The sequence below is a fragment of the Streptomyces sp. NPDC045431 genome (assembly GCF_040646655.1).
GTDB lineage: Bacteria > Actinomycetota > Actinomycetes > Streptomycetales > Streptomycetaceae > Streptomyces.
This window is the reverse complement of record NZ_JBEZAQ010000001.1, coordinates 227,974-285,644: the sequence shown is the minus strand read 5'-3', so window position 1 is coordinate 285,644 and position 57,671 is coordinate 227,974. Positions and strand designations below refer to the sequence as shown.

The following is a 57,671-nucleotide window of genomic DNA, read 5'->3' as shown; positions in this document are numbered from 1 at the left end:
CGCGGCGGCTTGCTCCGGGGTGTGGTCTCTCGTCACCGTCGTACCTCCTCGTTGACGCGTTGGCGTACCGCCATGGACGTGTGCAGCCCATGGTGGGCCACACACTTGTAGATCGGTAGGTTTCGTTATGGCTCCGTGATATTGCGTGGGCCGGTACGGTCGGTCCCGCGGCGACATGCGACACGACGAAGGGAAGGGCCACGGGCGATGGCAGCGGCGAGGGCCAGGAGCGAGGAGCGGCGGGCGGAGATCGTGCGCGCGGCCCTCGAAGTGATCGCCGAGCGCGGCTACCGGGGCGCGACCCTCGGCGCGGTCGCCGAGCGCGTCGGCCTCACCCAGCAGGGACTCCTGCACTACTTCCCCACCAAGGAGGCTCTGCTCGTCGCGGTCCTGGAGGAGCGCGACCAGTGGGACACCGGCGGCGCCGCCCGGGAGGGCTGGCGGCTCGACCTGCTCGGCTCCCTCGTCGAGTACAACGCGATGCGGCCCGGCATCGTGCAGACCTTCTCGGCGCTGCTCGGCGAGAGCGTGACGGAGGATCACCCGGCGCGGGAGTTCTTCACCCGGCGCTACGCCCAGGTGCGCGGGGAGATGGCGAAGGTGCTGCGTGCCGAGTACGGGGACCGCCTGCCGGGCGGGCTGACGCCGGAACAGGCGGCGCCGCTGCTCACGGCGGTGATGGACGGGCTGCAGTACCAGTGGCTGCTGGACCCGGAGTCGGTGGACATGCCGGCCGCCTTCCGGGACTTCCTGAGGCTGTTGGGGGCGCGGTAGCGTTCCGGGACCCGACGGAAGGATGGCGTCCCGTGTCCCCTGTGCCCCGTTTACGTACGGTCCTGTTGGCGTCGCTGCTGGCCCTCGGCCTCGCCGTGTCCTCCGCGCCCGTGCAGGCGGCGGAACCGGCCGCCGCTGTTCCCACCGCCGAGGAGGCGCGCCTCGACAGGGCCGTACCGCGGGAGATCCTGCGGCGGAGTGGATTCGACACCGCGGCCGGGGACTTCGCCGCCGCGCTCGAGGAGGCCGGTTCGTACGAGGCGGCCGAGCGTGCCGTCGTACGCCACGGGTCGCGGCTGTGGCGGCGCGCGGTGGACCGGGCGCAGGGGCGCGGTCCCGCAGGCGGCGATCTGAGCCGGGACGACGACCGGCCGCTGTACTGGGCGCGGTTGGGCATGGTCCGCGAGCTGCGCTCCTGGGAACCGGGCTTCGCGCTCTCCGACGCGCGGCGGTCCCGGCTGCTGGACCGGCTGGAGGTCACCTCGCGCGGGCAGGACACGATCCGCTTCCCGGCCGCGAGGGGCGTGAAGCGCGTCCTGATGACGGGCTTCGACCCGTTCACGCTGGACCGCGACATCCGCATCGGCAACCCGTCGGGCGCGGCGGCCCTCGCCCTGGACGGCACGCTGATCCGCACGGCGGACGGCTCCTGGGCCCGCGTCGAGACGGCGGTCTTCCCCGTACGCTGGCGCGACTTCGCCGACGGCACGGTCGAGCGCGCCCTGCGCCCGCACCTGCCGCGCGTGGACCTCTTCACGACGGTGAGCCAGGGGCGGGTCGGCCGCTTCGACATCGAACGCTTCAACGGAGCATGGCGGGGCGGTTTCCCCGACAACGAGAACGCCTCGTCCACGGGGACCGTGCCCGTCGCCGACCCGGCCTCCCAGCCGCAGTGGACCACGACGACCCTGCCGTACGCGACCATCACGGCGGCGGACACCGGTCGCTTCCCGGTGTACGACAACACCTCGGTGACCGAGGTCCCCGCCGGCGCGACGGACCCGGTGGTCCGCCCCGGCGGTCCGACACCCGGCTCCACGGCCCGCGCGGGCGGGGGCGGCGACTACCTCTCGAACGAGATCGCCTACCGCGCGACCCTGCTGCGCGACCGGCTGGGGCTGCCCGCCCTGCCGGGCGGCCACCTCCACACGCCGGTGCTGCGGTTCGGCGCGGGCAACACGGACGCGGTGACGGACCCGGAGTTCCTGCGCGACCGCGCGGACATCACCGCCCAGGTGCGGTCGATCATCGCGGTGGCGGCAGGGACGGGGGCGGGGGCGAAGGGCTGACCGGACGCGCGCTCAAGGCGAGCTGGTGACGCCCAGGGCGACGCCCAGGCCCACCAGCGTGCCGCCGATGGTGCGGTTCAGGACCTTCTGCGCCCGCAGCATGGCGGTGCGCAGGCGGGTGTGGGAGAAGAACAGCGCGACCAAGGCGAACCAGGTCAGGTGGGCCAGCGACATGAACAGGCCGTAGCCCGCCTGCCGCCACAGCGGCGTGTCCGGGCCGACGACCTGGGTGAAGGTCGACACCACGAAGAGCGTGGTCTTCGGGTTCAGGACGTTCGTCAGGAAGCCGGTGCGCAGGGCGCCCCAGCGGGACAGGGACGCCTTGTTCCCGAGGTCGACCTCCAGGTCGGCGCGGGCGAAGAAGGTGCGCAGGCCGATGTAGACGAGATACGCGGCACCCACGAGCTTGATGACCGTGAACAGCGCGGCGTTGGCGGCGATCAGCAGGCCGACGCCCAGCATCGTGTACGTGACGTGGACGAGGACGCCCGCCGCGACGCCCGCCGCGGCTAAGAGGCCCGTCGTGCGGCCGTACAGGTAGCTGTTGCGGACGACCATGGCGAAGTCGGCGCCCGGGCTGATGACGGCGAGGACCGTGATGACGGCGACGGCGATCAGCTCGGCCATGGCGTCAGCCCTTGCGGAGCGGGTCCGGGTTCGGCGGCGTCGCGGTACGCGGGTCGGGGCCCGCGGGCGGGTGGGCCGCGTACGGGTTCGCCTGATCCGGGTGCGTGGCATGCGGGTTCGCCTGGCCCGGGTACGCCGCGTACGGGTTCGCCTGGCCCGGGTACGCGCCGTGCGGGTGCGCCTGGCCGGGGTACGCCGTGTTCGCCTGGTCCGCGTTCGGCTGGTCGGGGTTCGCCTGGTCCGGGTTCGTCTCGCCCCTCAGGTCGCGGGCCAACAGCGTCGCGCCCGCCACCGCGCCGGGCATCAGGAACACCGCGACGAAGGGGACCAGGAACGCGAGCGCCAGCGGCACGCCGAAGCCGAGGGTGAGCATGCGGCGTCCGCGCAGGAGGGCGAGGCGCTCCTTGAGCTCGACGCCGCGGCGCTGGAGCGCCACCGCCGTGAGCTCCTCGGCGAGGAAGTAGCCGGAGACGCAGAAGCCCAGCACCGGGACGACGGTCTGGCCGACGACCGGGACGAAGCCGAGGGCGAAGAGGAGGATGCCGTACAGCGCGACGCGTACCAGGACGCGCAGGCTGTCGCGGGCGGAGATCCACAGCTCACGCCAGAGCGGCAGACCGGATTCCGGTACGTCGCCGCCCTCGGTGCGGTCGACCTGCTCGGAGAGCGACTCGTAGAAGGGCTGGCCCACGAGGAGCGTCACGGCGGTGAAGGTGATGACGGCGAGGAACAGGCCGAAGGCGAAGACCAGCGCGGTCAGAAAGCCGCGCAGCAGGCCCTGCCAGGGCGAGGACCAGTCGTCCGCGAAGGGCGTCACCCACGCGGTCAGGTCGTCGGCGCCGTACACCAGACCGATCATCGCCCCCGCGTACAGCACGAGGGTGACCAGGCCGGGCAGCAGCCCGAACCCGAACCACCGGCCGTGCCGGCCGACCCATCGCTGGCCCTTCATCACGTAGCCGAAGCCCGCCCCGAGATCACGCATGGGGTCACCCTATGGCGTCACCCGATCGGGGCGCGAGGCGGCCGTGTCACGGGGCCGGGTGGCAACGTGAAGGGCCGCACCCCTCGTGTGGGGTGCGGCCCTTGGCACGGGGTGCGATCAGACCGCGAGCTCGACCGTGATGTTGCCGCGGGTCGCCTTGGAGTACGGGCAGACCTGGTGGGCCTTCTCGATGAGGTCCTTGGCGGTGGCCTCGCTCACGTTCGGGATGTTCGCCGAGATCTTGACGATGATCCCGAAGCCCTCGGCGTTCTTGCCGATGCCGACCTCGGCGGTGACCGTCGAGCCGGAGATGTCGGCGCCCTCCTGGCGTGCGACCACGCCGAGCGCGCCCTGGAAGCAGGCGCTGTAACCGGCGGCGAACAGCTGCTCCGGGTTGGTGCCCTCGCCGGAGCCGCCCATCTCCTTCGGCGGGTTGACGACCACGTCGAGCTTGCCGTCGTTGGTGGCGACGCGACCGTCACGGCCGTTCTCGGCGGTGGCGACAGCGGTGTACAGAACGTCGGACTGCGTGATGGACATGTAAGAGGTTTCCTCCTGTGTTGCGCCGCGACTCGCGCCCACGATCGCGGCGGCCTGGGGTGAGCCTAACGGGTGAGCGAAACGATCATCTTCCCGGTGTTCTCGCCCCGAAGCATGCCGAGGAAGGCCTCGACGCCGTTCTCCATGCCCTCGACGACGGTCTCCTTGTACTTGAGCTCGCCGGACGCCAGCCAGCCGGCGACGTCCTTCACGAACTGCGGCTGAAGCTTGGCGTGGTCGCTGACCAGCATGCCCTGGAGGCGCAGCCGCTTGCCGATGACCATGGCCATGTTGCGCGGGCCGGGGGTCGGCTCGGTGTCGTTGTAGCCGGCGATCATGCCGCAGATGGTGACGCGCCCGTGGACGTTGAGCCGGGCTATGGCGGCTTCCAGGTGCTCACCGCCGACGTTGTCGAAGTAGACGTCGATGCCGTCGGGGGCCGCCGCCTTGAGCTGCTCGGCGACGGGGCCGTTCTTGTAGTTGAAGGCGGCGTCGAAGCCGTACTCCTCGACGAGCAGCTTGACCTTCTCGTCGGAGCCCGCCGAGCCGATGACGCGCGAGGCGCCCCGGAGCTTGGCCAGCTGGCCGACCTGGCTGCCGACGGCGCCGGCCGCGCCGGAGACGAAGACGGCGTCGCCCTCCTTGAAGGAGGCGGTCTCGAAGAGGCCGGCGTACGCGGTGAGGCCCGTCATGCCGAGGACGCCGAGATACGCGGAGAGCGGGGCGATCGAGCCGTCGACCTTGGTGGCGTGCTTGGGGTCGAGCTCGGCGTACTCGCGCCAGCCGAGGCCGTGGAGGACGTGGTCACCGACGGCGAAGCCCTCGGCACGGGAGGCGATGACCTCACCGACCGCGCCGCCGTCCATGGGCCGGTCCAGCTGGAAGGGCGGGACGTACGACTTCACGTCGTTCATGCGGCCGCGCATGTACGGGTCGACCGAGAAGTGCAGGTTGCGGACGAGGATGCGGCCCTCACCGGGCTCGGTGACCGGCGCCTCGCGCAGCGCGAAGTCCTCCGGCTTCGGCCAGCCGTGCGGGCGGGCGACGAGGTGCCATTCACGGCCGGACGCGGGAAGAGCGGACATCTGCGTTGCCTCCTGAGACGTGCTTCAGCAATCCTTCAAATTGCTTCACTACCTGAAACAACCATGCGACCGGATATTTCAGGTTGTCAAGTAAATGGGTATTCTGATGTCCATGGCCAGCAGCAGCACCGGTAGTCCGGACAGATCGCGCACGGACAGACCCACGCACAGTCCGCGTACGGATCCGCTCACCCTCGAGGTGGTGGAGCTCATCGGCACGATCGTGGCCCGCTACCACGAGGAGTACGAGCAGGCCGCGGCGCAGCACTCGCTGACCGGCGCGCAGGCGCGGGTCCTGAGGCTGCTGACGCTCCAGCCGCTCCCCATGCGCCGTATCGCGACGTCCCTGCGGTGCGAGCCGTCGAACGTCACCGGCATCGTGGACCGCCTGGAGTCACGCGGGCTGGTGGAGCGCCGGCCCGATCCGGCGGACCGCCGGGTGAAGGTGGCCGCCGCGACGGAGGAGGGCCGCGCGACGGCGCGGCGCCTGCGGGACGCGCTGGACTTCGCGAACGAGCCGCTGGCGGCGCTCTCGGAGGAGGAGCGCACGGTGCTGCGGGACCTACTGCGGCGGATGCTGGGCGAGCCGTGACCGGGGGCGGGGCCGGGCACGGAGCCAGGGCCGGGGGCGGGGCCAGGGCCGGGAGCGGGGCTCGATCCCGCGTAGAGCCCGGGGCTCGGTGAGCGACCCCGGCTCGGGGAGCCCGGCTCAGGGGGCGATCCCGACGCAGGGTCCGACTCAGGGGGCGCGGCCCGGCTCAGGGGGCTCCGCTCAGGGGTCCCTACACGCACCACCAGAGGAACCAGTCGCAGCTCTCCGTCGGCGTCGGGTCCGGGGAGGGCTGGGACGGAGGCTGCTCCGGGGCCGGGTCGGAGGGCGGGTCATCGTTGCCCGGGTCGGGACCGGGGTCCGGGTCGGTACCGGGGTCGGGCTCGCCCGGAGCCGGGCCCTCCGGCGCGGGAGCGCCGGGCTCCCCCGGAGCCTCGGACGCCGCCGGGGCGTCGGGGGCGCCGGAATCGGACGCTCCGGGGCTCGGGGCCCCGGGAGACGCGGAGGCGCCGGGGGCGCCGGACGCCTGGGCTCCCTCGCCCTCCCCGTCACCCTCGCCGGGTTCGGCGTCGCCGGACGGCCGGTCGGAGACCGTGGAGGCCGATGCGGTGATCGGGCTGGGCCCGTCGGGGCGCTCGCTGTCACCGGACGGCTCGTTCGGCGCCGGCTGCGCCGTTTCGGCCATGTCGTCCTGCCGTACGGCGGTGGCGGCGCCGTCCTCGCCGGGATGCTCGATCGCCAGCTCGGCCAGGCTCAGCGCACCGGCCGCCAGCAGCAGGGCGCCGAGGCCGATCAGGACCTTGCGGCCGCGCCGCTTGCGGGCGCGGCGGCCGACCGTGCGGCCCCGGCGGCGATCGGCCTGGGTACGCGCACGGCGAGGACCTGCGGGCGGTTCCTCGTCACGGCTCAGCTCGATGACGAGGTCGTCCGCCGCGGGCGTGTGCGGGTCGTCGTGCCGGAGCTCCTCGGCGGGCGTCCCGCAGCCGGCACAGGCCAGGGCGCCGTTGAGGTGCCGCTGACACTGGTGGCAGAAATCCATGGCGCCCGCAGAGTATGCGGGGACACAACACCGGAGATAGCCGGTGTTGTGAGGATCCTGTGAGGAACCAGCCAACTCTCGGCGTGTCCGTTCGGTACACCCTTTAGGGGCCGGAACGGGGCAGGATGTCCGCATGGTGGACAAGGGACCCTCCGATTCCGTACCCTCCGCCGGCTCGTTCGGGCCGGTCCATTTCCAGCTGGTGCTCCTGCGCCGGATGGCCGACTTCCAGCCGGGGCTCGTGGAGGAGGCCAGGCGGGAGCTCGGGGCCTCGATCGCCGACATGCGCGAGGCGAACCGCCGCTGGCAGGCCATGGTGCGGGCGCCCGGCGGGCGGGGGGCCGTTTCCCGCTACCGCTCCGTACTGGGCGAGCCGGAGTCGCGGGCCCGGCGCGGCATCGGCGATCTGGAGTGCGACGCGCTGCTGTGGCGCCTGCCGCTCTGGCCTGACCTGCGCTTCGAGGTGCTGACCGCGCCGGGAGGCCGGGGCGTGTGGAACGAGTGGCTCGTACGCGCCCCCGGCGCACGCGGCCCGGAGCTGCGCACGGCCGCCGACCTGCGCCCGTGGAGCTGCACGGTCGACGAGGTGGCCCGCGCCTTCCCGCCAGCGCGCCCACAGGAGGGCAGCGCGCCGACCAGGTGGCGACTGGCGTTCACGCTTCCGGAGGGAGAGGCGTGCGTGGCGGAGTTCACGTGGGGGTTGCTGCAACGGCTCGTGTGACGGGGGGTCCCGGAGCGGTCCGACCTCCCCGGGCGCCTGAGACCCGCCCCGTACGGTCCCGGGTCCTGTCACCCCGTCAGCTCCCCCAGCGCGCGCCGCGCGCCCGGTGACCGGACGATGCGAAGACGTACCGCTCTCGGGAGGATCGTCACCGTGACCGTCAGTCTTGAGCAGTTGCGCCGCTGCCATGTCGCCGTCGATCTGGGAGCCGCCAGGACCCGGGTCTTCGTCAAGGGCGTCGGGCTCGTCGTCGACGAGCCGAGCGTCGCCGCCGTCAACACCCGCACCGGAGCGCTGATCGCCGTCGGCGAGTTCGCGGAGAAGATGACCGGCCGTACCCCCGACTACATCCGGGTCGTCCGCCCCGTCTCCGGCGGCACCGTCGTCGACATCGAGATGGCCCAGCGGATGCTGCGTCACCTGCTGGGCGAGAAGCTCCGCCGCCAGCTGCGCCGCAAGCCGCTGTTGCGCGCCGCCGCCTGTACGCCGCACGACAGCGATCCGCTCGCGCAGCGCGCCACCGTCGAGACGCTCGTCGGCCTCGGCGCCCGGCGCGTCGAACTCGTCGACACCCTCATCGCGGCGGCCGTCGGCTGCGGCCTGCCGGTGGAGGAGCCCACCGCCACGATGATCCTGGTGTGCGGGGCGGCCACCACCCAGGTGGCGGTGCTCTCGCTCGGCGCGATCGTCACCGCAGAGCGCATCCCGGTCGGCGGGAACGCCATCGACCACGCGGTCATCCAGTACCTGCGCCACCAGCACGAGCTGATGCTGCCGAGCCAGTCCGTACGCCCCCTCCAGCTCGCCCTGCACGGCAACGGCCTGACCCCTGCAGGGCCCGCGTCCACCGAGATCCACGGGCGTGACGTGGCCACGGGCCTCGCCCGTTCGGTGCTCGTCGACACCGCCGCCGTACGCCAGGCTCTGCACACTCCGCTGACGGCCGTACTCGACGGCATCGGCAAGGTGCTGCGCGACTGCCCGCCCGACCTGGTGGCCGACCTCGTCGACCGCGGCATCATGATGGTCGGCGGCAGCGCGCTGCTGCCGGGCCTGGACCAGATGCTGCGCGACGCGACCGGCATGCCGGTGCACATCGCGGAACGGCCCGACATCTGCGCCGTTCTGGGACTCGGCGCGATGCTGGAGGGGCGCATCCAGCCGCTGACGATGAACCCGCTCACCGAAGCGGAGTGACCGGAAGCGGGACTGGGGGCGGAACCGGGAGCGGGACCGGGACTGGGGACGGGCGCGAAACCGGGACTGGGACCGGGAGCGGGACCGGGACCGGGACCGGGACCGGGAGCGGGAGCGGAAGCAGGCTTCCGTCATTGCTCCAGGCGGTACTGAGCCTCGGCACCGACCTCGACCTGCGCACCACGCTCCAGCGGATCGTGGACTCCGCCGCCGAGCTGACCGGCGCGCGGTTTGGCGCGCTCGGCGTCGTCGACCCGGAGCGGGGACGGATCACCGAGCTCTACACGTACGGGATGACGGAGGACGAGCGGCAGCGCGTCGGCCCGCTGCCCGACGGGCGTCGCGGGGTGCTGGGCGCGCTGATCCGGGACGGCGAGCCGCTGAGGCTGGACGACCTGACGGCCGATCCGCGCTCGTGCGGCGTACCGCCCGGCCATCCGCGGATGCGGACCTTCCTCGGCGTACCGATCCGCGTCGACACCGAGGTGTTCGGCAACCTCTACCTCACCGAGAAGCGTGCCGGCACCTTCACCGAAGAGGACCTCGCCATGCTGCGTGTGCTGGCCTCGCAGGCCGGCATCGCGATCGGCAACGCCCGGCTGTACGAGACGGCACGGCAGCGCGAACGCTGGATCGAGGGCGCCGCCGCCGTGACGACCGCGCTGCTGACGGGCGAGCCGGCGGGCCACTCCATGGGCGGCGCCGCAGACGACACCGCAGGTGATTCCACGGGCAATCCCGTGGGCGACTCCACGGGAGACGCGCTGACGACGGTCGCCGAGCGGGCCCGTGTGCTGGCCGACGCGTCGGCGGGTGTCGTCCTCCAGCCGACCGAGGAGGGCGGCATGGAGATCGTCGCCGCGTCCACCCCGCACGACCCGGGCGACCTGATCGGTACGACGATCGCGCCGGGCTCGCCCGTACTGGCGCACCTGCTGAGCGGCGAACCCCTCTTCGTCGAGGACTCCGCGACCGACCCCCGCATGACGACCCACGTACGCACGCGCTTCGGGCCCTCGATGATGCTGCCGTTGCAGAGCGGCGGGAAGCTGATCGGCACCCTCGCGCTACCGCGCCGCCGCGGCGGCCGTCCCTACACGGCGCTGGAGCGGCTGCTCGCCTCGCAGTTCGCCTCCCAGGCCGCCCTCGCGCTCGTACTCGCGGACGCGCGGCGGAACCGGGAGCGCTTGGCGGTGTACGAGGACCGCGACCGCATCGCCCGCGACCTGCACGATCTGGTGGTCCAGCGGCTGTTCGCCACCGAGATGATGCTGGAGTCCACCCGGCGGCGGGCGGAGCCGGGGTCACCGGATGCCGACCTGCTGGACCGGGCCGTGGACGAGCTGGACTCGACGATCCAGGAGGTCAGGACCGCCATCTTCGCGCTCCAGCAGCCCCCGGCGGAGGTGCCCCGCTCCTTCCGCGGCCGCGTGCTGCGCGAGACGGGCGGCGCGGCCGCGCTCCTCGGCTTCCAGCCCTCGGTCCACTTCACCGGCGCGGTGGACACGCTGGTGAGCGGTCCGGTGGCCGATGAGCTCCTCTCCACCCTGCGCACCGCGCTCGCCGCGGCCCACCGCCGCACGGACGTGTCGTGCGTGGACGTCGAGGTGGACGCGACGGCCGTCCTGCCGGACGGCCGCCCGGGTGTCCGCCTGGTGGTCAGGGACGACGGCACGGCGGACGACGGCAGTCGGAGTGCCGCCTTGACGTGGCAGTCGCCCCGCTGACGGCCGTTACGGGGCGGGAACCTCCCTCAGCAGGCGCGAACCCCAGGGGCACCAGTACAGGCCGGGCAGGAAGGCGCCGCCCGCCTCGTCGAGGTGGTCCTCGACATACATCACGGACGCGTCACACACCTCGATGGCGACCTCGAAGAAGTGGATGGTGCCGGGGTCGAGGTGGAAGCTCCAGCCGGGGTTGTACGGCGCCGCCCGCTTGATGATCCGGCCCATGACATGAATCTTGTCCTTCTCCTTGCCGCTCAGGATGTCCCTGGCCTCCTGAATCCTCGTGGGGTCGGTGAGCTGGAAGACGAACTTCTCCCGCATGGGCGGGTAGTCGAATTCGAAGTACGCCGCCTCCGCCGCGGCGGCGCGCGACGGAGTGCTGCCGGCCTCGGTCCCGTGGGCCGGCTGAGCCAGGGTGAGGGCCAGCATCAGAACTGAGACGAGCGTGGCCAGCTTGGTGGCGAAGTACCGCATGTACACCTCCGGTCGAGCGTCGGCGCAGGAGCACGCCGCAACATCATTATTACTCTGCGTAATCACCACCTGTGCGGGAGAGCTGTCACCTTGGCGACAACTCGCCACGGCAGGGACCGCCGAAAATCGCTCGCGCCCTCACCGCCCACGCCGCCACAGTGACGCGATGACCGAGATGTGGACCCCTGCCCTCGCGGGCGCGGCCGCCGGGCTGGGAGTCGCCATGCCTCTGGGGGCCGTCGGCGTACTGCTCGTCCAGCAGGCCATGCGCGACCGGCGCGGAGCCAGGGCCGCCGCGTCGGCGGTCGCCTTCGTCGACATGGTCTACGCGGCGGTGGCCACCGCGCTGGGGCCGCTCGTCGCAGCGGCGCTGTCCGGCGTCGAGGCGTGGGTGCGGCTCGTCTCCGCCGCCGTGCTGCTGGGCATCGCCGCACACGGCCTGCGGGCCTCGCGGCACACGGCGGAGTCGGCCGGATCAGCGGAGCCCGCCGCCCTTCCGCAGCAGCCCCAGACCGCGGGACGGACGTTCCTGCGGTTCACGGCGCTGACCTTCATCAACCCCACCACCGCCCTCTACTTCGCGGCGCTCACCACGGCCCAGGGCGCCGCGCTGCGCGGCGCGGCGGCCGGGACGGTGTTCGTGGCCGGGGTGTTCGTCGCGTCGCTGGCGTGGCAGCAGGTGCTCGTGGCGGCGAGCGGCGCCACCGGAGCCCGTGCCTCCGCCCGCGTACGGACATGGACCTTCCGCATCGGGTACGGCCTGGTGGCGGCGTACGCGGTGAAACTGGCCCTGCCGCTGCCCTGACCCCGCTTCCCCCGCGGCGCCGCGCGGAGAGAATGGTGGGGCCACCGACAGCGAGGAGACGACGAGTGACCACCCTGTTTCCGGCACTGGCCACCCGGCCGGACCGGCCCGCGCTGCGTTTCGGCGAGCGGAACACGCTCACGTACGGCGAACTGAGCGCGGCGGCAGGCGCGTTGGCCGCGCGACTCCGCCCGTCGACCCACCAGCCGGGCACCCACCAGCCGGGCACCCACGAGGCGGGCGCTCACCGGCCGGAAAGCCGGCAGCCGGCGCGGATCGCCGTGTGGGCCACGCCCACCGCGGAGACCGCCGTCGCGGTGGTCGCCGCTCTGCTCGCCGGCGTACCGGCGGTACCGCTCAACCCGAAGACAGGCGAGCGGGAGCTGACGCACATCGTCACCGACAGCGCGCCCGACCTGGTGCTCGCCGCGCCTGGCGACGACCTGCCGGCACCGCTCGCGGACGTGGCGCGCGTGGACGTCACCCTCGCCAAGGACGGGGCCGAGCTCCCGGAGGGCCTGCTTCCGTCCGAGCCGCAGGACCCCGAAGCCCCCGCCCTCGTCGTCTACACCTCCGGCACGACGGGCCCGCCCAAGGGCGCGGTCCTCCCCCGCCGCGCGATCGCGGCGTCGCTGGATGCGTTGGAGGAGGCATGGGCGTGGACGTCCGACGACGTCCTCGTGCACGCCCTGCCCCTCTTCCACGTCCACGGGCTGATCCTCGGCATCCTCGGCCCCCTCCGGCGCGGCGGGTCCGTACGCCACCTCGGTTCGTTCACCACGGACGGGGTCACGCGGGAGCTGGCGTCGGGCGGAACCATGCTGTTCGGCGTACCGACGATGTACCACCGCATCGCCGAGGCCCTTCCCTCCGACCCGGAGCTGACCAAGGCACTGGCCGGCGCACGGCTGCTGGTCTCCGGCTCGGCGGCACTGCCCGTCCACGACCACGAACGGATCGCCGCCGCGACGGGACGGCGCGTCATCGAGCGGTACGGCATGACCGAGACCCTGATGAACACCGGCATCCGCGTCGACGGCGAGCCCCGCCCCGGCTCGGTCGGCGTGCCCCTGCGCGGCGTCGAGCTGCGCCTGGTCGAGGAGGACGGCTCGGAGATCACCGCGTACGACGGGGAGACGGTCGGCGAGATCCAGGTGCGCGGCCCGAACCTGTTCACGGAGTACCTCAACCGCCCGGACGCCACCGCCGCGGCTTTCGACGGCCCATGGTTCCGTACCGGCGACATGGCGGTACGGGACGCGGACGGTTCGGTACGGCTGGTGGGGCGCAAGACCACCGACCTGATCAAGAGCGGTGGCTACAAGATCGGCGCTGGTGAGATCGAGAACACGCTCCTGGACCACCCGGGCGTACGCGAAGCCGCCGTCACCGGCGAACCGGATCCCGACCTGGGGGAACGGATCGTGGCCTGGATCGTCCCCGCGGACCCCGGAAACCCACCCGTCGCGCGCGAGCTGTCCGACCATGTGGCGGCCCAGCTCGCCCCCCACAAGCGGCCCCGCACCGTCCACTACCTCGACGCGCTGCCCCGCAACGACATGGGCAAGGTCGTGAAGCGGGCCCTCCATGTCTGAGAACCCTGGGCCTGTGAACTCCCGGCCTGAGAACTCCCGGCCTGAGGACTCGCGCCTGCCGGCCCGCCGCGCGATCGCCCTCCTCACCGACGACTTCGTCGAGCACAAGCCCCCCGCCCGGCACACCGCCCCCGACGGGCCACTGTCCTGGCAGGGTTACGACGCCTCACACGCGCGTGCCGCCGACCGTACGGGCGAGGACGAGTCCATCCTGTACGGCACGGCGACCGTCGGCGGCCGCCGCTGCGCGCTGCTCGCCTTCGAGTTCGGCTTCCTCGGAGGTTCCCTGGGCCAACGGGCCGGCGACCGCCTGGAGGACGCCTACCGCCTGGCACGCGAGCAGCGCGTTCCGCTGGTCTCGCTCGTCGCGACGGGCGGCAGCCGTATGCAGGAGGGCATGGTCGCGCTGACCCAGCTCCAGCGGGTGGCGCGCGCGACGGTGCTGCTGCGGGAGGCGGGCGTGCCTCACATCACCGTGTTGCGGGATCCGTCGACCGGCGGCGGCTGGGCGACGGTCGGTGCCAGCGCCGATGTGATCCTGGCTCTGCCCGGTGCGCAGATCGGTTTCGCCGGCTCGCGCGTACGGCCGCCGGACGCGGACCCGTCGGCGTACACGGCCGAGGGCCAGCTGGCAGCCGGGCACATCGACGCCGTCGTGCGCCCGGAGGAACTCCGCGAGACGGTCACGCGCTGGCTGACGGCGCTGACGACTCCCGCGCCGGGGCCCGTGGAGCCGCCCTCCGCCCTGTCGGATGCGGCCGCCCTCCCCGCCAGCGGCTGGGACGCGGTGCGCCAAGCGCGCGACCCGGCCAGGCCGCGCGCCGCGGCGTACCTGGACGGGTACTTCGCGTACCGGCTGCCGTTGGTGGGCGACCGCTGCGGCGGTACGGACCCGGGGCTGCTGTCCGGCGTGGGGATACGCCCCGACGGGCGGGCGGTCGCGTACGTCGCCCAGTGCGGCACCGCGACCCGGCCGGCCGGGTACCGCACGGCCGCCCGCGTGATCCGCCTCGCGGACCGGCTCGGCCTGCCCGTGCTGGCCCTCGTCGACACGCCGGGCGCCGCGAACGACGCCGAAGCGGAGCGTACGGGCGCGGGCGCGGCGATCGCGGACGCGTTCGCGGCGGTCGCCGGGGCGCGGGTGGCGGTGACGACGCTGCTGATCGGCGAGGGCGGCTCGGGCGGGGCGCTGGCCCTCGCGGCCCCGGGCCACACCTGGGCGACGCCCGACAGCTACTTCTCGGTGATCGCCCCGGAGCTGGCGGCCGCGATACTCAAACGGCCTCCCGAGGAAGCCCCGCGGACGGCCGAGCAGCTACGGCTGCGCCCGCAGGACCTCGTGGAGCTGGGCATCGCGCGCGGCATCGTGTGACGTGACGCCGCCGCGCATCAGGGCGTCTCCTCCAGGCAGTCGCCCTGTGCCAGGTCCACCTCGGCGAGGTCGAGCGCGGCGGTCAGTTCGTTGAGGCGGGCACGCAGGGCGCGGACCTCGTCCAGTGACATGCCGGTCGCGGCGGCGATCCGTCGCGGCACCCCGAGGGCGCGCTCACGCAGGGCCGTCCCGGCCTCGGTGGGACGCACGGTCACGGACCGCTCGTCCTCGGGGCTGCGGCGGCGCTCGACGTAGCCGGCACCCTCGAGGCGCTTGAGCAGGGGCGAGAGGGTGCCGGAGTCGAGGCGCAGGTGTGCGCCGATGCGCTTCACGGGCAGTTCACCGTGTTCCCAGAGGACCAGCATGACCAGGTACTGGGGGTAGGTGAGGCCGAGGTCCTTCAGCGCGGTGCGGTACACGCCGTTGAAGGCGCGGGTGGCGGCGTGGAGCGAGAAGCAGATCTGGTGGTCGAGGCGGAGGAAGTCCTCGTCGCGCGCGATACCGGGCGTGTCCATGGAGCCATGGTACTCCGCGCACCATTGAGTTGTGCACAACTGAATAGTGCGCTACAAAGAGACCTGTCATCAGTCTCACCAGTCCCGCACACGAGAGGACGGCCCCCTCCATGGACGCCCTGTACACCGCCGTCGCCACCGCCAACGGCCGCGAAGGCCGCACCATCAGCTCCGACGGCCACATAGACCTGCCCCTCGCCCACCCCAAGCCACTAGGCGGCAACGGGCAGGGCACCAACCCGGAGCAGCTGTTCGCCGCCGGTTACGCCGCGTGCTTCGCCAGCGCGATGGGCGCGATCGGCCGCCAGGAGAAGATCGACGTCAAGGACGCCTCGGTCACCGCCGAGGTGAGCATCGGCAAGGACGGCGACGGCGGCTTCGGGCTCGCCGTGGTGATGCGCGTCGAGCTCCCGGACCACCTCCAGGGCGAGGCGGGCCGCGAGCTGCTGGAGAAGACCCACGCGTACTGCCCGTACTCCAAGGCGACGCGCGGCAACATTCCGGTGGAGCTCGTCATCGAGTGACCCGTACGACGACGACCACGACCACGACCACGGCGGCGACAGCAAGGACGGGGGCGAGGGCGGGAGCGGTCAGTAGCCCTGCCCGCCCCACCCCTTGACCGCCGTCGGCTCCAGCCGTCGCGAGCGGTAGCTCTCGCCGTCGAGGGTGAGGACGTCCGCGTGGTGGACGAGGCGGTCGACCGTCGCCGAGGCGATACCGCTGTCGCCGAAGACCTCGTCCCAGCGGCCGAAGGGCCGGTCGCTGGTGACGATCAGCGAGGCACGCTCGTAGCGGTGCGACACCAGCCGGAAGAAGAGATGGGCGACGTCGTCCTCGAACGGCACGTACCCGACCTCGTCCACGATCAGCAGCGGATACGTGTCGAGCTCCGCGAGCAGCTTTCCGAGCCGGCCCGCGGCCTTGGCCTCCCGGAGCCGGTCGGCCCAGTCTGCGGCGGTGGCGAACAGCACCCGGTGACCCGCCTGGCAGGCCCGCACCCCCAGGGCGATGGCGAGGTGCGTCTTGCCGGTACCGGGCGGGCCGAGGAGTACGACGTTGGCCCGGCGCGTGACGAAGTCGACCTTTCCAAGCCGAGCGAGGGTCTGCGGGTCGGGCGCCCGGAGGTGCCCTTCGTCGAACATCTCCAGGAGCTTGCGGGCCGGAAAGCCGGCGGCCTGGATCAGCTCCTCCGCCTTGGAGCGCTCATCGTCGCGCTCACGCCCGCCGCCGCCTCCGCGCCCCGGCGCGTCGGCTCGGGCGACTCCGTCACCACGGTTACCCACGTCGTCACTTCCGTCGCTCACATCCCTCTCGTCCGCCTTCCGCCCGTCCCGCTGGCGCGGCAGGACGACGAAGTGCGGCGACTCCTTCACTCCATGACCTTTGGGCTCGTGCGCGGCCATCGGCCCGGACATGTACGCGAGGATCGCCGCGGAGACGATGAACGCCATGTGGATGACGGTGCCCCACAACAGATCGTGCCGGGGCGTGTGATGAACGTCCACGAACATTTGAAGCAGGTGCACGGACGAAATTCCGACGATCGCCGTCGCCAGCTTCACCTTCAGCACATTGGAATTGACGTGCGACAGCCACTCCGGCTGATCGCGGTGCCCTTGCAGTCCGATACGCGAGACGAACGTCTCGTACCCGCCCACGATGACCATGATCAGCAGATTGGCGATCATCACGACATCGACCAGCTTGAGGACCGCGAGCATGACGTAGGTCTCGTCCGCCTGGCCGCTGACGACGTGGTCGACGAGGTGCCAGAGCTCGTTGAAGAACTTGTAGACGTACACCCCCTGTGCGGCCACGAGGCCGAAATACAGCGGGGCTTGGAGCCAGCGGGTGGCGAACAGGGCCAGGCCGATGGTCGTGATGGTCGACGGGGACGAGGCGGAACGGGACAACGGGACCTCCAGCGGCGGGGGGTTCCGCCATTCTGGTGCGCTGCCGCCGAAAATCTTAATTCGCGCCACCCTTTGGGATTAATAGAATTCCAGTAGCACAACACTCGTGAGGGTTCATCACATATATCGACACACGCTGCAGGTGAACATCCGGACATGTCGATATGCCGACTCGCGCTCTGATTGCCCCCACCATCGCCGCCGCGCGGGCGGCCGGGAAACCCGGGTGCGACGAGGCGGCGTGGGTGAGTAACGTGCGGGCCATGTCGAGCCCCGAGTCGGACGAGGTGGGGGCTTTCGGTCACGCCGTCGGCCCCTGAACCACTGAGCCCTGCCGCCCCTGCCCTCCCGCCGCGTGCCTCCCGCGCGCGTGCGCGGCCGGGTCGGACGCGCGTGTCTTCGGGTGCTGACCGCGGTGACGAGATGCCCTTCCCCCGCTTCTCCTCACCCGGAGCCCTCGATGCCCCTCCCTCTGCATCTGCTCGCCATGGCGGTCTTCGCCATGGGCACCTCCGAATTCATGCTCGCCGGCCTTGTGCCGGACATCGCCTCCGACTTCGGCGTCACCGTCGCGGCGACCGGAACGCTCACCTCGGCCTTCGCCTTCGGCATGGCCGTCGGCGCCCCGCTCATGGCCGCGCTCGCCCGCACCTGGCCAGGGCGGCGGAGTCTCCTCGGGTTCGTCCTCGTGTTCCTGGCAGCCCATGTCGTGGGCGCCGCCACCACGAGCTTCACGGTGCTGTACGCGACGCGGGTGGTCGCGGCCCTCGCGAAGGCCGGGTTCCTCGCCGTAGCTCTGACCACCGCCGCCGCACTCGTCCCGCCCCATAAGAAGGGACGCGCGTTGGCCGTGCTGCTGTCCGGCACGACGGTGGCCACCATCGCCGGTGTCCCGGCGGGATCGGCACTCGGCACACTGCTCGGCTGGCGTGCCACCTTCTGGGCCATCGCCGTGCTCTGCCTTCCGGCTGCGGTCGGCATCCTCATGGGCCTCCCGGCGCGGGCCCCGATGGAGCACCTCACCGGCGGCGGGGCCCTGCGTTCGGAGCTGGCAGAGCTCCGAAGGCCGCGGCTGGTCCTCGTCATGGCGCTCGGTGCGCTGGTCAACGCGGCGACCTTCGCCGGCTTCACCTTCCTCGCCCCCGTCGTGACCGACGTCGCCCGGCTCGGCGAGCTGTGGGTCCCCGTAGCTCTGATGCTCTTCGGCGCCGGTTCCTTCGCCGGCGTCACTCTCGCCGGACGCCTGTCCGACCGGCGGCCCGGCCTGGTGATCGCCCTCGGGGGGCCGCTCCTGCTCGCCGGCTGGCCGGCTCTGGCGCTGCTGGCGGACAGGCCGGTCGTCCTGCTCGTCCTCGTCTTCACACAGGGCGCGCTGTCCTTCGCGCTGGGCGGCACACTGATCACACGCGTCCTCTACGAGGCGGCGGGAGCCCCCACCATGGCCGGCTCGTACGCGACCGCGGCCCTCAACATCGGCGCCGCCGCCGGGCCCCTTTTCGCCGCGGCCACCCTCACCACCGGCGCCCGAGCCCTCGGGCCGCTCTGGGCGAGCGGCCTCCTCGTCCTGCTCGCGTCCCTCGTCGCGTACGCCTGGCGCGGTGTGGTCACGGCGCAGCCGACCGGAGCGGAGCGACCGGTGGGTGGGAGGAGGGTGGGCGGTGGACAGTAGAGTGGCCTGCGTCACCGGTATGCCGGCATTCGTGGCGGATCGCACGTCCGCCGAGTGCCCGGATTATCGGATCCTCGCCCTACGCTGGATGGCATGTCCCAGACCCTGCGTTCTCCTGTCCAGCCGGATGCCGAAGCCCTGAACTCGGCGATCCGAGAGCTGTGGGCGCGCGCTGGCGGGCAGCTGTCCCCGGACGAGCACCGGATCTATCAGCGCCTCGTCGTCCTGTGGGCTGCCGCGCAGCAGGGGGACGTCGCCTCGGCGGCATAGCCTCACCCGCGCGGCAGCCGCGCCGTGCCCGCAGCCCGCATACCCCGTACACATCCGCAGCGGGGCATACGAGAAGCGTACGAAGGATCATGGCGGACACGCGGCGGTTCAGCGGCGGCACCGCCGGGAGCGGCGGTGCGCGCTCGTACGCCTCCGTGGACAGAAACGTTTCTGCTGACCACTGCTGTGGTGGGGCGGGTGGGACTCGAGCCCCACGGCCGACGGATTATGAGTCCCTTTCGGATCTTCCGGTCTGTCCCCACTCTTGCCTCGGTCGCCCCATAACCGCAGGTCAGAGGAGCTTCGCGGTTCTGGCTCTGCGCCGGCCTTCCTGGTCTTTCCGGGCCCTTCCGTCCCCTGCATGTCCCCTGGCGGGCAGCAGAGCCCTCCCGTGAGGGGAACTGGGGACGTCCGGCTGCATCATCTCGCCTCCGGCAGCGGAATTGCCTTCCCACGGGGAGAGCCGGCCCCTGTCCCTGTCGTTCTCCCCTCGCCGAGAGGGCCTCTGCCGGAGCCCTTTCACAGCCCGTGCCGGTCAAGGATGCTCATCAGCTTCCGCCTGCGTTTCAGTTCCATCCGCAGGTCGGCGAGAAAGAGGGTGAACGCGTCCTCGGTCCCCAGCGCGCGATGGCAGTCACGGGCAGCCTGGAGCAGCCGCGCCAGGCGCTCGTAGGCGCGCTCACCCGTCGGCTCCTTCGACCGCTTGATCAGCCGCAGGTACACGCCGAGCGCCTCGGCCGGGCGCGTCTCGCGCGACCGATCGGCGAGCTGCGCCCACTGCCGGTCGTCGGCGCGGCCGGCGGCCACCCGCCAGGCGGCATCCAGGTCGCCGTCGTCGAGCAACGCGTCGATCAGCACGGGCCCGCCGTACCGGCCGCCGCGCTCACGACGGGCGTCCTCCTCCAAGGTAGCCAGCGCCGCCGCGCGCTCGGCCTCCCAGCAGTCCGCCGCCCCGGCGACGGAGCGCAACTGCCGGTAGGCGGCCAGGGACCGCTCGAGACGGAACCGGTCCCGGCGCACCGCGACCGCGTCGGCCGCCCGCCCCGTCTGCGCGTACCGCGCGCACACGTAGTCGACCAGACGGCCGTCGATGTACGTCTCGGCGGCGCACGCCCGCAGTCCGCGCTCCGCCCAGGCAAGCGCCTCGTCCGCACGTCCCGCCGATTCCAGCTCCTCGGCGATGAGCAGATGGGTTGCACCGGTCGGGCCGAGGTCCTGCGCATGCAGAGCGACCAACGCGTCGACGTCACCCTCTGCCTTGATCAGACGCTCCATCAGATACCTCTCCGCCCAGCCGGACGGCCTGCGCCTGAGCGCCTCGGTCGCCAGCTGCCGTATGCGGGCCAGCCCGCTCGGCCCCAGCGCGTCGGCGTAGTCCAGCGGATCCAGGTCTGTCACGTCGTTGCTGCCGTCGAGCACCGCGCCGACCAGCCAGTCGGCCAGCCGAGCCGGATCGGGGTGGGCGACCCCACAAGCCTCCAGATGGGCCTCGGCCACCGCGGCGGCGGCCTCTCCGACCACACCGTCGGAGTCGTCGATCTCCCCGTATGCCTCCCCCAGCACCCGGATCGCCTCCTCGGCCAGAACCACCGCCTGCGCCGCCTGCCCGTCGGCGGTCAGGGCGCGCAGCGCACTCGCCGCCTCGGCGACTTGTCGCGCATACCCGGAGGTATCCGCGTACTCGATGTATCCGTACCGGGCGAACGGCCGCGGATCGGTCAGGGCGACGATCCGGTCCCGGACCGTACCGAGGTCGCAACGAGCAGCGGCTGCCCGCAGCTCCAAACGCCTGCACCATTCCCGGTCCTCGGCGATCTGCTCCCGCACCAGCGCCAGGAGCTCGTCACGCGACAGCGCCGAAAGCCACGCCTCCAAGCCGGAAGCCCGTGCCCGTGCCGCGGCTCGCTGCTGGGGGATCGTCTTCACGTGCCGCAGCACGGTAAGCCCGACCGCTACACAGTGCTTGCAGAAGTTGCCCTCCTGCCCGTACGGACAGTCACACCACCCCGAGACCCCCTCGTCGCCGCCGAGGGTGAGCTCCACCTCGTAGACATCCGTACCGTGCACCACGGCGGTGACCGAGCCCTCCCCCACCTCCAGCCCGCTCACCGCGTCCAGGTACCCCAGCCCTCGCTCGAAGGACCGAGTCCCGGCCAGCGCCCGCAAATCGTCCTCGCCGAACCCCACCACTCTCGGTGCCACACCGGTATTCAACCGCGGAAGGCGGGTCGGGGAGTCCCGAAGATCTCAGCCATCCCCCCATGAGAGGCCGCAAGCGATGCTCTCGGTGCCCCACCCCAAGCTGCCACGCGTCGGGCTCGACAAGGGCTGCCTTGTGGACACGATCAAGACTCGTACTATATCTTGTACAAGTCGAGAAGGGAGGCGGCAAGCATGTCCATCACCGCCAGCGAGGCGCGGCAGAACCTGTTCCCGCTGATCGAGCAGGTCAACGAGGACCACGCTCCGGTTCACATCACGTCCCGCAAGGGGAACGCCGTCCTCATGTCCGAAGAGGACTTCAGTTCGTGGACCGAGACAGTGCACCTCCTGCGCTCCCCCAAGAACGCCCGTCGCCTGCTCGACTCCATCGCCGAGGCGGAGGCCGGCAAAGCCCAGCATCGCGAGCTGATCGACCCCGATGCGGAGCGTGCGTGAAGATTTCGTTCACGACCCACGCCTGGGAGGACTACACCTACTGGGCCGAGAACGACCGCAAGATGGTCAAGCGCATCAACAAGCTGATCGACGACACCATGCGCGATCCCTTCAAGGGCATCGGCAAGCCGGAGCCCCTGAAGGGTGACCTGTCGGGCTACTGGTCCCGGAGAATCGACGACACGCACCGACTCGTGTACAAGCCGACCGACGATGAGCTGATCATCGTCCAGGCTCGATACCACTACTGACACGACCCGAAGAACCTGCACCGGTCCCGAAGCGCGCATGACGCTGAGGCGACGCCACCCAGAACTGCAGCAGCCCAGCACGCGAAACACACGCTACGGTTTGAGATCCGCACCGTCGAGGCGAGGCTGCGCGCCGAGGCGAACCGCCCGATGCTCTCCACCTCTGCCAGGAGGATCAGTGCGGTGGTGAACGCTCCCACGCCATGCAGCGCCGAACGCCCTGCCCCTCGCGCCCGCGCCGGACATCTCACCAGCGACCTGACGCGCCCCCTGTTCGCCTCCGCCACAGCAGACCCGCACTTCCCGAACCTCGCGTCCCCTGGGTGTCCCCTGGCCGCTGGTCTACGCCACCCCGCCGCCCCTCCGGTCACAACATCACCGCAGGTCACAGCACAGAGGCAGCCCCAGCCCCAAGGACTCCGCAGTAACGGCCAACGGAGTGGAATCCGTCGCCCCAGAGTCCCGAATCCGGCCACCCGGAGGAACGTTTGCGCAGGTCAGAACGTTTCTCTGACCTGCTTTTTGGTGGGGCGGGTGGGACTCGAACCCACGGCCGACGGATTATGAGTCCGCTGCTCTAACCGGCTGAGCTACCGCCCCTTACGGCGCGTCGCGCACATTTGTGCGCGCCGTCTGCCGCAGCATAGCCGCTCATACGATCTCCTGCTCCGGATGGTCGGCATACGCACGTCCATGAAGACTGCGCTGGGCGCTGCGCGGTTCCCGTCGCGGTCGGATCGGCTCGGGAGGCCTCGGCTCCCCGCCGGAAACGCGAAAGAGGACCCCCTCCCAGGGGTCCTCTTCCAGCACCGCTCCCCCGACTGGACTCGAACCAGTAACCCTCCGGTTAACAGCCGAATGCTCTGCCAATTGAGCTACAGGGGATCGCGCTCCCCCGACTGGACTCGAACCAGTAACCTGCCGGTTAACAGCCGGCTGCTCTGCCAATTGAGCTACAGGGGATTGCTGCGTTGCACCGAACGCACCCACCCGGGGCTTCCCGGGCGGCGCTCGCTCGCTGCGACACATACATTAGCGCAAGCAGGGGGGTGCTCCGCCAATCGGTTCCCGGGGTGATCTCCGGCCACGCGGGTAGGCGGCCAGCACCAACGCCTTCGGAAGGGTGGCAGCCATGCGGTACAAGCTCGCGTTCGTCGTTGGACTGGCCGTCGGGTACGTGCTCGGCACCCGGGCAGGCCGGGAGCGGTACGAACAGTTGCGGAAGTCCGCGCGTGACATCTCCCAGAACCCGGCTGTGCGCAACGCCGCCGAGTCCGCCGCGCACACCGGGCGGGAGGTGGCCGGGAAAGCACTCCACGCCGTGAGCGACAAGGTCGGGGACCGGGTGCCCGAGTCGGTCGCCGAGCGGGTGCGATCGTTGCGGGAGCGCGGCCAGGGTGGTGAGGACGAGTGGGGGACCACTAACACCTGAGCCAGCGGCCTGTCCGGGTGGCCCGTGAGCCCGTGAGCCCGGCGGGCCGCTCGGCCGTTGGGCCGCGGGGCCGCGGAGCCGTGTGGCCAGTGGATCGGTGGACCGCCAGACACCCCGGCCGGTGACACCCCGGTCGGTAGCACCCCGACGGGTGGCGACCGGCCACGGTGCCTGGCGGGTCGACGTGTGTCCCGAGTGCGGCAGAATCTATGCCCATGGGGATAGTCGCCGGGTTGGACAGTTCGTCGGGTTTTACGCGCATCGTCGTCTGTGACACGGACACGGGCGCCGTACTGCGACAGGGCTACGCGCCGCATCCCGTCGAGCCGAAGGCCACCGAGGTGGACCCGCAGGCGTGGCTTCTCTCCCTCGGAGAGGCCGCTTCCGGCGGCCTGCTCGAAGGCGTGCAGGCCATCGGCGTCTCCGCGCAGCAGCACGGGCTGCTGCCGCTGGATCCGCAGGGGGCCCTGGTACGGCCGGCCTTGGTCGGCAACGACAAGCGCGCGCAGGTGGCCGCCGCGGACCTGATCGAGGCGTTCGGCGGCCGTCAGGCATGGGCCGAGGCCGTCGGTTGCGTACCGCAGGCGGCGCAGCCGGTGGCGAAGCTGCGCTGGCTGGCGCGTACCGAGCCGGAGGCGGCGGCGCGTGTGGCGATGGTGATGCAGCCGCACGACTGGCTGGTGTGGCAGCTGCTGGGGCGGCCGGCGCGCCGTACGACGGACCGGGGGGCGGCTTCCGGTACGGGTTACTGGTCGGCCGGCACCGGTGCGTACCGGCCCGATCTGGTGGAACTGGCGCTGGGGCACCAGGCCGCGCTGCCGGAGGTGCTGGGTCCCGCCGAGGCCGCGGGTATCACGCCCGAGGGGCTGCTGATCTCCGCCGGGACGGGCGAGACCATGGCCGCCGCGCTGGGGCTCGGACTCGGGCTCGGTGACGCCGTGGTGTCGCTCGGCGCGTCGGGGTCGGTGATGGCCGTGCACCACGAGGCGCTGGCCGATCCGCGCGGCATGATCACGGCGTTCGCGGACGCGGCGGGGATGCACCTGCCGGTCGTGCACACCTCGAACGCCGTGCGGGCGCTGCGCGGCACCGCGGAGATGCTGGGCGTGGAGAGCCTGGAGGAGCTGTCGGCGCTGGCGCTGAAGTCGACGCCGGGCGCGTCCGGGCTCGTACTCCTGCCGTATCTGGAAGGCGAGCGGACGCCGCAGCTGCCCCACACGGCGGGGACCCTGAGCGGGCTGCGGCGCGAGTCGATGAAGCCGGAGCACCTGGCGCGGGCCGCCTTCGAGGGCATGCTGTGCTCGCTCGCGGACGCGATGGATGTACTGCGCGGGCGCGGAGTGGAGGTGCGGCGGGTGTTCCTGCTGGGGGCGGCCGCCGAGCTGCCCGCCGTGCAGGCCGCCGCGCCGGCGATCTTCGGCGCCCAGGTCGTCGTACCGCAGCCGGCGGATTACGCGGCGCTCGGCGCGGCGCGGCAGGCGGCGTGGGCGCTGGGGGCGTCGCACGGCGTGCTGTCGCCGCAGGTGCCGCCGGCCTGGCAGGCGGCCGCGATGCAGGTCTTCGAGCCGGGCGAGGAGCTGGCCGTGGGGCAGGCGGTGCGGCAGCAGTACGGGGCGACGCGGGACCAGCTGCACCCGGGCGCGTTCGACGCCTGAGCGCCCGCCCGGATTTTCCCGGGTTTCCTCGGCCCGGGCGGCCCGAGTCTTCTCGGCCCGGGTTTCCTCGGCCCGGGCGGCCCGGGGCTCGTCGCCGCCCCTTGTTCCGGGAAATCGGCTCGTAACCGGCCCGGGCGGTGGGGATAGTTGATGGTGTGCTCAGACAACTTCTTCGACGCCACCTAGGGCCGTACAAGCGGCCCATCGTCGTGTTGGTGGTCCTTCAGTTCTTGCAAACCTGCGCTTCCCTCTACCTTCCCAGCCTGAACGCCGACATCATCGACAACGGTGTCGTCACCGGTGACACGGGCTACATCCTGCGGTTCGGCGCCGTGATGATCGCCGTCTCGGTGGTGCAGGTGGTCTGCAACATCGGCGCCGTCTACTACGGGGCGCGCACGGCGGCCGCGCTGGGCCGGGACGTGCGGGCGGCGGTCTTCGACCGGGTGCAGTCGTTCTCGGCGCGTGAGGTCGGGCAGTTCGGGGCGCCCTCGCTCATCACGCGTACCACCAATGACGTCCAGCAGGTCCAGATGCTGGTGCTGATGTCGTTCACGCTGATGGTGTCGGCACCGATCATGTGCGTGGGCGGCATCGTCATGGCGCTCGGGCAGGACGTGCCGCTGTCGGCGGTGTTGCTGGCCGTGGTGCCGGTGCTCGGCGTCTCCGTCTCCCTCATCGTGAAGCGGATGCGGCCGCTGTTCCGCACGATGCAGGAGCGGCTAGACGCCGTGAACCGGGTGCTGCGCGAGCAGATCACCGGCAACCGGGTCATCCGGGCCTTCGTGCGGGACGCCTACGAGCGGGAGCGGTTCGGGGCGGCGAACGGCGCTCTCACCGACGTGTCCATGGCTACGGGGCGGCTGATGGCGCTGATGTTCCCGACGGTGATGACCGTGGTGAACGTGTCGAGCGTCGCGGTGGTGTGGTTCGGCGCGCACCGCATCGACGGTGGCGAGATGCGGATCGGGGCGCTGACGGCCTTCCTCGCGTACCTGATGCAGATCGTGATGGCTGTGATGATGGCCACCTTCATGTTCATGATGGTGCCGCGCGCCGAGGTGTGCGCGGAGCGCATCGAGGAGGTGCTGCGGACCGAGTCGAGCGTCGTGCCGCCGGCGTCGCCGGTACGGAAGCTGGCCCGCCATGGACACCTGGAGATACGGAACGCGGACTTCCGCTATCCGGGCGCCGAGGAGCCGGTGCTGCGCGGGGTCGATCTGGTCGCCCGGCCCGGCGAGGTGACGGCGGTCATCGGATCGACGGGCAGCGGCAAGTCGACGCTGCTGGGGCTGGTGCCGCGGCTGTTCGACGCGACGGGCGGGGAGGTGCTGGTCGACGGGGTCGACGTGCGCGAGCTCGACCCGGCGCTGATGGCGCGCACGGTCGGGCTCGTACCGCAGAAGCCGTACCTCTTCTCGGGGACGATCGCGACGAACCTGCGGTACGGGAACCCCGACGCCACGGACGAGGAACTGTGGGACGCGCTGGAGGTGGCGCAGGCCGCCGACTTCGTACGCGAGCTGGAACACGGTCTCGAGGCGCCGATCGCGCAGGGCGGGACGAACGTGTCGGGCGGGCAGCGGCAGCGGCTGGCGATCGCGCGGACGCTGGTGCAGCGGCCGGAGATCTACCTCTTCGACGACTCGTTCTCGGCACTGGACTACGCCACGGATGCGCGGCTGCGGGCGGCGCTGGCGGCCGAGACGGCGGACGCGACGGTGGTGATCGTGGCGCAGCGGGTGTCGACCATCCGCGACGCCGACCGGATCGTGGTCCTTGACGAGGGCCGGGTCGTGGGGGCGGGACGCCATCAGGAGCTGATGGCGGCGAATGAGACGTACCGGGAGATCGTGCTCTCCCAGCTGACGGAAGCGGAGGCAGCCTGATGGCGGGGCCGGCGGGACGGATGATGGCCGGCGGCGGCCCCGACCAGAGGTCGATGGACTTCAAGGGGTCGGGCAGGCGGCTGCTGCGGCAGCTGGCGCCGGAGAAGGCCACGCTGTGGCTGATGCTGGCGGCCGGTGTGGTGAGCGTGGCGCTGTCGGTGGTCGGGCCGATGATCCTCGGCAAGGCCACGGACCTGATCTTCGCGGGGGTGGTGGGGCGCGGGATGCCGGAGGGCGCCTCCAAGGAGCAGACGCTGGAGGCGCTGCGGGCGAAGGGTGACGACGGGCTGGCGGACATGCTGTCCGGGGTGGCCTTCACGCCCGGGCACGGGATCGACTTCGGCGCCGTGGGTGCGGTGTTGCTGGTGGTGCTGGGGGTGTACGTAGGCGCCGGTGTGACGATGTTGGTGTCGACGCGCCTGTCGATCAAGGTCATCAACCGGACCGTGTACCGGATGCGCGAGGACGTCCAGGCGAAGCTCGAGCGGTTGCCGCTGTCGTACTTCGACCGGGCCAAGCGCGGCGAGGTGCTGAGCCGTGTGACGAACGACATCGACAACATCTCGCAGACCATGCAGCAGACCATGGGCCAGCTGATCAACTCGGCGCTGACCATCGTGGGCGTGCTGGCGATGATGTTCTGGATCTCGCCGCTGCTGGCTCTGGTCGCGCTGGTGACCGTGCCGTTGTCGGTGGTCGTGGCGACGAGGGTGGGCAAGCGGTCGCAGCCGCATTTCGTGCGGCAGTGGCAGTCGACGGGCCGGCTCAACGCCCATATCGAGGAGATGTACAGCGGGCACGCGCTGGTGAAGGTCTTCGGGCGGCAGGAGGAGACGGCCGAGGGCTTCCGGGAGCAGAACGAGGCGCTGTACGAGGCCGGGTTCAAGGCGCAGTTCAACAGCGGGCTCATGCAGCCGCTGATGTTCTTCGTGTCGAACCTCAACTACGTGCTGGTGGCCGTGGTGGGCGGGCTGCGGGTCGCCTCGGGGACGCTGTCCATCGGGGACGTGCAGGCGTTCATCCAGTACTCGCGGCAGTTCTCGATGCCGCTGACGCAGGTGGCGTCGATGGCCAACCTGGTGCAGTCGGGTGTCGCGTCCGCCGAGCGGATCTTCGAGCTGCTGGACGCGGACGAGCAGGATCCGGACGCCGCGCCGGTGGCCGGGCGGGTCTTCGAGCCGGCGGGGCGGGTGTCACTGGAGAAGGTGTCGTTCCGGTACGAGCCGGACAAGCCGCTCATCGAGGACCTGTCACTGACGGTCGAGCCGGGGCAGACGGTCGCCATCGTCGGCCCGACGGGCGCGGGCAAGACGACGCTCGTGAACCTGCTGATGCGGTTCTACGAGGTGACGGGCGGCCGGATCCTCTTCGACGGGGTGGACGCGACCGCGCTGTCCCGCGAGGAACTGCGGGCGCGCATCGGCATGGTGCTCCAGGACACCTGGCTGTTCGGCGGCACGATCGCCGACAACATCGCGTACGGCGCGCCGCGCTCGCGCGAGGTCTCGCGGGCGGAGATCGAGGCGGCGGCGCGGGCGGCGCACGCGGACCGGTTCATCCGGACGCTTCCGGACGGGTACGACACCGTCATCGACGACGAGGGCGCGGGGGTGAGCGCGGGCGAGAAGCAGCTGATCACGATCGCGCGGGCGTTCCTGTCGGACCCGGTCATCCTGATCCTGGACGAGGCGACGAGTTCCGTGGACACGCGGACCGAGGTGCTGATCCAGAAGGCGATGGCGCGGCTGGCGCACGGGCGGACGAGTTTCGTGATCGCTCACCGGCTGTCGACGATCCGCGACGCGGACGTGATCTTGGTGATGGAGAATGGTGGGATCGTCGAACAGGGGACGCATGCGGAGCTGTTGGCGGCGGAAGGCGCGTACGCACGCCTGTACGCGGCGCAGTTCGCGCAAGCGGTCGCCGAGGTGGACTGACCGGCCGCGTGACGGCGAAGCACATCAAAGGGAGTTGGGGGACATGGCGGAAACAGGGGACACGGCGGAAACGGGCGAGGGCGCGCGGCCGGACGGCAGCCGGGCGGGGACGGGGCTGGCGCTGTGGATGCCGATCGGGGTGGCGCTGGGGATCAGCCTGGGCCAGCTGAGCGACAACCTGGGGCTGGGCATCGCCTTGGGGCTGGGCCTGGGTACGGCGGTCGGCACCGGGGTGGACGCCTCACGCCGCAAGCAAGGCTCCGCCGACCACTCGTGACTAGGTGCGGTCACTTCTGATCACCTGCGCCTGAACCTTGCCTCTTCTGGCGGGTTTCTGACCGGTCAGTCGAGGTAGCCGCGCAGTTGGTCCGCGAAGGCGTGGTCCCGTAGCTTGCCGAGGGTCTTGGACTCGATCTGGCGGATGCGTTCGCGCGTCACGCCGAAGATCCGTCCGATCTCCTCCAGGGTGCGGGGCCTGCCGTCGACCAGTCCGTAACGGAGCTGGACGACCTTGCGCTCGCGTTCGCCGAGGGTGGAGAGGACCGCGTCCAGGTGCTCGCGCAGCAGCAGGAACGCCGCGGACTCGACGGGGGACGTGGCGTCGCCGTCCTCGATGAGGTCGCCGAGCGCAACGTCGTCCTCCTCGCCGACCGGTGCGTGCAGAGAGACCGGCTCCTGGGCGAGGCGCAGCACCTCGCCGACCCGCTCGGGCGGCAGATCCAGGTGGGCGGCGACCTCGTCGTGGGTCGGTTCGTGGCCGCGCTCCTGGAGCATGCGGCGCTGGACCCGTACGACCCGGTTGATCAGCTCGACGACATGGACCGGGACCCGGATGGTGCGGGCCTGGTCGGCGAGGGCGCGGGACATGGCCTGGCGTATCCACCAGGTCGCGTACGTCGAGAACTTGTAGCCGCGCGCGTAGTCGAACTTCTCCACGGCCCTGATCAGGCCCAGGTTTCCCTCCTGGACGAGGTCGAGCATGGTCAGTCCGCGGCCGACGTAGCGCTTGGCCACGGAGACGACGAGGCGCAGGTTCGCCTCGATGAGGCGGCGCTTGGCCATGCGGCCCATGACGACGAGCCGGTCGAGGTCGAGGGCGAGCTGTGAGTCCAGGTCCGGGGTGCCGGCGAGCTTCTCCTCGGCGAAGAGGCCGGCTTCGACGCGACGGGCCAGTTCCACCTCCTCGGCGGCGGTGAGGAGCGGTATCCGGCCTATCTCGCGCAGGTACTGGCGGAAGAGGTCGGCGGAGGGCCCGCTGCCGCCGGTCCCGGCTGTGGCGGCGGGGCGGCTCGCGGGTGGCTCGACGGCTTCGACCACGTCGGCGGCCTCGGCGGCCTCGGCGATGTGGGGTACGTCGGCGATGTCGGTGATCTCCGGGAGGTCGGAGGCGTCCTCCGTGTCCGCGACGTCGAGGAGTTCTTCCGGATGGTGGGGCGACAGGGCCTGCACGGGTACGGCCAGGGCGGTGGCAGTGGCAGTGGCAGTGGCTGCGGCTGCGGCTGCGGCTGCGGAGGGAGCCGTGGCTGCGGCCGTGGCGGAGTCGATGTCGGTCAGGGTCTGGGTCTGCACGGGGGCGACCTCCAGGGTGATCGCTGCCGGTTCGGGGGCGTGCGGCAGCGGGACGGCTGCGGCGGCCGTGCCGCTTTGTTCCGTCCCGTACGCGATGAGCGGATCCGCGGGGGTGAGTGGTCCACCGTCTATGGACCGGCCGCGCTCCGAGGACTCAGGCACCGCCCCTTAGTGTGGGGTACGACACATCGCCGCCACGAGGGGCGTGCGAGCACTTTTTGCGGGCGGTGCGTGACCGGGCGGTTACGCGGTCAGAGTGCTTCGGAACCGCGGTTGCGGAGCGACTGGGCGTACTGCTGGAGCACCCACAGCTCGTTCTGAACGGCCGCCAGACGCTCCGGGTCGCCGTGGGCGCCGAGGCGTGTGAGGGTGCCCTGGACGTCGCGGATGCGGCGGTCCACGGCACGGAGGCGGACGGCGACGAGCTGCATTCCCGCGTACGTCTCGTCGACCACGCGCCCGTGGATCGCCTCCACGGCGAGCTCCGTGACCAGAGCGCGCACCGTGTCGTTGGGTGCGGCGTCCCGGACTCGGGTCAGGTAGTCGGTGCTGCCGTCGATGCCCTGCTCGGCGCCGCCCGCGTCGGCGATGGTCTGGCGCACGGCGGCGTACGGCGGGGCGGTGAACTCGTCGACGCCGTACGCGTCGAAGGCCGGCGAGACCAGCGCCGGGTACTGGAGGGCGAGCTTGAGCAGCTCGCGCTCGGTCTGGTGGACGGGGTTGCGCAGGTTGAGCGCGGGCCCGGAGGGAGCGGTGGGGGCGTGGGCGTGCGCCTGGGGCGCGGGTGCCGGGCGGTTCGCGGGCGCTGGGCCCCGGCCGCCGCGGTCCCGGGCCCAGCGGGCCAGCTGGGCGACGCGCCGGACGACGAACTGGGTGTCGAGGATGCCGAGCATGCCGGCGAGTTGCACGGCGACCTCGTGCTGCGAGGCGACGTTCTTGATGCGGGCGACGATCGGCGCGGCCTCGTCGAGCGCGGCGGCGCGGCCGGCCGGGGTCTCCAGGTCGTACCGGCCGACGATCTGGCGCAGCGCGAACTCGAAGAGCGGGGTACGCGGCTCGACGAGCTCCTGGACGGCCTCGTCGCCCTTGGCGAGACGCAGCTCGCAGGGGTCCATGCCGTCGGGGGCGATGGCGATGTACGTCTCGGCGGCGAACTTCTGGTCGTCCTCGAAGGCGCGCAGGGCGGCCTTCTGGCCCGCGGCGTCGCCGTCGAAGGTGAAGATCACGCGGGCGGAGCCGTTGTCCATCAGCAGCCGGCGAAGGATCTTGATGTGGTCGCCGCCGAAGGCGGTGCCGCAGGTGGCGATGGCGGTGGTGACCCCGGCGAGGTGGCAGGCCATCACGTCGGTGTACCCCTCGACGACCACGGCCCGGCTGGACTTGGCGATGTCCTTCTTGGCCAGGTCGATGCCGTACAGGACCTGGGACTTCTTGTAGATCGGCGTCTCGGGGGTGTTGAGGTACTTGGGTCCGTTGTCGTCGTCGCGGAGCTTGCGCGCGCCGAAGCCGACGACGTCGCCGCCGACGTCCCGGATGGGCCACATCAGGCGTCCGCGGAAGCGGTCGATGGGCCCGCGGCGGCCGTCCTGCGAGAGGCCGGAGAGGATGAGCTCCTTGTCGGAGAAGCCCTTGCCGCGCAGATAGCGGGTGAGGTGGTCCCAGGCGGCGGGGCTGTAGCCGACGGCGAAGTGCTGGGCGGCGGCCTGGTCGAATCCGCGCTCGGCGAGGAACTTCCGGCCGATCTCGGCCTCGGCGCTGTCGAGCTGCTCGACGTAGAACTGGGCGGCGGCCTTGTGGGCCTCGATCAGGCGGATCCGCTCGCCGCGCTGGTGGCCGGGGGTGTACCCGCCCTCCTCGTACCGCAGGGTGATGCCCGCCTTGGCGGCGAGACGCTCGACCGTCTCCGAGAAGGAGAGGTGGTCGATCTTCATCACGAAGGCGATGGTGTCGCCGCCCTCCTGGCAGCCGAAGCAGTGGAAGAGGCCCTTGCTGGGGCTGACCTGGAAGGAGGGGGACTTCTCGTCGTGGAAGGGGCACAGGCCCTTGAGGTTGCCGCCGCCGGCGTTGCGCAGCTGGAGGTACTCGGACACGACGGCGTCGATCGGGACCGCGTCCCGTACCGCCTTCACGTCGTCATCGTTGATCCTGCCGCCTGCCACGCACGAATTCTACGGTTCCACGGGCGGCGCACGACGGCCTACGGGCTTGGCACGACGGCGTCGAGCGGCGTCGCGGGGTCCGCGAGGGCCTCGGGGTCCACGGGGGCGCCGGAACGGACGAGCTGCTGGACGGTCTCTGTGACGTCCCACACATTGACGTTCATCCCCGCCAGCACGCGGCGCTCCTTCAGCCAGAAGGCGATGAACTGCCGCTTGCCCGCGTCGCCGCGCAGGACGACCTGGTCGTACGAGCCGGGCGGGGCCCAGCCCGAGTACTCCATGCCCAGGTCGTACTGGTCGGAGTAGAAGTACGGGATCCGGTCGTAGGAGACGTCCTGGCCGAGCATGGCGCGGGCGGCGGCGGGGCCGCCGTTGAGGGCGTTGGCCCAGTGCTCGACGCGCAGCCGGAAGCCGAGCAGGGGGTGCAGGGCGCTGGCCACGTCGCCGACGGCGTGGATGTCGGGGTCGGAGGTGCGCAGGGCGGCGTCGACGGCGATGCCTCCGCCCTCGGGTCGGTCCGCCAGGTCGAGTCCGGCGGCCTCGGCGAGGGCGGTGTTCGGGGCGGCGCCGATGGCGATGAGGACGGCGTGCGCCGGGTGCTCGTCGCCGTCGTCGGTGCGGGCGGCCAGCACCAGGCCGTCCTGCCCGGTGATCTCGGTCAGGCGGGTACCGAAGCGGAAGCGGACGCCCCGGTCGGCGTGCAGTTCCCTGAAGAACTGGCCGAGCTCGGGACCGATGACCCGGTGGAGCGGCGTCGGTTCCGGTTCGACGACGGTGACCTCGGCGCCGTACCCGCGGGCCGCGGCGGCGACCTCCAGGCCGATCCAGCCGGCCCCGGCGATGACCAGGTGGCCGTTGTCGCGGCCGAGCGAGGCGAGGGTGGACCGGAGGCGGTCCGCGTCGACGAGCCGGCGCAGCTGGTGCACGTCCGCCAGGCCGGTGCCGGGGATGTCGAGACGGCGCGGCTCCGCGCCGGTGGCGAGGAGCAGCTTGTCGTACCGGATCGTGGTGCCGTCACTGAGGTGCACGGCTTTCTGGGCGCGGTCGATCGCTGTGACGGGCTGCCCGAGGTGGAGCTCGATCCCGGCGCCGGTGTACCAGCTCGGTTCGTGGACGTAGGCGCTGTCGCGCTCCTCCTTGCCGGTGAGGTAGCCCTTGGAGAGCGGCGGGCGTTCGTAGGGGTGGTCGTGTTCGTCACCGACGAGGATGACGCGGCCGGTGAAGCCTTCGGAACGGAGAGTCTCCGCCGCCTTGGCGCCGGCCAGTCCCCCGCCGACGATGACGAAGGTGCGCGGTGCGTCGACCACTGGGTACCTCCTTGCGGTTCAGGGCGTTTTCCACGCTACGCCGCCGTGATGGTCCCGCTTGGCTACGGCGATCGGGTGCGGCCGGTCGACTCCAGCCGCCCGGCCGCGGCAGCCCGGGCATGGCGGCTCGGCCGCGGCGGTGGGGCCACGGCCGCTCAGCGATGCGTCGCCAGGCGGGCGTGCAGGGTGCGGGCCGAGGCGTCGGTGAGCGAGGCGATCTGGTCGACGATGACCCGCTTGCGGGCGCGGTCGTCCGGCGCCGCGTCGAACAGCGCGCGGAACTGCGGGTCCAGGCCCTCGGGCGCCCGTATGGTCAGCGCCTCGGCGAGCTCGGCGAGCACGATGCGCTGGTCGGCGCGCAGCGCCTCCTGCTCGGCGCGCTGCATGACGTAACGGTCGGCGACGGCCTTGAGCACCGCGCACTCGTTGCGGGTCTCCCGGGGCACGACGAGCGCGGCGCCGTACCGGGTGAGGCGGCCCGAACCGTACGCCTGCCGCGTGGCGCCCTCGGCGGCCAGGCAGAAGCGGCCGATCAGCTGGCTGGTGGCGTCCTTGAGGCGGGCCTGGGCGACGGCCGTCCCGTCGTAGCCGTGCGGCCACCACTCCTGCTCGATGAGCCGGTCGAGGGCGTCGGCGAGCTCCTGCGGATCGGTGTCCTCCGGTACGTACCTGCCGATGGCCACCCGCCAGATGTCGGCACGCTCCGGCTCGGCGAGCAGCATGTTGGGGTCGATGTGGCCCGCGTGCAGGCCGTCCTCGAAGTCGTGCACCGAGTACGCGACGTCGTCGGACCAGTCCATGACCTGGGCCTCGAAGCACTTGCGGTGGCGGGGCGCGCCCTGCCTCACCCACTCGAAGACCGGCAGGTCGTCCTCGTACACGCCGAACTTCGGGGAGCCCGGCTCGGTGGGGTGGGCGCCGCGCGGCCACGGGTACTTGGTGGCGGCGTCCAGGGTGGCGCGCGTGAGGTTGAGGCCGACGTTGACGAGGTCCCCGGTCGCCGCGCTGGGCACGAACCGCTTGGGTTCGATGCGGGTGAGCAGGCGCAGCGACTGGGCGTTGCCCTCGAAGCCGCCGCAGTCCTTGGCGAAGTCGTTGAGCGCCTGTTCGCCGTTGTGCCCGAAGGGCGGGTGCCCCATGTCGTGGGCGAGGCAGGCGGCCTCGACGAGGTCGGGGTCGCAGCCGAGTGCGGCGCCCAGCTCCCGGCCGACCTGGGCGCACTCCAGGGAGTGGGTGAGCCGCGTGCGGGGGCTGGCGTCCCAGGCCGGGCTGCGGGTGCCGGGGGTGACGACCTGCGTCTTGCCGGCCAGACGGCGTAGCGCCGAGGAGTGCAGCACGCGGGCGCGGTCGCGCTGGAAGGCGGTGCGGCCGGGCCGCTTGTCGGGCTCGGCGGCCCAGCGCTCGGTCGCCGCGGCGTCATAGGTGTCGTAGGCGTCGTGGTGCATCGCCGCGTCGTCGTGGTGCGTCGTGTTGTACGCCGTCTCGCCAGCCTTCTCGTCAGGACCTTCCATGCACTGAAGGTAACCGCAGGCACTGACAGCGAACCCGTCAAGCGGAAGCGAGTTCCAGGGAGAGCGGGAAGTCGGTGGCCCCGCGGCTGGTCTCGGCCCGCTCGATGGCCTGGTCGTAGCGGTGCAGGACGAGACGGGCCATGGCCGGATGCGGGCCGAGCGGGGCGGAGGCGATCCAGGGCGCGGTGTCGGCTGCACGCGTCGCGAACAGGCCGGGAGCGGTGAAGCAGGACGCGACGGCTATGCGGTGGCGGCCACGGGCGGTGAGCGCGCGGATCGCCTGAGGGACGGTCGGCGAGGCGGCGGAGGCGTACGCGGGGACGACGGGCACGCCGCCGAGCCGTTCGCTGAGCAGCCGGGCCGTGCGGCGGGTGTCGGCAGCCGATTCGGGGTCGCGCGAGCCGGCGGCGGCGAGCACCACGCCGGTGCTGCGGCTGGTGCCGTGGTCGGAGCGCCACCCCGCGTCGGTGAGCCGGGCGTAGAGCGCCTCGACGAGCAGTGGGTGCGGCCCGAGGGGGGCGGCGACGCGTACACGCAGGCCCGGCTCGGCGGCGGCTGCCGCGCCGGGGAGGTCGTGCTTGACGTGATAGCCCCGGCTGAGGAGCAGCGGTACGAGGACGGCGTCACCGCCGCCCAGGTCGCGCAGGGTGTCGGTGAGCAGAGGCGCGTTCAGTTCGATGTGCCCGAGGCGGACGCGCAGGCCGGGCCGCAGCTCGCGCACCCGGTCGAGCAGGGCCGACACGGCCGGCAGCGCTCGTGGGTCGCGGCTGCCGTGCGCGACGGCGACGAGAGTGGGGCGGTCGGGTGTGGTCATGGGCCTGCGCGTTCCGTTGCGGTGAAGGTGGTGCCGCAGCTGCGGGTGGTTCAGTTGCGCACCGAGTTGCTCGGTGATGCGGCTGAGCAGGTGGGCGGTGGAGTCGAAGGTGCATGCGCTGCAGGTGCGGGGATCTGTCGGCTCCGTCATGAACCGATGGTCACGGGCGGACGTTGCGGGGCCGTTGCGCGGGCGTGACGGAAGTTTTCCACAGGCTCACGGGCTCGCGGGGGCGCTGTCAGACCCGTCACCTACTGTGATCGGCATCGGAACCGGAAGGTCGGGGAGGCGGTCGCGCCATGGGCTGGATCGATACGAAGAGTGGCGGGTACGCCGTCACGCTGGACGGCACACGGGTGGTGTGCCGCAACGCCGCGGGGCGCACGCTGAAGCAGGTGCCGGCGAAGCTGCGGGACGACGCCGAGGTGGTGCGGCTGCGGCAGCTGGCGGAGTGGCTGGAGCGGCACGAGTCGGAGTGCCGCGCGCAGGTGGACGCCTGGCTGGTGCGTTCGCTGCCGGTTCCGGTGCCGTTGCTCGCCCGGGTGTGGCAGGACGCGGCGTGGCAGGGGGTGCTGCGGGACCTGGTGGTGGCGCCGGTGGGCGCTGACGGGTCGGCCGAGGTGGAGCGGGCCGGGTTCCTCCGGGACGCGGATCCGGATCCGGCGCGTGGACTGGGCATAGTCGACCTGGACGGCGACTCGGTGCGGCTGGGCTCGGAGCAGGGCGTCGAGGCGGTGCTGATACCCCACCCGGTGCTGCTGGAGGACCTGGAGGAGTTGCGGGAGTTCGCGGTCGAGTTGGGGGTCGAGCAGGGTACCGAGCAGCTGTTCCGCGAGGTGTGGAGGCGGCCTGACGAGTTCCCGGACGCAGGCGCGAGCGCGGGCCCGAAGACGTCCTGGGACGCGTACGCGCGGGGGCGGTTCGCGGAGCTGCGGCACGCCACGGCGCGGGCGGCCACGCTGGGATACCGGGTGCGCGGCGGGTTCGCGGTGTGCCCGCTGGTCGAGGGGGGCCGACCGCTGGAGGCGGCGTACTGGCTCGGTGACGAATACCCGGAGGCGGAGACGGAGACCGGCGCGCTGGAGTGGCGTGACCGGGCGGGGCGGCGGCTGCCGCTCGCGGAGGTGGGGCCGGTCGCCTGGTCGGAGGGCGAGCGGATGGCCGCGCTGGTGTACGCGGGGCGTGTGGTGGACGAAGAGGGGGACGCGCGATGAGCGGGGTGCTGAACGGGGTGTCGGAGGAGGCGGCTGACGGAGTGTCGGTGGCGGCTGCCGACGGGAGGGCGCCGGTAGGGCTCTTGGCCGGCCTGGCGGCCCTGTCGGACGCGATGCTGAACCGGCTACTGGACGGCCTGCTGGACGCGGGCGCGGTGCTGCCGCTGGCCGGCGGCGCGGGTGGTGAGAGCGACGGTGTCGCCGCCGGCGGTGACACGGTCACCGGTAGTGCAGTCGGCGGAGTCATAGGGGCCGGTGCAGCATCGGGTACGGAGACCGGTCCGGGGGCGACCGGCACGCTCCGGACGGGCGCATCCCCCGCAGGTGCGGGTGCGGACCTGACGGGCGCCGGCCAGGCCGGCTCCGGGCAGGCAGGCGCCGGGCAGGCAGGCGCCGACCCGCAAGGAGCGGGCCGAGGCGTTGCCGGGGATGTGGACGTACTGACCGCGCGGGCGTACGCGCACCCGGCGCTGGAAGGGCGCACGGTGGTGCGGCTGGTGCCGCAGGCGATCGGGCCCGCCGAGGACCTGTCCCTGGAGTACCTGGGGTTCACCGGTGAGCAGGACCCCGAGCCGGTGGGGCGCGTGCGGCGGAAGGCGCTCGGCTTCCCGGCCTGGGCACTGGTGCACGACCCGGACAACGGCCACCACGCCCTGGCGGTCGTCAAGGAGATGGAGCGCCTGTCCCGGCTCGTCGCCACCAAGCCCGGGTTGGCCAAGGAAGGCTTCGAGGGCATCGGGGAACGCCTTGACCGTTCCGTACCGCATTTCCTTCCCACCTACTACGAACAGGTGGCGCGGCTCTTCCTGGCCGCCGAGTCGCGCTCGTACGCGTCGCTGTTCTTCGGCAAGGCGCGGGCCGCCGAGCAGCGGCACGCGCTCGCCGTGGACGAGGAGCGGCTGCGCGAGGTGTTCCTGGAGTTCGCAGGGGCGGGCGCGCTGAGCGGCAAGGCGCTGCGCGAGCATGCCAAGGGCCTGGCCGCCAGGCTGCCCGCGCCGACGGCGTACGAGCAGTTCAGGGCGGTGTCGCTGGAGCGGTGTGCGGCCGGTCTCGCACCGTACGCGGGCATGCTGGAGGACCTGCGACGCCTGGCGAAGGCGGCGCGGCTCGACGTGGCTGCCGAGGAGCGGTCGCTGCTGGCGGAGATCATCCACACCGGCGCGGTGAGCCGGGCGGCGGCGGGCTTCTGGAAGTCGGCGCTGCCTGCCCTGGAGGCGGTCGCGGCCGAGGACCGGGCGGTGCGGGAGCGGCTGCTGCAGCTGATGCCGACGGGGAGCGGTGACCACCGGGCGGAGTTCGAGACGTCCTGGCTGACGCTGCTGGACGACTGCGGCGCGACGGACATGCTGCTGGACGGGACGGTTCCGGCCGCCGGATGGCTGTCGGCCTGGGCGGCGTACCGCCGACGCGGGTACGGGCGGGCGACGCGGCTGGCGGCCGAGCTGGCCCTGGTGGAGCGGCTCGCGGACCGGCTCGTACGGGACGGCGTGCCGGTACGGCTGATCTCGGGCGGCAGTTGGCGCATGGACGCCGACCTGGATCTGCTGGACCTGTGCCTGTCGCTGGGTGTTCCGGTGGAACCGCCTGCGGAAAGCACCACCGGCTACCCGGATCTGGCGGGCTGGCTGCGGGATGAAGCGGAGGGGCGCCGGGATCTGGTGACCCTGGCCGCGGACGAGCGTTTCACGGGGATGTTGCGCCGTTCCGTGGAGCAGTTGGCCGGTGACGGCGAGGCCCCGGCTCGGCTGCGCCGGGTGGTGGAACACCCCGCGCTGCGCGGGGTGCTGGCGGGCTGGATCGCGGACCGCGCGGACGACCTGTCGCGGGCGTGCGGCCTGCCGGAGTTGCGCGAGCAGCTGAGCCGGCTGGCGAAGTTCTCGAGCCCCTCCGTGCTGGCCGCGGCGCCCGCCGCGATGGAGCGGATCGCCGCCGTCACGCCGACCGCCGCGCTGGCGCGGACCCTGCGCGCGGGTGTGCTGGACGAGCTGGGCTGGCCCGCCCTGGAGGAGACGCTGCCGAAGCTCGGCAAGGTCAACCCGATGGCGGCGGGGCAGCGGCACGCGTTCCTCGCCGAGCAGTGGTACCGGCTCGCGGACGCCTGGCCGGCGCTGATCGTGCGCAACGGCAACGAGGCCGCGGTGGTGGGCCCGGACGAGGCTCTCGACGTACGCCCGCTGACACTGCCCGCGGCGAAGACCAGCGGCTGGGACCAGCCCACCGTGCGGTACGTGGACGGCCAGTGGCTGGTGGCGAACGGCCATGGCCCCGACCGGCGCGCGGTGTGGTCCGGGAGGCCCTCCGACGTCTTCGTTCCGACCGGCCGACTGGACGACCACTGGCTGACGGCACACATGGCGTCCTTGCCGCTGCCCGGAGGAGGACGCTGCTACGGCGGGCGGCCGGTACACGCGGGTGACGCGTCGTTCGCCGAGGAGCGGCGGAAGGTCGCTTCCGACGGCGTCTCGGTGTGGGTGCTGCACGACGACGGCTGGTGGGAGTACGACCCGGTGACCGCGCGGCGCGGCCGTGCGGCGGCCCCCGCCTTCTTCGACTCGGCCCTGGCCGGGGCGGCCGACGGCGAGCGGCTGCTGGAGGGGTACTGCCGGCTCATGCCCGTGCAGCCCGGCCTGGATTCGTCGCCGTTCGGCAGCAAGGACGGGCTGCTGGGCTGGTGGGTGCTGTACAACCCGAAGACGCGGACGATGACGGCGTGTTCGGTGGACGGCAGCCGCAGTCCGGCGGTCCCGGCGCTGCCGGGGGCGTACGGCGAGCAGATCGCCGGGGGCGTTCCGCTGCCGCCGCTGCGCCTGCCGGGCGGGGCGGTGCTGCATCCGCGGGAGACCCAGCGCTTCGACACCGTCGTCGACCTGTACGACGCGGAGGGCGTGCGGATCGCGCAGGTCCAGCTGTGCGACCGAGGTGGCAGGTACGCGGCCGGTACGCCGCTGGTGCCGCCGCTGGCGTACTGGCACGCGCTGCGGCCACGTGACGAGCGCGGCTCGGCGCGCCTGCGTGCCGTGACGGACGCGGACGCCGCCGCGCTGCTGGCGGCCGTGGCCGAGGGAGCGGCCCCCGCCGAGGCGGTGGCGCGGGTGCTGCCCGAGGTGACGCACCCGGGGCTGGTCGCCGGTGTCGCCAGGCTCGTGGAGGAGGCGGCCCGGTGCGGCAAGTGGCTGACGCAGCTCGCCGAGAAGGCGGAGCAAGGGCGTCGGGCGCCTGTTGAGGCGGAGCCGTTGGTGCGGTTCGCGCAGGACGAGGCGCTCGCGGGTGCGATGGTCGGCCTGGGCCCTGCGGCGAACGCGTACGGGCTCTGGGGTCGAGGCCCGGGCACGCACACGGCCGTCGACCAGCTGCGTCAGGTGGCCGCCGTTCTCGGCGCGCCGGCGGATGGCGTGCCGGAGAAGGTGAAGCTGCCCGGGTCGGGGGTGCCGTGGCTGTCGTTCGCGGGGCGCGGTCTCGCGGCGCTCGCTATGCGGGCCGCGTCGCCGGTGACCGAGGAGGCGCACCGGGCCGCGCTGCTGGAGTTCCTGGAGCTGGTGGGTGCCGTGATGGTGGACGGCGAGCCGGTACTGATGGACCCGCGGGGGCGGTTGCGGCTCGTGGGGCTGAAGGTCGCCCGGCCCGGCGGCACGCAGCGACTGGGTGAGGTGCACCAGTCGGCGGCCCGGCGCATGGTGCTGTTCGCCATGGTGCGGCAGGACGAACAGCACTCCTTCTACGCCGGGCTCGAATACGACCCGTCGGGCGCGTTCGGGGCGTGGGACGGCTTCGCCCTGGTCGATTCCACGGTGCTCGGGGAGCGGGACGACGCACCGCTGGCCGCGTCGCTGCGGCGCGTGGTGGAACTGGTGCGGGAGCGGGGCCCGCTGCCGTACCGGCCGGATCAGGTGCTCCACTTCGCGGAGCAGGTGGGGATCAGCGCTCCTACGGCGGCCCTGGTGCTGCTCGGCATGCCGGGCGTGGATGGGTGGGACCGGCAGAGCCTGCTGCCCGCGGAGATGCTGGCTCCGCTAGGGGCCAAGGCCGCGCAGGCGGAGGCGGCCAGGACGACCCTCAGGACGCTGGCCAACATCGATCGGCAGCGCTACACCGCCCTGTTGCTTCCCCGTGACGCCGATGCCGTCACCGGGCTGTGGGACTCCGGCTTCGACCTGGAGCCGTTGACCGACGCTTGGGTACGCGCACGGGGCAAGCGGCGCGTGCTACCGCCCGAGCTGGTCGCCCGCGCCGTCACCGAGACCCGGCAGAACGGCATGCTCGACGCCGTGCTCAATCCCGAGGCGCAGCCCGAGCTCACGGGCCGTACCGAACAGCGCGTCGAATCCGACTCGGGCCGACTCGCCGCCGCCGAGCCGGAGCAGCTGCTCACGGGGAACCGCATCACGTTGTACGTGGACATGCTGCGCTGGCTGGCGTACCGGCTGCCGTTCGGTGACCCGCTGCGCGCGGTGCTGCCCGCCACGCTGCGGATGCTGCGCGAGCGGCTGGCGGACCCGGGGCTGCTGCTGGACCTGGGTGTCAGCTGGGACACACAGGGCAGCTGCAGCGCGCCGCGGATCCGGGAGGCGTATGGGCTGCCCGCTCAGCGCGGGGGTGACCGGCAGGGCCTCGTAGAGGTGGGGGACGCCCTGGTGCTCACGCCGATGCAGTACAGGCCGGAGTGGGAGGAGGTGTGGCTCCGGTCGGCGGCGGTGCTGCCGGGCGCGGGCGAGCACAGTGGCCCCGACCACCCGGCATTGACGCTGCTGGCGGCCGTGTCCAGGCCGTCGGGACCGCTGGATGCGTTCCGCACACTGCTGAGCGACGAGTTCGAGGCCCTGGTGACGGCGGACTGTCCGGCGGGCGGCATGGCGGGCGCGCCGCAGCACCCGGTGTACAGCGTGCCCGAGCTGGTGGAGCAGGCGGCGGAGCTCTACGGGCTGTCGCAGGACGCGGCCGCGCTGTACCTGATGCTGCTCGCACTTCCGGACCCGACGGACCGCAAGCAGGCGGAGTGGACGGGGTGGAAGCCGGCCCGGCTGAAGAAGGCCCGGGCCGAACTGACCGCTACCGACCTGGTGGTGGAGGCCAAGCGGCCCCGCGCGGGGCGGTCGTTGTTCCTGCCCGGCGGCTGGTTGGAGCGGACGGCGCCGCGACTGCCGCTGGAGAGCTGGAAGGCTGAGCTGTTCTCGGTGGAGGGATACGCCTTCCTTGTGCCGGACCGCCCGGTGGCCGAGGTGTACGCGGCGGCGTGGCGGCGGGTCGTCGACGGTGACGTGCCCGGATACGAGGAGTTCGAGAGCCGGGCCCGTGGGCGCGGCACGGGCGACGGCCGGGGAGGAAGGCGATGAGCGTGAGCGTGCGGGCTGAGGGATCAGGCGGGGCCCAGGGGGTTCGGCGGCAGGTGGAGCTGCCGGAGGACCGATATGCCGAGGAGCTGGCGTTCCTGGCGGCGTACGACGACGGCCCGCGGCCGCCGGGGTGGCGCTTGACCCCGCGCGCGGTGGTGGTCTTCGTGTGCGGTTCCGGTGGGGAGGCACTGGAGTCGGGTGACGGCCGGCGTCTGGTCGTGTCGCGGAAGTTCGTGGGTGACCGGGCGCTGGTGGAGCGGTGCGTGGTGACACTGGCCGGCGAGCGCGGACTGCTGCTCGTCGGCGAGCCGGGCACCGCGAAATCGATGCTGTCGGAGCTGCTGGCCGCCGCCGTGTGCGGCACCAGCACCCTCACGGTGCAGGGCACCGCCGGTACGACGGAGGACCAGCTGCGGTACGGCTGGAACTACGCGATGCTGCTGGCCAAGGGGCCCAGCCGGGAGGCTCTGGTGCCCTCGCCGGTGCTGACGGCGATGGTGCGGGGTGCGGTCGCCCGGGTCGAGGAGGTGACCCGTTGTCTGCCCGAGGTGCAGGACTCGTTGGTGTCACTCCTGTCGGAGCGGCGCATGTCCGTGCCGGAGCTGGCGGGGACGGGTGAGCCGGGCCGGGAGGGCGAGGACGGGACGGTGCACGCGGCGCCCGGCTTCACCCTGATCGCCACGGCCAACCTGCGCGACCGGGGCGTTTCGGAGATGTCCGCCGCGCTCAAGCGGCGCTTCAACTTCGAGACCGTCGGCCCCATCGACGACGTGGCGGCCGAGACGGAGCTGGTGCGGGCGCAGGCCACGGCGGCGCTGGCACGCGGCGGGGCGGCGTTCGCGCTGGATGAGGCGGTGCTGGAGGCGCTGGTCACGGCGTTCCGGGACCTGCGCACCGGGCGCAGCGCGGAGGGCTGGGAGGTGGAGCGGCCGTCCACGGTGATGTCGACGGCGGAGGCCGTACAGGTCGCCACCTCCATGGGGCTCGGCGCGGCGTACCTCGGCAACGGCCGCGATGTGGTGCGTACGCTGCCGGGCCATCTCCTCGGCACGGTCCGCAAGGACGACCCGGCGGACCACGGGCGGCTGCTGGGGTACTGGGACGGGCCGGTGCGGCGCCGTGCGGAGGGCGGGGCTCCGCTGTGGCGGACGCTGTGGGAGCTGCGCGATGAGCTCACCTGACGGGCCTGCGGAGGCGGTGGAGGAGCTGGCGGGGTGCCGTGACCCGTTCCTGATCGGGGTACGGCACCACTCCCCCGCGCTGGCGGCGTCCGTGCCGGCGATGTTGGCCGAGGCGGCACCGGAGGTGCTGTTGGTGGAGCTGCCGGAGGAGTTCGCGCCGTGGCTGGTGTGGCTGGCGGACCCGGCGACGGTGCCGCCGGTGGCGCTGGCCGGCAGCGGTGGTGCTGACGGTGGACTGGTGTTCCTGCCGTTCGCGGAGTTCTCGCCGGAGCTGGCCGCGATCCGCTGGGCGCGGGAGGCGGGCGTCGAGGTGGTGCCGTTCGATCTGCCGTTGGGGGCTCGGGGTCGGGGCCGGGGGGCTTCGGCACCGGGGCCCGTGCAGGTGCCGGGGCCGGCTCGGCCGTCGGCGACGTCGGCGTCGGCGTCGGCGTCCGTTGCGGCTTCCGCTTCCGCATCCGCTCTCACTTCTCGCGAGCGGGGGATCGCTGCTGCTCTGCAGGCACGGGCCGGGGGCCGGGCCGGGGACGACCTGTGGGACCGGCTCGTCGAGGCCGCCGCTCCGGGTGCGACGCCCGAGGCGTTGCGGCGGGCGGCGCTGGTGGTGGGCTGGGCGCTGAGGGCGGACCAGGAGGCGGTCGATCCGTACGACCTCCGGAGGGAGGCGCACATGCGGCGCCGGCTGGCCGCATACGCGGGCTGGCGCGCGGCGGCCGTCGTCGGCGCGTTCCATGCGCCTGCGCTGCTGCCGGCGGTGACGCGGGAGGGTGCCTCCGAGGAGACCTGCTCCGGTGAGGCGGCACCAGGCGACTCGGCTCTCGGTGAGGTGGCTCCCGGTGGGGTGGCTCGCGGTGAGGTGGCCCCCGGTGGGGTGGTCACGTCGCTCGTGCCGTACGCGTACGGGCTGCTGGACGAGCGCTCCGGCTACCCCGCCGGGATCCGTGACCCGGAGTGGCAGCACGGCGTCCACGCCGCCGCGGGGGACCTGGCGCTGATGGACGAACTCCTGCTGTCGACGGCGGTACGGATCTGTGCCGCGGTACGGGACGCGGGCCACCCGTGTGGGCCTGCCGACGCGCGTGAAGTCGTGCGACTGGCCCGGGATTTGGCCACGCTGCGGGGGCTGCCCGCCGCCGGGCGCGGGGAGCTCGCGGAGGCCGCGCAGTCCGTGCTGACGCAGGGCCGGCTCTTCGGGCGAGGCCGGGTCGTGGCCGCGGCGATGGAAAAAATCCTGGTCGGCGACCGGCGCGGGAGGCTCGCGCCCGGCACGCCGCGCTCCGGTCTGGGACCGGCGGTGGAGGCGCTGTTGTCGCGGTTGTCGCTGCCGACGCCGGACGCGCCCGCCGCGCGTGAGCTGCGGCTGGACGCCTTGCGCGCGGAGCTGGACCGGGATCGGGAGGTCTGCCTGCGGCGGCTCGCGGTGTGCGGAGTGCCGTACGGGCATGAGGCCGATGTCGCGGGCGTAGGCGGGGCCGACGCGCTCACCACGCGGTGGACGGTCGCCTGGTCGCCGTCCACCGCGGCGATGCTCGATGTGGCGGGCGTGCATGGAGTGACCCTCGAGCAGGCGGCCACCGGGGTGCTGCGGCAGCGGCACGCGGTGCAGGCGCGTGAAGGCGGCCCGACGGCGGTCGAGGTCCTGGACAGCCTGCGGGAAGCGGCACGGTGCGCGCTGTCCGGTCTGGCGGCCGAGCGGCTCGCGGAGGTGGCCGTCGCGCTGCCCGCATCGGGCACGCTGCCGCAACTCCTCGACGGCCTTGCGCTGTTGGACCGCCTCCGGTCCGGTCATGTGCCGGGCCTGCCCCAGGGGTGGCAGCGTGACGCGGTGGACGCGGCGTACGAGGAACTCGCGGCGGCCGGGGTCCGTGCGCTGGACGGGCTGGCCGGCTCCACGGATCCGGAGGACGCCCGCGCGCTCGTCGCCCTCGCGGCGCAGGCCGACACCGCGTCGGGCGGCGGCCTGCGGCTGGCCGACGCCCTCGCCCGGCTCGACGCCGGAGCCACGCCCCTGATCCGGGGGGCGGCGGGCGCGGCGCGCGTGCTGCTGGCGCAGCGGGACGCCGGGGAGTTCGGAATGCGGCTGGCCTCGCGGGCGGACAGCGCCACGACGCCCGAGCTGCGGGCGGAACTGACCGGTCTGCTCCGCGGGGCCCTGCTGGCGGCGGCGCCGCTCCTGGAAGCGGGCCGCGCCCTCGACCCGTTGCTCGAACGGGTGGAGACCTGGCCGGACCGCGCCTTCCTGGACCGCCTGCCCGCGCTGCGAGCCGGGTTCGACACGCTGTCGCCCGCGGCCCGTTCACGGCTGCTGGCCGTAGTCGAGGACCGCACAGGTTGCGCCTCGTCCGGCTCCCTGCCGGCCGAGATACGCGATCCGGCGGCGCTCGCGCTCCTCGCCCGGGCGGACCTGGCGGGCCGCGAGGCACTGGCGGCAAGGGGCTTCGGCGCGACCCCCGACCGCGCGACCCCTGACAGGGCAGCCCCCGACCGGGCGACCCCCGCCGGCGCGGCCTCCCGCGGCAGGGGTTCCGACGGCGAAGCTGCTGCCGACGGGGCCGGCTCGGCCGGCGTGGATCCGGCCGGTATGGGTCCGGCGGCGCCCGACGGGGTGCGCTCGGGCATGCCCGAGGCGGGGGCACTCACCGCCGGAGAGCGGTGGCGGCTGCTGCTCGGGCGGGCGCGCGAGTTGACCGGGGCCGCCGGGCGGCTGGCCCGGGCGCTCGACGAACTGTACGGGCGGGGCCGCGGAGAGGGCTCGCGAGGCGAAGAGGCCGCCGGTTACGGGGCCGGAGCCGGCGACGGGGCACCGTTCCCGGACGTACGGTCCTGGTCGGAGGAGCTGGCCGCGCTGTTCGGGCCCGGCGTACGCGAGGAGGTCCTGGCCGCTGCGGCCGACGCGGGGCGGCTGGATGCCGCGCTGGAGCTCAACCCCGAGGCGGCCCGCCCCTCGGTGGAGCTGCTGCGTACGGTCCTGTCGTACGCGGGGGGCCTGTCGGAGCAGCGGCTCGCCCGCTTGCGGCCGCTGGTCGCCCGACTCGTACGGGAGTTGACGCAGGCGCTCGCCAACCGGCTGCGCCCCGCACTGACCGGGCTCGCGCATCCGCGTCCCACGCGGCGCCCCGGAGGGCCGCTGGATCTGCCGCGCACCCTGCGCGCGAATCTGGCCTCGGCCCGCCGCGACCCGGTGACGGGCGCGGTGACCGTCCTCCCCGAGCGGCCCGTGTTCCGTAGCCGGGCGCGCAGGCAGGCGGACTGGCGGCTGGTGCTCGTCGTGGACGTGTCCGGGTCGATGGAGGCGTCCACCATCTGGTCCGCGCTGACCGCGTCCGTCCTCGCGGGAGTGCCCGCGCTCAGTACGCACTTCGTCGCCTTCTCCACCGAGGTGCTGGACCTGACGGGCCACGTCGACGACCCGCTGAGCCTCCTGCTGGAAGTCAGGGTCGGCGGCGGCACCAGCATCGCGCGGGGCCTGCGGCACGCCCGCGAGCTGGTCACGGTGCCGTCGCGCACGCTCGTCGTGCTGGTCAGCGACTTCGAGGAGGGCGGCCCGGTCGGTCCCCTCCTGTCGGAGGTGCGGGCGCTGGTGGACGCGGGCTGCCACGTCCTCGGCTGCGCCTCGCTCGACGACCAGGGGCGGCCGCGGTATTCGGCGGGCGTGGCGGGGCTGTTGGTGGCGGCGGGCATGCCGGTCGCCGCGCTCAGCCCCTTGGAACTGGCCCGCTGGGTCGGCGAACGCGTAGGAGGTACGCAGCGGTGACGGAACTTTCCCCTGGTCTGCCTCCGGTGGCCGCGGAGGTGGTGGCGACCGCGCTCGACCTGCTGCCCGCACGGCTGCGCAAGCGCGTGGACGGCGCGGTGGCGAAGGCGGCCGGCTGGCCGGTGGGGCGCACGGCCGACGGTGTGCTGGTCCGCGCCGGTGACGACACGGTGGTGACGCTGACGACGGCGGCCGCCGGTGTCGTGGCGTCGGCGGAGGCGGCGGTGTGCAGTTGCCTGCTGGCCCCGGCCTGCCTGCACCGTGCGGCGGTCCTGTCCCGTGCGCCGGTCGCGGAGGAGGGCCCCGCCGAGGCGGCGGCCGTGCCGGCAGAGCAGCCCGGTCCCCGGCAAGCGCAGGAGCAAGCGCAAGCGCAAGCGCAGGAGCAGGGTCCGGAGCCGGGGCAAAGGCAGGGGCCGGGTACGGGCGAGGGCGCGAGCGACGGCCCGGGGACGGCGTGCGGAGACGGCGGGCTCACCGCCGCGCAGGCGGTGGCGCTGCACGCGCTCGGGGACGCCGCGGTGGCGGTCCTCGCCGCGGGCGTGGCCGGGGCGGGAGCCGTGGTGCGGGCCGAGCTACTGCGGGCGGCGCACTCCGCGCGGCTCGCCGGGCTGCACCGGCCCGCCGCCGTCGCGGTACGCGTCGCGCGGCGCCTCGGAGAGGCGCGATCGGAGGACCCGGCCTTCCGGTTGCCCGAGTTGTCCGCCGACCTGGCCGCGCTCCTCGACTCCGTACAGCGTCCGGATGCGGCGGTGCTGGGCGGCCCGGTGCGGCGCGAGTACCGGCCGTCCCAGCCGCTGCGGCTGTACGGGCTGTTCACCGAGCCGGTCGTCACGGCGTCGGGGTACGCGGGTGCGACGGTGTACGCGGTCACGCCGGACGGCTCCTTCCACACCGTGTCGGACGTGGCGCCCGGCGGCCCGGAACGGGCGGTCCAAGCGTCCGCCACGGCTCTGGTGCCGGGTGGCTCCGCGCTGCCGCTGCGGGAGCTGGGCGACGGCGGCGGGGTCATCCTCACCTCGCCGACCGTCTCGGCTGACGGCCGGATCGGCGGCGGCGGGTCGGTGCGTTCCGTACGGGCGGCGGGGTGCGCCTGGCACGAGCCGCCGCTCGCCACACTTTGGGGGCGTCCGGCGTCCGCCCAGCTGGATGCCGCCCTGGACTGGCTGGCGCAGCCCGCCGACGAACGTCCGGCGGGCGGCGACCTGCTGTTCCTCACGGGTACGGTCGTCGGCGATGGCGGCCGCGCCCGCTTCGCCGTCGACGGCGGGCCGGTCGTCACGCTGTACGCGCCGGACGAACGGACCGAGTTGCCGTACGCCGAGAACCTGCGGCTGCTCGCCGCGCGCCCGGGCCTGCGGCTGAGGCTGATCGCCCGGGCCGCCGCTGATCCGGCCGGCGCGGTGCGGGCGCTCGCGGCGGCCTGGGCAGGTCACGACGGTGAGCCGGTCCGCGCGGACCTGGGCCTGCGGAGGCTGAACCGTACGGACCTACCCGCCGCGGGGGCGCTCGCGGCCTCCGGGCCGCCGGTGCCGGAGGCGTGGCCCGACGCGTCGCCCGGGACGTCGCCCGGGACGTCGCCGGAGACCTTGCCGCTGGAGCTGGACCTGCTGCGCCGCGCGGTGGACCGTGCGGTGGCGGGCGGCCGCCCCGTAGCGGCGGCCGCGGCCGACGGTGACCTGCCGCGCAGGCTGCGCGCCGTGGGCCTCACGACCGGGGCGCGGTGCGCGCAGGAGCTCGAGGACGCGGCCACGGCACGGAGCCTGGACGCACTGGGGCGCCTGCTGCCCGCGGACTCGGGCGCGTTCGCCCCGGCCTGGCTGGCCGCGGCCGTCTACGTGTCGGCAGCGTCGCGTTCGCTGGTGTCGGCGGCGTGGGCGAGCTCGGGGCTGATGCCGGGGCACGGGTCGGAGACGGGGACGGGGCCGGGGACGGCTGATGACGAGAGCCAGACCCGTAGGGGGCCGGTGGCCTTGAAGCCGTGACGCAGGGCGGCTGCGAGGTCGTCGCCGTGCTCGTACCCGACGACCGGCATGCCCGGCCAGCGGTCGGCGATCGCGGCGAGGCAGCCGGGCCAAGCGTCGGGGCCGAACAGGTTGGAGACGCCGACCACGCCGGTGGTGGCCGCGGTGGCGTCGGCGGTGGCGGTGGCGGTGGCGGCGGTGCGGCTGACGACGGCTCCCGCGACGATACGGCCGTCCCCCGCGCGGCCGGCGAGGACCGTGGTCGCCGGGTCGGCGAGCAGCGCGGGGCGGAAGAGGTCCATGCGGTCGCCACCGTTCCAGGCCGTCTGCCAGGCGGCGAGCTCTGCGACGGTCTCGACCGGTTCCCACGCTCTGGTGACCGGTCCCGGGGCGGCGAGGGCAGCGGGGCGGTGGATCCACTGTCCTTCGAAGAGCACCTCGAAGCCGTGTGGCGTCAGATCCAGCTCCGCGAAGCTGTCCTTGACCGAGCAGCCGGGCGTGCTCCGGTCGACGGCGTCCAGCATGGCGCGTATCTCGGTGTCCGATGCACCGGGGGCGAGGGTGACGGCGTCCGGGTAGTACGGCGGAGTGCGGCGCGGGTGCGTCCAGGCGCGGTCACCGAACGTCCCACCTGGGAGCCCATGGGCCCTGCACATCGCATCGCACCACTCGGCGTTGTTGCGGGCGGCTGCTTCGCGCTTCATGTGGCGATCGTGACAGGTGTGGTGACGCTACCCTGCCCCCTATCGAACTTTCCGAAACACGGAATATATTTTCCGTTGAATCGGGACTTGGGGGTACTCATGGCTACGGACCGGGCTTTGCCCCGCCGCGCAGTCGCCGAGCTGGTCGGCAGCGCGGCACTGGTCGCCGTCATCATCGGCTCCGGCCTGCAGGCCAGCGCGCTCAGCGACGACGTCGGCGTGCGGCTGCTCGCCAACTCGCTGGCGTCGGCGATCGGGCTCGGCCTGCTCATCGCACTGTTCGCGCCGGTCTCCGGGGCACATCTCAACCCCGTTGTCACCCTCTGCGTCTGGTGGACCCGGCGACGCGACGGGGACGGGCTGCTCGGGCGCGAGGTGGCGCTGTACATCGGCGCGCAGCTGGCCGGAGCGGTCGCCGGGGCGCTGCTCGCCGAGGCGATGTTCGGGCGGGCGCCCGGCAGCTGGTCCACCCAGATGCGGTCGGACGGGCATCTGCTGCTCGGCGAGACGGTCGCCACGGCCGGGCTCGTCCTGCTGATCCAGGGCTTGGACCGGATCGGGCGTGCCGGGTTGGCGCCGGTGGCGGTGGCGGCGTACATCGCGGCGGCGATCTGGTTCACGTCGTCCGGGTCGTTCGCCAACCCGGCGGCGACGGTCGGCCGGTCTCTGACCGACTCGTTCACCGGGATCGCCCCGGCCTCGCTCCCGGGCTTCATCGCGGCGCAGCTCGTCGGCGGGCTCCTCGGCGCGGGGCTGGCGAGCCTGCTGTACGGGAGGCGGCCGCCCGGGGCCGAGCCGGCCGCGGGCTGAGTCCGGCGTTACGCCGGGCCGGTTGCCTGCCCGGTTGGGCGCGCGACGGGCCGGTTGCCCATCCAGCCAGGCGTAGGGCGAGCCGGTTGCCCAGCCGGGCGCAGGCGGGCCGGTTGTCGGGTGAACTCGTCGTCGGGTGAACCGCGCCGGGGCCTTTCGCGTCGGAGTGGACAGGGCGGGAACACCAAACGGAGGTTCGTACATGCGACGCACGCGGCTGCCGCTGCCGCCACGGAGCCGGCGGGGACAGCGGCGGGTGGTGCAGGCCGTCATGCTCGGGTGCGTGCTCGCGCTCGCGCCCACGACCTGGATGCACGCCGTCGCCGACAGCCGGCTGCGCACCGCCGACGACGTCCCCGCCCACGACGTCGCCGTCGTCTTCGGCGCGGGCCTGTGGAACGGCCGGCCGACCCCGTACCTGGCCCACCGCCTCGACACGGCCGCCAAGCTGTACCGGGACGGCAAGGTGAAGGTGCTCCTCGTCACCGGGGACAACAGCCGCGTCGAGTACGACGAGCCCGACGCCATGCGCGCGTACCTGAGGGAGCGGGGCGTTCCGGACGGGCGGATCGTCAGCGACTACGCCGGTTTCGACACCTGGGACTCGTGCGTGCGCGCGAAGAAGGTCTTCGGCGTCGACCGCGCGGTCCTGGTGACGCAGGGCTTCCACATCCAGCGGGCCGTGACGCTGTGCCGGGAGGCGGGCGTCGACTCGTACGGGGTCGGCGTGGCCGAGCCGCACGACTCGGTCTGGTACTACGGCGAGGTGAGGGAGCTGGCGGCGGCCGGGAAGGCGGCGGTGGACGCGGTGTTCGAGCCGGAGCCGAGGTTCTTGGGGCGTGAGGAGCCGGGTGTGGCGGAGGCGTTGGCGTCTCCTTGACGGCGGTACCTCCCCCGCCCCGGCCCTCCCCCCGGGCCTCCCCCGCCACGCCCCTTCCCGCACGGGAGCGCCCCCCGGAGACGCCCGACGACCCCCGGCTCACCGGCCGGACCCCACCACATGGAGAGGGACGTACCGGGGGCGTAATGCGGCGGGTGCGTGGGCGTAACACGGGCGTCGCATGCTCGGGGGCATGCTCACCGCCACCACCCCCACGCACTGTCCGTACTGCTCCCTGCAGTGCGGGATGAACCTGCGGCCCGCCGGGCAGGGCGCCGGACAAGGCGTCGAGGTGGTGGAGCGCGCGGACTTCCCCGTGAACCGGGGGGCCCTGTGCGGTAAGGGACGTACCGCGCCCGCGGTGCTCTCCTCCCAGGCCAGGCTGGTCGGGCCGCTGGTCCGACGCCCCGCCACAGGCAGGCTCGAGCCGGCCACCTGGGAGGAGGCTCTGCGTGCCGTCGCCGACGGGCTGCGCGGCACCAGGGAGCGCCACGGGGCCGACGCCGTCGGGGTCTTCGGGGGCGGCGGGCTCACCAACGAGAAGGCGTACGCGCTGGGCAAGTTCGCCCGCCTCGTCCTCGGGACCTCGCAGATCGACTACAACGGCCGCTTCTGCATGTCCTCCGCCGCCGCGGCGCACCAGCGGGCCTTCGGGCTCGACCGGGGACTCCCCTTCCCCCTGGAGGACATCCCGCGCACCGGCTGCGTGGTCCTCGTCGGGTCGAACCTCGCCGAGACGATGCCGCCGGCCCTGCGCTACCTCACCGAACTGAGGGAGAACGGCGGCCGTCTCATCGTCGTCGACCCGCGCCGCACCCGTACCGCCGAGCAGGCCGACCTGCACCTGGCTCCCCGCCCCGGCACCGATCTCGCGCTCGCCCTCGGGCTGCTGCACCTGGTCGTGGCCGAGGGCCGCACGGACGAGGACTTCATCCGGGAGCGTACGACCGGCTGGGCCGACGCCCGCGCCGCCGCGATGTCCCACTGGCCCGCGCTCGTGGAGCGCATCACCGGCGTGCCGGTGCCGCAGCTGCGGGAGGCCGTCGCGATGTTCTGCGACGCCGACAGCTCCATGGTCCTCACCGCCCGCGGGCCCGAGCAGCAGTCCAAGGGCACCGACACCGTCGGCGCCTGGATCAACCTGTGCCTGGCCACCGGCCGCGCCGGCCGACCCCTGTCCGGTTACGGGTGCCTGACCGGGCAGGGCAACGGGCAGGGCGGCCGCGAGCACGGCCAGAAGGCCGACCAGTTGCCCGGCTACCGCAAGCTCGACGACCCCGCCGCCCGCGCCCACGTCGCCGGCGTCTGGGGTGTCGACCCCGACAGCCTCCCCGGCCCCGGCCGCAGCGCCTACGAACTCCTCGACGCGCTCGGCACCGACATCAAGGCCCTCCTCCTCATGGGGTCCAACCCCGTGGTCTCCGCGCCGCGCGCCGCGCACATCCAGGAGCGGCTCGAGTCCCTCGACTTCCTCGCCGTCGCCGATGTGGTGCTGTCGGAGACCGCCGCGCTCGCCGACGTCGTCCTGCCCGTCACCCAGTGGGCCGAGGAGACCGGCACCCTCACCAACCTCGAAGGCCGCGTCATCCTCCGCCGGCGGGCGATCGACCCCCCGGAGGGCGTACGCAGTGACCTGGAGGTCATGAACGCCCTCGCCGAGCTGCTCGGCTGGGAGAAGGGCTTCCCCGCCGACCCCGAGGAGGTCTTCGAGGAGCTGCGCCGCGCCTCGGCCGGCGGCCCCGCCGACTACGCGGGCATCAGCTACCGCCGCATCGCCGAGGAGGACGGGGTCTTCTGGCCCTGCCCCGAGCCGGCGCACCCCGGCACGCCGCGCCTCTTCCTGGAGCGGTTCGCCACCCCGGACGGGCGGGCCCGCTTCGTACCCGTCACGCACCGCCCGGCCGGTGAGGAGACGGACGACGAGTATCCGGTGGTGCTGACGACCGGGCGTGTGGTCTCGCAGTACCAGTCGGGCGCCCAGACCCGGCGGGTCGCGGAGCTGAACGCCGCCGCGCCCGGCCCGTTCGTGGAGCTGCATCCCCGGCTGGCCGAGCGGCTGGGCGTCGCCGAGGGCGAGCCGGTGGCCGTCGTGTCGCGGCGCGGGCGGGCGGTGGCCCCGGCCCGCATCACCACCGGCATCCGGCCGGACACGGTCTTCATGCCGTTCCACTGGGCGGGCGAGGGCCGGGCCAACACCCTCACCAACCCCGCCCTCGACCCGACCTCCCGCATGCCGGAGTTCAAGGTGTGCGCGGTACGTCTCGAAGCGGCGGACGGCCCGCCGACTGCGGCTGCCCCTCCGTCCGCGGCCGGCCCTGCCACCCCGAACGATCCTCCGGCCGCGGACGGCTGAGCCAGTCGCCGCCCGCGATCGGCGGGCCGAGCCGCGCCGCCGGCGCCGCGACGTACACCCACGCCCGCACCGTCCGCCCGTCCCGCGTCCGCCGTACGTCGCAGACCTCGCGCTCGTACAGGTTCAGCGGGTGGCCGGGGCCCAGGTACTCCTCCAGGCCGTCCAGTACGGAGAGGAGGGCGCCGTACTCGCCGGGCGCCGCGCTGATCAGCTCGCCCGCGACCTCACCCCGCCCCTCGGCGCGCGCCAGGTAGGGGTAGCCGGGGCCGTCGTGCAGGACCGCGCCGGGCAGCCGGGCCGGCTCCTCGGCCGCCGTGCGGCCGCGCAGGAACAGATCGTGGTTGTACTCGCCCGGCCGCAGCGTCCCGTACACGAAGAACGGCAGCTCGTTCATCGTCATCGCGCCGACGTCTCCTGCCGCAGCCACGCCAGGTAGCCCGTGCTGCCCTGGACCACCGGCATGGCGATGATCTCGGGCGTCTCGTAGTCGTGCGCCGCGACGAGGTGCGCCTCCAGCGCGTCGTAGGACGCCTCCGTCGTCTTGAAGAACACCTGCCACTCCTGGCTGGTCTCGATGGCGTTCTTCCAGTGGTAGACGGAGGTGACCGGGCCGGAGATCTGCGCGCAGGCGGCGAGCCGCGCCTCCACCGCGCCGCGGGCCAGTTCCTCGGCCTTCTCGGCGCTGTCGGTCGTGGTGAGCACGGTCAGGGCCAGGGTCACGGTCGTCTCTCCTCCACGGTGGTCATACGGCGGCGGCGAACTGCGCCGCGTACAGCCGAGCGTACGCACCCCCGGACGCGAGGAGCTCCTCGTGCGTGCCCTGCTCCACGATGCGGCCCGCCTCCATCACCAGGATCACGTCCGCGTCCCGGATGGTGGAGAGCCGGTGCGCGATCACGAACGACGTCCGGCCCTCCCGCAGCGACGCCATCGCGCGCTGGATGAGGAGCTCGGTGCGGGTGTCGACGGAGCTGGTGGCCTCGTCGAGGACAAGGATGGACGGCTCGGTGAGGAACGCCCGGGCGATGGTGAGGAGCTGCTTCTCGCCGGCGCTGAGGTTCGCGCCCTCCTCGTCGACCACGGTGTCGTAGCCGTCGGGCAGGGTGCGGATGAAGCGGTCCGCGTGGGTGGCCATGGCCGCCTCGACGATCCGCTCGCGCGGCACCTCGCCCGGCACGCCGTACGCGATGTTGTCGGCGATCGTGCCGCCGAAGAGCCAGGTGTCCTGGAGCACCATGCCGATACCGGAACGCAGTTCGCGCCGGGACGTCGTCGACACGTCGACACCGTCGAGCAGGATGCGGCCGGCGGTCGTCTCGTAGAAGCGCATGAGCAGGTTGACGAGCGTGGTCTTCCCGGCGCCGGTCGGGCCGACGATGGCGACGGTCTGGCCGGGCTCCACGGTCAGCGACAGGTCCTCGATGAGCGGCTTGCCCGGCTCGTACCGGAAGGCGACCTTCTCGAAGGAGACCCTCCCGGCTTTGCCGCGCTCGCGGGTGGCGGCCGCCGACGTCGGGGTCCGCACCTCGTCCTCGCGCTCCTCCTCCGCGTCCAGCAGGTCGAAGACCCGCTCGGCCGACGCCACCCCGGACTGGAGGAGGTTGGCCATGGCCGCGACCTGCGAGATCGGGCCGTTGAACTCGTACGAGTACTGCACGAAGGCCTGTACGTCGCCGATCGACAGCGTCCCGGACGCCACGCGCAGTCCGCCGACGACCGCGATGAGGACGTAGTTGAGGTTGCCGACGAAGGCGGTGGCGGGCTGGATGAGCCCCGACATGAACTGGGCGCGGAAGCTCGACGCGTACAGCTGCTCGCCGAGCTCGTCGAAGGCCACGACGGCCTGCCGTCTGCGGCCGAAGAGCAGCACCTCGGCGTGGCCGGTGTACGCCTCCTCGACGTGGGCGTTGAGCTTGCCGGTGACGGCCCACTGGCGGACGAACTGCGGCTGGGCGCGCTTGCCGATGAGGGTGGCGACCACCACGGAGACGGGAACGGTCGCGAGTGCGATGAGCGCGAGCAGGGGCGAGATCCAGAACATCATCGCCAGCACGCCGACGAGGGTGAGCAGCGCGCGGACCATCTGGCTGAAGGCCTGCTGCATGGTCTGGGTGATGTTGTCGATGTCGTTGGTGGCCCGGCTGAGGATCTCGCCGCGCGGCTGCTTGTCGAAGTACGCGAGCGGCAGCCGCGCCAGCTTCGCCTGGGCCAGCTCGCGCAGCCGGTGGCCGGTCCGCTGGACGGCGGTCATGGCGAGGCGCATCTGCACCCAGGTGAGGGCGGAGGAGGCGGCGATGACGCCGACGGCGAGGGCGAGGACCTCGCCCACGGCCCGGAAGTCCACGCCGGCGGGGCTCGCCGCGCCGGCCACGACCAGGTCGGTGGCGTGGCCCAGGATCCTGGGCGCCGTGACGGCGAGCGCGACGGCGGCGGTGCCGGCGGCGAGGACCCCGAGGACGAGGCGGCGCTCGGGGGCGAGGGTACGCAGCAGCCGGAGCCCGGAGCGGCGGAAGTCCAGCGAGCGTTCGAGGGACGGCGTGGCCACCGTGCCGGGCCCCCGCTGCACGACGGGGCCCCGCCGCTCGGGTGCGGCCCGCCGCTCGGATGCGGCCCGCCCCGCGGGCGCAGCCCGCCCCTCGGGGGTCGGCTTCTCCTCCGCGTTCACGCGGCTTCCTCCTCGGTCAGTTGGGAGAGCACGATCTCCCGGTACGTGTGGTTGTCCCGCAGCAGCGCTTCATGCGTGCCGGTGCCGACGACGCGGCCCTCGTCGAGGACGACGATCCGGTCGGCGTCGCGGATGGTCGACACCCGCTGGGCGACGATCACCACCGTCGCGTCCGCCGTCTCGGCCGCCAGCGCCGCCCGCAGCCGCGCGTCCGTGGCGTAGTCCAGTGCCGAGAACGAGTCGTCGAAGAGATAGACGGCCGGTCGGGCGACCAGCACGCGGGCGATGGCGAGGCGCTGGCGCTGTCCGCCGGAGAGGTTGGTGCCGCCCTGGGAGACCGGGGCGTCCAGCCCTTCCCCCAGCTCCCGTACGAAGTCGGCGGCCTGCGCGACCTCCAGCGCGTGCCACAGCTCCTCGTCCGTCGCGTCCGGATCGCCGTACCGCAGGTTCGTCGCGATCGTCCCCGAGAAGAGGTACGGCTTCTGCGGTA

The 57,671-nt window shown here is 72.9% G+C and carries 45 protein-coding genes and 3 tRNA genes (1 of these 48 running past the window's edge); 26 read left to right on the top strand and 22 right to left on the bottom strand.

The genetic code is table 11. The annotated features are described in order from the left end of the window. Positions 1 to 207: 207 nt before the first annotated feature. Positions 208 to 774: a TetR/AcrR family transcriptional regulator gene (locus tag AB0A69_RS01210; protein ID WP_361413946.1), complete on the top strand. Its 567-nt coding sequence runs from the start codon at positions 208 to 210 to the stop codon at positions 772 to 774. Positions 775 to 839: 65 nt separating this feature from the next. Next, entirely contained in the window at positions 840 to 2,063 is a 1,224-nt protein-coding gene (locus AB0A69_RS01205; protein ID WP_361413943.1) for a pyroglutamyl peptidase, read from the top strand. A gap of 12 nt (positions 2,064 to 2,075) precedes the next feature. On the opposite strand, the gene AB0A69_RS01200 is transcribed toward AB0A69_RS01205, so the two are convergent. The 4 genes from AB0A69_RS01200 to AB0A69_RS01185 form a co-directional block, all read right to left on the bottom strand. Next, complete coding sequence (locus AB0A69_RS01200) at positions 2,076 to 2,690, bottom strand: LysE family transporter (RefSeq protein WP_361413940.1); 615 nt, start codon at positions 2,688 to 2,690, stop codon at positions 2,076 to 2,078. Between the two features lie 4 nt (positions 2,691 to 2,694). Then, positions 2,695 to 3,675: an EI24 domain-containing protein gene (locus AB0A69_RS01195; protein WP_361413937.1), complete on the bottom strand. Its 981-nt coding sequence runs from the start codon at positions 3,673 to 3,675 to the stop codon at positions 2,695 to 2,697. Between the two features lie 117 nt (positions 3,676 to 3,792). Further along, positions 3,793 to 4,215 carry an organic hydroperoxide resistance protein gene (locus AB0A69_RS01190; protein ID WP_355355750.1) on the bottom strand — a complete coding sequence of 141 codons (423 nt, stop codon included), beginning with the start codon at positions 4,213 to 4,215 and terminating at the stop codon, positions 3,793 to 3,795. A 65-nt stretch (positions 4,216 to 4,280) separates the two neighbouring features. Continuing rightward, positions 4,281 to 5,300: an NADP-dependent oxidoreductase gene (locus AB0A69_RS01185; RefSeq protein ID WP_361413934.1), complete on the bottom strand. Its 1,020-nt coding sequence runs from the start codon at positions 5,298 to 5,300 to the stop codon at positions 4,281 to 4,283. A 112-nt stretch (positions 5,301 to 5,412) separates the two neighbouring features. On the opposite strand from AB0A69_RS01185, the gene AB0A69_RS01180 reads away from it, so the two are divergent. Continuing rightward, on the top strand, positions 5,413 to 5,892 hold the full coding sequence (locus tag AB0A69_RS01180; protein WP_361413932.1) for a MarR family transcriptional regulator: 480 nt from the start codon (positions 5,413 to 5,415) through the stop codon (positions 5,890 to 5,892). 190 nt (positions 5,893 to 6,082) lie between these two features. On the opposite strand, the gene AB0A69_RS01175 is transcribed toward AB0A69_RS01180, so the two are convergent. Next, complete coding sequence (locus AB0A69_RS01175; protein WP_361413929.1) at positions 6,083 to 6,889, bottom strand: hypothetical protein; 807 nt, start codon at positions 6,887 to 6,889, stop codon at positions 6,083 to 6,085. A 133-nt stretch (positions 6,890 to 7,022) separates the two neighbouring features. Between AB0A69_RS01175 and AB0A69_RS01170 the strand changes: the two genes are divergently transcribed. From AB0A69_RS01170 to AB0A69_RS01160, 3 genes are all read left to right on the top strand, one after another. Continuing rightward, entirely contained in the window at positions 7,023 to 7,610 is a 588-nt protein-coding gene (locus AB0A69_RS01170; RefSeq protein WP_361413926.1) for a hypothetical protein, read from the top strand. A 153-nt stretch (positions 7,611 to 7,763) separates the two neighbouring features. Then, on the top strand, positions 7,764 to 8,807 hold the full coding sequence (locus AB0A69_RS01165) for a rod shape-determining protein (protein WP_361413924.1): 1,044 nt from the start codon (positions 7,764 to 7,766) through the stop codon (positions 8,805 to 8,807). Between the two features lie 134 nt (positions 8,808 to 8,941). Further along, entirely contained in the window at positions 8,942 to 10,534 is a 1,593-nt protein-coding gene (locus AB0A69_RS01160; protein ID WP_361413921.1) for a GAF domain-containing protein, read from the top strand. A 6-nt stretch (positions 10,535 to 10,540) separates the two neighbouring features. On the opposite strand, the gene AB0A69_RS01155 is transcribed toward AB0A69_RS01160, so the two are convergent. Beyond that, complete coding sequence (locus AB0A69_RS01155; protein ID WP_361413918.1) at positions 10,541 to 11,008, bottom strand: calmodulin-binding protein; 468 nt, start codon at positions 11,006 to 11,008, stop codon at positions 10,541 to 10,543. A gap of 166 nt (positions 11,009 to 11,174) precedes the next feature. Here AB0A69_RS01155 and AB0A69_RS01150 point away from each other — a divergent pair, with 166 nt between their 5' ends. The 3 genes from AB0A69_RS01150 to AB0A69_RS01140 all read left to right on the top strand — a co-directional run bounded on the left by AB0A69_RS01150 (position 11,175) and on the right by AB0A69_RS01140 (position 14,780). After that, complete coding sequence (locus AB0A69_RS01150; RefSeq protein ID WP_361413915.1) at positions 11,175 to 11,813, top strand: LysE family transporter; 639 nt, start codon at positions 11,175 to 11,177, stop codon at positions 11,811 to 11,813. Between the two features lie 65 nt (positions 11,814 to 11,878). Continuing rightward, positions 11,879 to 13,408 carry an acyl-CoA synthetase gene (locus tag AB0A69_RS01145; protein WP_361413912.1) on the top strand — a complete coding sequence of 510 codons (1,530 nt, stop codon included), beginning with the start codon at positions 11,879 to 11,881 and terminating at the stop codon, positions 13,406 to 13,408. 55 nt (positions 13,409 to 13,463) lie between these two features. Then, positions 13,464 to 14,780 (top strand): carboxyl transferase domain-containing protein, encoded by a 1,317-nt coding sequence (locus AB0A69_RS01140; RefSeq protein WP_361415134.1) that lies wholly within the window; start codon positions 13,464 to 13,466, stop codon positions 14,778 to 14,780. 17 nt (positions 14,781 to 14,797) lie between these two features. Here the strand turns inward: AB0A69_RS01140 and AB0A69_RS01135 are convergent, their stop codons facing one another. Then, positions 14,798 to 15,295, bottom strand: a complete 498-nt coding sequence (locus AB0A69_RS01135; protein WP_361413909.1) for a MarR family transcriptional regulator — start codon at positions 15,293 to 15,295, stop codon at positions 14,798 to 14,800. A 110-nt stretch (positions 15,296 to 15,405) separates the two neighbouring features. Between AB0A69_RS01135 and AB0A69_RS01130 the strand changes: the two genes are divergently transcribed. Then, a complete protein-coding gene (locus tag AB0A69_RS01130) occupies positions 15,406 to 15,819 on the top strand; it encodes an organic hydroperoxide resistance protein (RefSeq protein ID WP_361413906.1) in 414 nt (137 codons plus the stop codon). Positions 15,820 to 15,888: 69 nt separating this feature from the next. On the opposite strand, the gene istB is transcribed toward AB0A69_RS01130, so the two are convergent. Continuing rightward, positions 15,889 to 17,211, bottom strand: a complete 1,323-nt coding sequence (gene istB, locus AB0A69_RS01125; RefSeq protein WP_361413903.1) for an IS21-like element helper ATPase IstB — start codon at positions 17,209 to 17,211, stop codon at positions 15,889 to 15,891. A 460-nt stretch (positions 17,212 to 17,671) separates the two neighbouring features. Here istB and AB0A69_RS01120 point away from each other — a divergent pair, with 460 nt between their 5' ends. Both AB0A69_RS01120 and AB0A69_RS01115 read left to right on the top strand, forming a co-directional pair. Next, positions 17,672 to 18,880 carry a Cmx/CmrA family chloramphenicol efflux MFS transporter gene (locus tag AB0A69_RS01120; RefSeq protein ID WP_361413900.1) on the top strand — a complete coding sequence of 403 codons (1,209 nt, stop codon included), beginning with the start codon at positions 17,672 to 17,674 and terminating at the stop codon, positions 18,878 to 18,880. Between the two features lie 93 nt (positions 18,881 to 18,973). After that, positions 18,974 to 19,150 (top strand): hypothetical protein, encoded by a 177-nt coding sequence (locus AB0A69_RS01115; protein ID WP_361413897.1) that lies wholly within the window; start codon positions 18,974 to 18,976, stop codon positions 19,148 to 19,150. Between the two features lie 519 nt (positions 19,151 to 19,669). On the opposite strand, the gene AB0A69_RS01110 is transcribed toward AB0A69_RS01115, so the two are convergent. Continuing rightward, positions 19,670 to 21,352 carry an SWIM zinc finger family protein gene (locus tag AB0A69_RS01110; RefSeq protein WP_361413894.1) on the bottom strand — a complete coding sequence of 561 codons (1,683 nt, stop codon included), beginning with the start codon at positions 21,350 to 21,352 and terminating at the stop codon, positions 19,670 to 19,672. Positions 21,353 to 21,544: 192 nt separating this feature from the next. Here AB0A69_RS01110 and AB0A69_RS01105 point away from each other — a divergent pair, with 192 nt between their 5' ends. Together AB0A69_RS01105 and AB0A69_RS01100 are read left to right on the top strand one after the other, a co-directional pair. Beyond that, positions 21,545 to 21,808, top strand: a complete 264-nt coding sequence (locus AB0A69_RS01105) for a type II toxin-antitoxin system prevent-host-death family antitoxin (RefSeq protein WP_142164117.1) — start codon at positions 21,545 to 21,547, stop codon at positions 21,806 to 21,808. Continuing rightward, entirely contained in the window at positions 21,805 to 22,059 is a 255-nt protein-coding gene (locus AB0A69_RS01100) for a Txe/YoeB family addiction module toxin (RefSeq protein ID WP_361413891.1), read from the top strand. Before AB0A69_RS01105 ends, AB0A69_RS01100 begins: the two co-directional genes overlap by 4 nt. A 523-nt stretch (positions 22,060 to 22,582) precedes the next feature. Here the strand turns inward: AB0A69_RS01100 and AB0A69_RS01095 are convergent. From AB0A69_RS01095 to AB0A69_RS01085, 3 genes are all read right to left on the bottom strand, one after another. Beyond that, positions 22,583 to 22,659 (bottom strand) — tRNA-Ile (locus AB0A69_RS01095). A 212-nt stretch (positions 22,660 to 22,871) separates the two neighbouring features. Further along, positions 22,872 to 22,944: transfer RNA gene (locus AB0A69_RS01090), tRNA-Asn, on the bottom strand. Positions 22,945 to 22,949: 5 nt separating this feature from the next. Next, positions 22,950 to 23,022: transfer RNA gene (locus AB0A69_RS01085), tRNA-Asn, on the bottom strand. A gap of 169 nt (positions 23,023 to 23,191) precedes the next feature. Here AB0A69_RS01085 and AB0A69_RS01080 point away from each other — a divergent pair. The 5 genes from AB0A69_RS01080 (at position 23,192) to AB0A69_RS01060 (ending at position 29,249) form a co-directional block, all read left to right on the top strand. Further along, positions 23,192 to 23,491, top strand: coding sequence for a YtxH domain-containing protein (locus tag AB0A69_RS01080; RefSeq protein WP_361413888.1), 300 nt, complete (start codon positions 23,192 to 23,194; stop codon positions 23,489 to 23,491). Between the two features lie 215 nt (positions 23,492 to 23,706). After that, positions 23,707 to 25,146, top strand: coding sequence for an FGGY family carbohydrate kinase (locus tag AB0A69_RS01075; protein WP_361413884.1), 1,440 nt, complete (start codon positions 23,707 to 23,709; stop codon positions 25,144 to 25,146). A gap of 155 nt (positions 25,147 to 25,301) precedes the next feature. Next, on the top strand, positions 25,302 to 27,035 hold the full coding sequence (locus AB0A69_RS01070; protein ID WP_361413881.1) for an ABC transporter ATP-binding protein: 1,734 nt from the start codon (positions 25,302 to 25,304) through the stop codon (positions 27,033 to 27,035). Beyond that, complete coding sequence (locus AB0A69_RS01065) at positions 27,035 to 28,972, top strand: ABC transporter ATP-binding protein (protein WP_361413878.1); 1,938 nt, start codon at positions 27,035 to 27,037, stop codon at positions 28,970 to 28,972. Before AB0A69_RS01070 ends, AB0A69_RS01065 begins: the two co-directional genes overlap by 1 nt. A gap of 43 nt (positions 28,973 to 29,015) precedes the next feature. Continuing rightward, complete coding sequence (locus tag AB0A69_RS01060) at positions 29,016 to 29,249, top strand: hypothetical protein (protein ID WP_361413875.1); 234 nt, start codon at positions 29,016 to 29,018, stop codon at positions 29,247 to 29,249. A gap of 65 nt (positions 29,250 to 29,314) precedes the next feature. Here AB0A69_RS01060 and AB0A69_RS01055 read toward each other — a convergent pair whose 3' ends face one another. From AB0A69_RS01055 to AB0A69_RS01035, 5 genes are all read right to left on the bottom strand, one after another. Next, positions 29,315 to 30,703: an RNA polymerase sigma factor gene (locus AB0A69_RS01055; RefSeq protein ID WP_361413872.1), complete on the bottom strand. Its 1,389-nt coding sequence runs from the start codon at positions 30,701 to 30,703 to the stop codon at positions 29,315 to 29,317. An 89-nt stretch (positions 30,704 to 30,792) separates the two neighbouring features. Then, on the bottom strand, positions 30,793 to 32,700 hold the full coding sequence (gene dnaG / locus AB0A69_RS01050; protein ID WP_361413869.1) for a DNA primase: 1,908 nt from the start codon (positions 32,698 to 32,700) through the stop codon (positions 30,793 to 30,795). 38 nt (positions 32,701 to 32,738) lie between these two features. Further along, entirely contained in the window at positions 32,739 to 34,007 is a 1,269-nt protein-coding gene (locus tag AB0A69_RS01045; RefSeq protein WP_361413866.1) for an FAD-dependent oxidoreductase, read from the bottom strand. Between the two features lie 155 nt (positions 34,008 to 34,162). Beyond that, entirely contained in the window at positions 34,163 to 35,452 is a 1,290-nt protein-coding gene (locus AB0A69_RS01040; RefSeq protein ID WP_361415132.1) for a deoxyguanosinetriphosphate triphosphohydrolase, read from the bottom strand. A 103-nt stretch (positions 35,453 to 35,555) separates the two neighbouring features. Next, positions 35,556 to 36,482, bottom strand: a complete 927-nt coding sequence (locus AB0A69_RS01035; RefSeq protein WP_361413863.1) for a sirohydrochlorin chelatase — start codon at positions 36,480 to 36,482, stop codon at positions 35,556 to 35,558. Between the two features lie 149 nt (positions 36,483 to 36,631). On the opposite strand from AB0A69_RS01035, the gene AB0A69_RS01030 reads away from it, so the two are divergent. From AB0A69_RS01030 to AB0A69_RS01015, 4 genes are read left to right on the top strand one after another with little or no spacing between them, the layout of a single operon-like run. Further along, entirely contained in the window at positions 36,632 to 37,546 is a 915-nt protein-coding gene (locus AB0A69_RS01030; RefSeq protein ID WP_361413860.1) for a DUF4132 domain-containing protein, read from the top strand. Continuing rightward, the gene (locus tag AB0A69_RS01025) at positions 37,543 to 42,876 is read left to right on the top strand and encodes a hypothetical protein (RefSeq protein ID WP_361413857.1); all 5,334 of its coding nucleotides are present in this window, start codon (positions 37,543 to 37,545) and stop codon (positions 42,874 to 42,876) included. Before AB0A69_RS01030 ends, AB0A69_RS01025 begins: the two co-directional genes overlap by 4 nt. 2 nt (positions 42,877 to 42,878) lie before the next feature. Continuing rightward, a complete protein-coding gene (locus tag AB0A69_RS01020; protein WP_361413854.1) occupies positions 42,879 to 44,057 on the top strand; it encodes an AAA family ATPase in 1,179 nt (392 codons plus the stop codon). Then, positions 44,044 to 47,808, top strand: coding sequence for a DUF5682 family protein (locus tag AB0A69_RS01015; protein ID WP_361413851.1), 3,765 nt, complete (start codon positions 44,044 to 44,046; stop codon positions 47,806 to 47,808). Before AB0A69_RS01020 ends, AB0A69_RS01015 begins: the two co-directional genes overlap by 14 nt. 1,831 nt (positions 47,809 to 49,639) lie before the next feature. Here the strand turns inward: AB0A69_RS01015 and AB0A69_RS01010 are convergent. Continuing rightward, positions 49,640 to 50,473, bottom strand: a complete 834-nt coding sequence (locus tag AB0A69_RS01010; RefSeq protein ID WP_361413849.1) for a hypothetical protein — start codon at positions 50,471 to 50,473, stop codon at positions 49,640 to 49,642. Between the two features lie 99 nt (positions 50,474 to 50,572). On the opposite strand from AB0A69_RS01010, the gene AB0A69_RS01005 reads away from it, so the two are divergent. From AB0A69_RS01005 to AB0A69_RS00995, 3 genes are all read left to right on the top strand, one after another. Next, positions 50,573 to 51,283 carry an aquaporin gene (locus AB0A69_RS01005; protein ID WP_361413846.1) on the top strand — a complete coding sequence of 237 codons (711 nt, stop codon included), beginning with the start codon at positions 50,573 to 50,575 and terminating at the stop codon, positions 51,281 to 51,283. Positions 51,284 to 51,485: 202 nt separating this feature from the next. Beyond that, positions 51,486 to 52,163, top strand: a complete 678-nt coding sequence (locus tag AB0A69_RS01000) for an ElyC/SanA/YdcF family protein (protein ID WP_361413843.1) — start codon at positions 51,486 to 51,488, stop codon at positions 52,161 to 52,163. 193 nt (positions 52,164 to 52,356) lie between these two features. Beyond that, complete coding sequence (locus tag AB0A69_RS00995) at positions 52,357 to 54,516, top strand: molybdopterin oxidoreductase family protein (RefSeq protein WP_361413840.1); 2,160 nt, start codon at positions 52,357 to 52,359, stop codon at positions 54,514 to 54,516. On the opposite strand, the gene AB0A69_RS00990 is transcribed toward AB0A69_RS00995, so the two are convergent. The 4 genes from AB0A69_RS00990 to AB0A69_RS00975 all read right to left on the bottom strand — a co-directional run. Beyond that, the gene (locus AB0A69_RS00990) at positions 54,404 to 54,916 is read right to left on the bottom strand and encodes a gamma-glutamylcyclotransferase family protein (protein WP_361413837.1); all 513 of its coding nucleotides are present in this window, start codon (positions 54,914 to 54,916) and stop codon (positions 54,404 to 54,406) included. The genes AB0A69_RS00995 and AB0A69_RS00990 overlap by 113 nt on opposite strands. Then, positions 54,913 to 55,236, bottom strand: coding sequence for a divalent-cation tolerance protein CutA (gene cutA, locus AB0A69_RS00985; protein ID WP_361413834.1), 324 nt, complete (start codon positions 55,234 to 55,236; stop codon positions 54,913 to 54,915). Before cutA ends, AB0A69_RS00990 begins: the two co-directional genes overlap by 4 nt. Before the next feature lie 22 nt (positions 55,237 to 55,258). Next, positions 55,259 to 57,082, bottom strand: a complete 1,824-nt coding sequence (locus AB0A69_RS00980) for an ABC transporter ATP-binding protein (protein WP_361415130.1) — start codon at positions 57,080 to 57,082, stop codon at positions 55,259 to 55,261. Positions 57,083 to 57,177: 95 nt separating this feature from the next. Beyond that, positions 57,178 to 57,671, bottom strand: the 3' portion of a protein-coding gene (locus AB0A69_RS00975; protein ID WP_361415128.1) for an ABC transporter ATP-binding protein. Its footprint extends 1,240 nt past the window's final position; 494 of the gene's 1,734 nt are visible here — the last part of the coding sequence; its start codon lies off the right edge, out of view; the stop codon is at positions 57,178 to 57,180.

Coding starts and splice junctions, on each gene's coding strand:
- AB0A69_RS01210 (WP_361413946.1), top strand. CDS start 208: ATGGCAGCGGCGAGGGCCAGGAGCGAGGAGCGGCGGGCGGAGATCGTG.
- AB0A69_RS01200 (WP_361413940.1), bottom strand. CDS start 2,690: ATGGCCGAGCTGATCGCCGTCGCCGTCATCACGGTCCTCGCCGTCATC.
- AB0A69_RS01195 (WP_361413937.1), bottom strand. CDS start 3,675: ATGCGTGATCTCGGGGCGGGCTTCGGCTACGTGATGAAGGGCCAGCGA.
- AB0A69_RS01190 (WP_355355750.1), bottom strand. CDS start 4,215: ATGTCCATCACGCAGTCCGACGTTCTGTACACCGCTGTCGCCACCGCC.
- AB0A69_RS01185 (WP_361413934.1), bottom strand. CDS start 5,300: ATGTCCGCTCTTCCCGCGTCCGGCCGTGAATGGCACCTCGTCGCCCGC.
- AB0A69_RS01180 (WP_361413932.1), top strand. CDS start 5,413: ATGGCCAGCAGCAGCACCGGTAGTCCGGACAGATCGCGCACGGACAGA.
- AB0A69_RS01175 (WP_361413929.1), bottom strand. CDS start 6,889: ATGGATTTCTGCCACCAGTGTCAGCGGCACCTCAACGGCGCCCTGGCC.
- AB0A69_RS01170 (WP_361413926.1), top strand. CDS start 7,023: ATGGTGGACAAGGGACCCTCCGATTCCGTACCCTCCGCCGGCTCGTTC.
- AB0A69_RS01155 (WP_361413918.1), bottom strand. CDS start 11,008: ATGCGGTACTTCGCCACCAAGCTGGCCACGCTCGTCTCAGTTCTGATG.
- AB0A69_RS01150 (WP_361413915.1), top strand. CDS start 11,175: ATGACCGAGATGTGGACCCCTGCCCTCGCGGGCGCGGCCGCCGGGCTG.
- AB0A69_RS01135 (WP_361413909.1), bottom strand. CDS start 15,295: ATGGACACGCCCGGTATCGCGCGCGACGAGGACTTCCTCCGCCTCGAC.
- AB0A69_RS01130 (WP_361413906.1), top strand. CDS start 15,406: ATGGACGCCCTGTACACCGCCGTCGCCACCGCCAACGGCCGCGAAGGC.
- AB0A69_RS01120 (WP_361413900.1), top strand. CDS start 17,672: ATGCCCCTCCCTCTGCATCTGCTCGCCATGGCGGTCTTCGCCATGGGC.
- AB0A69_RS01115 (WP_361413897.1), top strand. CDS start 18,974: ATGTCCCAGACCCTGCGTTCTCCTGTCCAGCCGGATGCCGAAGCCCTG.
- AB0A69_RS01105 (WP_142164117.1), top strand. CDS start 21,545: ATGTCCATCACCGCCAGCGAGGCGCGGCAGAACCTGTTCCCGCTGATC.
- AB0A69_RS01080 (WP_361413888.1), top strand. CDS start 23,192: ATGCGGTACAAGCTCGCGTTCGTCGTTGGACTGGCCGTCGGGTACGTG.
- AB0A69_RS01075 (WP_361413884.1), top strand. CDS start 23,707: ATGGGGATAGTCGCCGGGTTGGACAGTTCGTCGGGTTTTACGCGCATC.
- AB0A69_RS01065 (WP_361413878.1), top strand. CDS start 27,035: ATGGCGGGGCCGGCGGGACGGATGATGGCCGGCGGCGGCCCCGACCAG.
- AB0A69_RS01060 (WP_361413875.1), top strand. CDS start 29,016: ATGGCGGAAACAGGGGACACGGCGGAAACGGGCGAGGGCGCGCGGCCG.
- AB0A69_RS01040 (WP_361415132.1), bottom strand. CDS start 35,452: ATGCACCACGACGCCTACGACACCTATGACGCCGCGGCGACCGAGCGC.
- AB0A69_RS01035 (WP_361413863.1), bottom strand. CDS start 36,482: ATGACGGAGCCGACAGATCCCCGCACCTGCAGCGCATGCACCTTCGAC.
- AB0A69_RS01030 (WP_361413860.1), top strand. CDS start 36,632: ATGGGCTGGATCGATACGAAGAGTGGCGGGTACGCCGTCACGCTGGAC.
- AB0A69_RS01025 (WP_361413857.1), top strand. CDS start 37,543: ATGAGCGGGGTGCTGAACGGGGTGTCGGAGGAGGCGGCTGACGGAGTG.
- AB0A69_RS01015 (WP_361413851.1), top strand. CDS start 44,044: ATGAGCTCACCTGACGGGCCTGCGGAGGCGGTGGAGGAGCTGGCGGGG.
- AB0A69_RS01010 (WP_361413849.1), bottom strand. CDS start 50,473: ATGAAGCGCGAAGCAGCCGCCCGCAACAACGCCGAGTGGTGCGATGCG.
- AB0A69_RS01005 (WP_361413846.1), top strand. CDS start 50,573: ATGGCTACGGACCGGGCTTTGCCCCGCCGCGCAGTCGCCGAGCTGGTC.
- AB0A69_RS01000 (WP_361413843.1), top strand. CDS start 51,486: ATGCGACGCACGCGGCTGCCGCTGCCGCCACGGAGCCGGCGGGGACAG.
- AB0A69_RS00995 (WP_361413840.1), top strand. CDS start 52,357: ATGCTCACCGCCACCACCCCCACGCACTGTCCGTACTGCTCCCTGCAG.
- AB0A69_RS00990 (WP_361413837.1), bottom strand. CDS start 54,916: ATGACGATGAACGAGCTGCCGTTCTTCGTGTACGGGACGCTGCGGCCG.